Origin of the sequence: Pseudomonas sp. SCA2728.1_7 (assembly GCF_018138145.1) — a bacterium.
In the GTDB taxonomy this organism is placed as follows: domain Bacteria; phylum Pseudomonadota; class Gammaproteobacteria; order Pseudomonadales; family Pseudomonadaceae; genus Aquipseudomonas; species Aquipseudomonas koreensis_A.
In genome coordinates this window covers 2965309-3022979 of record NZ_CP073104.1, presented here as the reverse complement: position 1 = coordinate 3022979, position 57671 = coordinate 2965309, and the positions used below count along the sequence as shown (strand labels likewise).

Annotated in this window: 51 protein-coding genes (2 of these 51 only partly in view); 21 read left to right on the top strand and 30 right to left on the bottom strand. The window is 59.9% G+C overall.

Annotated elements, in window-relative coordinates; genetic code table 11:
• From fecA to KBP52_RS13580, 3 genes are all read right to left on the bottom strand, one after another.
• Positions 1-796: the 5' end (the start) of a TonB-dependent Fe(3+) dicitrate receptor FecA gene (gene fecA, locus KBP52_RS13590; RefSeq protein ID WP_212622945.1), read on the bottom strand. Its footprint begins 1538 nt before the window's first position; 796 of the gene's 2334 nt are visible here — the first part of the coding sequence; it begins with the start codon at positions 794-796; its stop codon lies off the left edge, out of view.
• A 90-nt stretch (positions 797-886) separates the two neighbouring features.
• Positions 887-1819: a FecR domain-containing protein gene (locus KBP52_RS13585; RefSeq protein WP_212622944.1), complete on the bottom strand. Its 933-nt coding sequence runs from the start codon at positions 1817-1819 to the stop codon at positions 887-889.
• On the bottom strand, positions 1816-2304 hold the full coding sequence (locus tag KBP52_RS13580; RefSeq protein WP_212622943.1) for a sigma-70 family RNA polymerase sigma factor: 489 nt from the start codon (positions 2302-2304) through the stop codon (positions 1816-1818). Before KBP52_RS13580 ends, KBP52_RS13585 begins: the two co-directional genes overlap by 4 nt.
• A 187-nt stretch (positions 2305-2491) precedes the next feature.
• Here KBP52_RS13580 and KBP52_RS13575 point away from each other — a divergent pair, with 187 nt between their 5' ends.
• From KBP52_RS13575 to KBP52_RS13550, 6 genes are all read left to right on the top strand, one after another.
• Complete coding sequence (locus KBP52_RS13575; RefSeq protein ID WP_016986986.1) at positions 2492-2797, top strand: DUF3649 domain-containing protein; 306 nt, start codon at positions 2492-2494, stop codon at positions 2795-2797.
• Positions 2794-4380, top strand: coding sequence for a PepSY-associated TM helix domain-containing protein (locus tag KBP52_RS13570; RefSeq protein ID WP_212622942.1), 1587 nt, complete (start codon positions 2794-2796; stop codon positions 4378-4380). The genes KBP52_RS13575 and KBP52_RS13570 overlap by 4 nt, the downstream gene beginning before the upstream one ends.
• Positions 4380-4706, top strand: coding sequence for a DUF3325 domain-containing protein (locus KBP52_RS13565; RefSeq protein ID WP_212622941.1), 327 nt, complete (start codon positions 4380-4382; stop codon positions 4704-4706). The genes KBP52_RS13570 and KBP52_RS13565 overlap by 1 nt, the downstream gene beginning before the upstream one ends.
• Before the next feature lies 1 nt (position 4707).
• Positions 4708-5274, top strand: coding sequence for an RNA polymerase sigma factor (locus tag KBP52_RS13560; protein ID WP_137219291.1), 567 nt, complete (start codon positions 4708-4710; stop codon positions 5272-5274).
• Positions 5271-6260 (top strand): FecR family protein, encoded by a 990-nt coding sequence (locus tag KBP52_RS13555; protein WP_212622940.1) that lies wholly within the window; start codon positions 5271-5273, stop codon positions 6258-6260. The genes KBP52_RS13560 and KBP52_RS13555 overlap by 4 nt, the downstream gene beginning before the upstream one ends.
• Positions 6261-6465: 205 nt before the next feature.
• Positions 6466-8895, top strand: a complete 2430-nt coding sequence (locus KBP52_RS13550; RefSeq protein WP_212622939.1) for a TonB-dependent receptor — start codon at positions 6466-6468, stop codon at positions 8893-8895.
• Between the two features lie 331 nt (positions 8896-9226).
• Here KBP52_RS13550 and KBP52_RS13545 read toward each other — a convergent pair whose 3' ends face one another.
• The gene (locus KBP52_RS13545; RefSeq protein ID WP_077571196.1) at positions 9227-10102 is read right to left on the bottom strand and encodes an AraC family transcriptional regulator; all 876 of its coding nucleotides are present in this window, start codon (positions 10100-10102) and stop codon (positions 9227-9229) included.
• Between the two features lie 139 nt (positions 10103-10241).
• Between KBP52_RS13545 and KBP52_RS13540 the strand changes: the two genes are divergently transcribed.
• Positions 10242-11144: a DMT family transporter gene (locus KBP52_RS13540; RefSeq protein WP_212622938.1), complete on the top strand. Its 903-nt coding sequence runs from the start codon at positions 10242-10244 to the stop codon at positions 11142-11144.
• 19 nt (positions 11145-11163) lie between these two features.
• Here KBP52_RS13540 and KBP52_RS13535 read toward each other — a convergent pair whose 3' ends face one another.
• From KBP52_RS13535 to KBP52_RS13520, 4 genes are all read right to left on the bottom strand, one after another.
• A complete protein-coding gene (locus KBP52_RS13535; RefSeq protein ID WP_212622937.1) occupies positions 11164-11673 on the bottom strand; it encodes a DUF2165 domain-containing protein in 510 nt (169 codons plus the stop codon).
• A 147-nt stretch (positions 11674-11820) separates the two neighbouring features.
• Positions 11821-12795 (bottom strand): D-glycerate dehydrogenase, encoded by a 975-nt coding sequence (locus KBP52_RS13530; protein ID WP_212622936.1) that lies wholly within the window; start codon positions 12793-12795, stop codon positions 11821-11823.
• Positions 12796-13748: 953 nt separating this feature from the next.
• Positions 13749-14123, bottom strand: coding sequence for a DUF6124 family protein (locus KBP52_RS13525; RefSeq protein WP_077571200.1), 375 nt, complete (start codon positions 14121-14123; stop codon positions 13749-13751).
• Between the two features lie 409 nt (positions 14124-14532).
• Positions 14533-15501 carry a LysR family transcriptional regulator gene (locus KBP52_RS13520; RefSeq protein WP_007914118.1) on the bottom strand — a complete coding sequence of 323 codons (969 nt, stop codon included), beginning with the start codon at positions 15499-15501 and terminating at the stop codon, positions 14533-14535.
• Positions 15502-15776: 275 nt separating this feature from the next.
• On the opposite strand from KBP52_RS13520, the gene KBP52_RS13515 reads away from it, so the two are divergent.
• From KBP52_RS13515 to KBP52_RS13500, 4 genes are all read left to right on the top strand, one after another.
• Positions 15777-17276, top strand: a complete 1500-nt coding sequence (locus KBP52_RS13515) for an efflux transporter outer membrane subunit (RefSeq protein ID WP_212622935.1) — start codon at positions 15777-15779, stop codon at positions 17274-17276.
• 140 nt (positions 17277-17416) lie between these two features.
• The gene (locus KBP52_RS13510) at positions 17417-19609 is read left to right on the top strand and encodes an FUSC family protein (protein WP_212622934.1); all 2193 of its coding nucleotides are present in this window, start codon (positions 17417-17419) and stop codon (positions 19607-19609) included.
• On the top strand, positions 19599-19799 hold the full coding sequence (locus KBP52_RS13505) for a DUF1656 domain-containing protein (protein ID WP_007914106.1): 201 nt from the start codon (positions 19599-19601) through the stop codon (positions 19797-19799). The genes KBP52_RS13510 and KBP52_RS13505 overlap by 11 nt, the downstream gene beginning before the upstream one ends.
• A 10-nt stretch (positions 19800-19809) precedes the next feature.
• The gene (locus KBP52_RS13500; protein ID WP_212622933.1) at positions 19810-20676 is read left to right on the top strand and encodes an HlyD family secretion protein; all 867 of its coding nucleotides are present in this window, start codon (positions 19810-19812) and stop codon (positions 20674-20676) included.
• 129 nt (positions 20677-20805) lie between these two features.
• On the opposite strand, the gene KBP52_RS13495 is transcribed toward KBP52_RS13500, so the two are convergent.
• Both KBP52_RS13495 and KBP52_RS13490 read right to left on the bottom strand, forming a co-directional pair.
• A complete protein-coding gene (locus KBP52_RS13495) occupies positions 20806-21204 on the bottom strand; it encodes a DUF4440 domain-containing protein (protein WP_123594990.1) in 399 nt (132 codons plus the stop codon).
• Entirely contained in the window at positions 21201-22619 is a 1419-nt protein-coding gene (locus KBP52_RS13490; protein WP_349251754.1) for an MFS transporter, read from the bottom strand. The genes KBP52_RS13495 and KBP52_RS13490 overlap by 4 nt, the downstream gene beginning before the upstream one ends.
• A 61-nt stretch (positions 22620-22680) precedes the next feature.
• Here KBP52_RS13490 and KBP52_RS13485 point away from each other — a divergent pair, with 61 nt between their 5' ends.
• Complete coding sequence (locus tag KBP52_RS13485; protein ID WP_212623128.1) at positions 22681-23562, top strand: LysR family transcriptional regulator; 882 nt, start codon at positions 22681-22683, stop codon at positions 23560-23562.
• Positions 23563-23679: 117 nt separating this feature from the next.
• Here KBP52_RS13485 and KBP52_RS13480 read toward each other — a convergent pair whose 3' ends face one another.
• The 15 genes from KBP52_RS13480 to yaaA form a co-directional block, all read right to left on the bottom strand.
• Entirely contained in the window at positions 23680-24504 is an 825-nt protein-coding gene (locus tag KBP52_RS13480; RefSeq protein ID WP_077571207.1) for an SDR family oxidoreductase, read from the bottom strand.
• A 36-nt stretch (positions 24505-24540) separates the two neighbouring features.
• Positions 24541-25005, bottom strand: coding sequence for a multidrug transporter (locus tag KBP52_RS13475; protein WP_212622931.1), 465 nt, complete (start codon positions 25003-25005; stop codon positions 24541-24543).
• A gap of 264 nt (positions 25006-25269) precedes the next feature.
• Positions 25270-26721: a mannose-1-phosphate guanylyltransferase/mannose-6-phosphate isomerase gene (locus tag KBP52_RS13470; RefSeq protein ID WP_077571209.1), complete on the bottom strand. Its 1452-nt coding sequence runs from the start codon at positions 26719-26721 to the stop codon at positions 25270-25272.
• Positions 26722-26936: 215 nt separating this feature from the next.
• The gene (locus tag KBP52_RS13465; RefSeq protein WP_007914291.1) at positions 26937-27593 is read right to left on the bottom strand and encodes an alginate O-acetyltransferase AlgF; all 657 of its coding nucleotides are present in this window, start codon (positions 27591-27593) and stop codon (positions 26937-26939) included.
• 14 nt (positions 27594-27607) lie between these two features.
• On the bottom strand, positions 27608-28783 hold the full coding sequence (locus tag KBP52_RS13460; protein WP_212622930.1) for an alginate O-acetyltransferase: 1176 nt from the start codon (positions 28781-28783) through the stop codon (positions 27608-27610).
• 10 nt (positions 28784-28793) lie between these two features.
• Positions 28794-30359 (bottom strand): MBOAT family protein, encoded by a 1566-nt coding sequence (locus KBP52_RS13455; protein WP_212622929.1) that lies wholly within the window; start codon positions 30357-30359, stop codon positions 28794-28796.
• Between the two features lie 380 nt (positions 30360-30739).
• Positions 30740-31864, bottom strand: a complete 1125-nt coding sequence (locus tag KBP52_RS13450) for a mannuronate-specific alginate lyase (protein ID WP_212622928.1) — start codon at positions 31862-31864, stop codon at positions 30740-30742.
• A gap of 8 nt (positions 31865-31872) precedes the next feature.
• Entirely contained in the window at positions 31873-33333 is a 1461-nt protein-coding gene (locus KBP52_RS13445; RefSeq protein WP_007914298.1) for an alginate O-acetyltransferase, read from the bottom strand.
• A gap of 10 nt (positions 33334-33343) precedes the next feature.
• The gene (gene algG, locus KBP52_RS13440) at positions 33344-34930 is read right to left on the bottom strand and encodes a mannuronan 5-epimerase AlgG (RefSeq protein ID WP_116029538.1); all 1587 of its coding nucleotides are present in this window, start codon (positions 34928-34930) and stop codon (positions 33344-33346) included.
• A gap of 26 nt (positions 34931-34956) precedes the next feature.
• Entirely contained in the window at positions 34957-36438 is a 1482-nt protein-coding gene (locus KBP52_RS13435) for an alginate export family protein (RefSeq protein ID WP_095119394.1), read from the bottom strand.
• Positions 36435-37943: an alginate biosynthesis TPR repeat lipoprotein AlgK gene (algK, locus tag KBP52_RS13430; protein WP_282961197.1), complete on the bottom strand. Its 1509-nt coding sequence runs from the start codon at positions 37941-37943 to the stop codon at positions 36435-36437. The genes KBP52_RS13435 and algK overlap by 4 nt, the downstream gene beginning before the upstream one ends.
• A 9-nt stretch (positions 37944-37952) precedes the next feature.
• Positions 37953-39122 carry an alginate biosynthesis protein Alg44 gene (locus KBP52_RS13425; RefSeq protein WP_077571216.1) on the bottom strand — a complete coding sequence of 390 codons (1170 nt, stop codon included), beginning with the start codon at positions 39120-39122 and terminating at the stop codon, positions 37953-37955.
• A 35-nt stretch (positions 39123-39157) separates the two neighbouring features.
• A complete protein-coding gene (gene alg8, locus KBP52_RS13420) occupies positions 39158-40639 on the bottom strand; it encodes a mannuronan synthase (protein WP_177412555.1) in 1482 nt (493 codons plus the stop codon).
• A 99-nt stretch (positions 40640-40738) separates the two neighbouring features.
• A complete protein-coding gene (locus KBP52_RS13415) occupies positions 40739-42055 on the bottom strand; it encodes a UDP-glucose/GDP-mannose dehydrogenase family protein (RefSeq protein ID WP_007914305.1) in 1317 nt (438 codons plus the stop codon).
• 810 nt (positions 42056-42865) lie between these two features.
• A complete protein-coding gene (gene yaaA, locus KBP52_RS13410) occupies positions 42866-43645 on the bottom strand; it encodes a peroxide stress protein YaaA (RefSeq protein ID WP_212622926.1) in 780 nt (259 codons plus the stop codon).
• 328 nt (positions 43646-43973) lie between these two features.
• Here yaaA and KBP52_RS13405 point away from each other — a divergent pair, with 328 nt between their 5' ends.
• From KBP52_RS13405 to KBP52_RS13380, 6 genes are all read left to right on the top strand, one after another.
• The gene (locus KBP52_RS13405; RefSeq protein ID WP_212622925.1) at positions 43974-45098 is read left to right on the top strand and encodes a polysaccharide deacetylase family protein; all 1125 of its coding nucleotides are present in this window, start codon (positions 43974-43976) and stop codon (positions 45096-45098) included.
• A gap of 337 nt (positions 45099-45435) precedes the next feature.
• Positions 45436-46830: a PhoH family protein gene (locus tag KBP52_RS13400; RefSeq protein ID WP_016985016.1), complete on the top strand. Its 1395-nt coding sequence runs from the start codon at positions 45436-45438 to the stop codon at positions 46828-46830.
• Between the two features lie 241 nt (positions 46831-47071).
• Positions 47072-47545, top strand: a complete 474-nt coding sequence (moaC, locus tag KBP52_RS13395) for a cyclic pyranopterin monophosphate synthase MoaC (protein ID WP_007914310.1) — start codon at positions 47072-47074, stop codon at positions 47543-47545.
• On the top strand, positions 47542-47784 hold the full coding sequence (locus KBP52_RS13390) for a MoaD/ThiS family protein (RefSeq protein WP_016985014.1): 243 nt from the start codon (positions 47542-47544) through the stop codon (positions 47782-47784). The genes moaC and KBP52_RS13390 overlap by 4 nt, the downstream gene beginning before the upstream one ends.
• Positions 47785-47787: 3 nt before the next feature.
• Positions 47788-48240 (top strand): molybdopterin synthase catalytic subunit MoaE, encoded by a 453-nt coding sequence (gene moaE, locus KBP52_RS13385; RefSeq protein ID WP_038357637.1) that lies wholly within the window; start codon positions 47788-47790, stop codon positions 48238-48240.
• Positions 48241-48481: 241 nt separating this feature from the next.
• The gene (locus KBP52_RS13380; RefSeq protein WP_095119386.1) at positions 48482-49258 is read left to right on the top strand and encodes an ABC transporter substrate-binding protein; all 777 of its coding nucleotides are present in this window, start codon (positions 48482-48484) and stop codon (positions 49256-49258) included.
• A 101-nt stretch (positions 49259-49359) separates the two neighbouring features.
• On the opposite strand, the gene KBP52_RS13375 is transcribed toward KBP52_RS13380, so the two are convergent.
• The 5 genes from KBP52_RS13375 to KBP52_RS13355 all read right to left on the bottom strand — a co-directional run bounded on the left by KBP52_RS13375 (position 49360) and on the right by KBP52_RS13355 (position 54668).
• Positions 49360-49986, bottom strand: a complete 627-nt coding sequence (locus KBP52_RS13375; RefSeq protein ID WP_077571221.1) for a PAS domain-containing protein — start codon at positions 49984-49986, stop codon at positions 49360-49362.
• Positions 49987-50079: 93 nt separating this feature from the next.
• Positions 50080-51207: an FAD-dependent oxidoreductase gene (locus tag KBP52_RS13370; RefSeq protein ID WP_212622924.1), complete on the bottom strand. Its 1128-nt coding sequence runs from the start codon at positions 51205-51207 to the stop codon at positions 50080-50082.
• 148 nt (positions 51208-51355) lie between these two features.
• Positions 51356-52300, bottom strand: a complete 945-nt coding sequence (locus tag KBP52_RS13365; protein WP_212622923.1) for an ornithine cyclodeaminase family protein — start codon at positions 52298-52300, stop codon at positions 51356-51358.
• 136 nt (positions 52301-52436) lie between these two features.
• Positions 52437-53915 carry an ATP-dependent RNA helicase RhlB gene (gene rhlB, locus KBP52_RS13360; protein ID WP_077571224.1) on the bottom strand — a complete coding sequence of 493 codons (1479 nt, stop codon included), beginning with the start codon at positions 53913-53915 and terminating at the stop codon, positions 52437-52439.
• Positions 53916-54011: 96 nt separating this feature from the next.
• Positions 54012-54668: an alpha/beta fold hydrolase gene (locus KBP52_RS13355; protein ID WP_116029547.1), complete on the bottom strand. Its 657-nt coding sequence runs from the start codon at positions 54666-54668 to the stop codon at positions 54012-54014.
• 467 nt (positions 54669-55135) lie between these two features.
• Between KBP52_RS13355 and KBP52_RS13350 the strand changes: the two genes are divergently transcribed.
• The 3 genes from KBP52_RS13350 to KBP52_RS13340 all read left to right on the top strand — a co-directional run.
• Entirely contained in the window at positions 55136-56167 is a 1032-nt protein-coding gene (locus tag KBP52_RS13350; RefSeq protein ID WP_077571226.1) for an amino acid ABC transporter substrate-binding protein, read from the top strand.
• A gap of 66 nt (positions 56168-56233) precedes the next feature.
• On the top strand, positions 56234-57415 hold the full coding sequence (locus KBP52_RS13345; RefSeq protein WP_116029548.1) for an amino acid ABC transporter permease: 1182 nt from the start codon (positions 56234-56236) through the stop codon (positions 57413-57415).
• Positions 57416-57425: 10 nt separating this feature from the next.
• Positions 57426-57671, top strand: the start of a protein-coding gene (locus KBP52_RS13340) for an amino acid ABC transporter permease (protein WP_007949911.1). 849 nt of this gene lie beyond the right edge of the window; the window shows 246 of its 1095 coding nt (coding positions 1-246); the start codon lies at positions 57426-57428; its stop codon lies beyond the right edge, outside the window.

Here is a 57671-nt window from a genome sequence, read left to right as displayed (position 1 = left end):
AGCCGCCCTTGACCGTTGGCTCGTCAGGAATCGCACGAGTCACGAAGTTGACCACACCACCGACGTTCTGCGGGCCGTAACGCACCGCGCCGCCGCCGCGCACCACGTCCACGGCATCCATGTTGCCCATGCTGATTGGCGCGAACGATAACTGCGGCTGGCCATAAGGCGCGAACGGCACCGGAATGCCGTCCATCAACACCGTCGAGCGCGCGGCCAATCGCGGATTCAACCCACGAATGCCGAAGTTCAGCGCCATGTCGTGGCTGCCAGTGCCGTTGTTTTCCGGGGCGTTGACGCCGGGAATGCGGTTGAGCACATCACGCGCCTGAGTAGCGCCCTGACGCTCGAACTCTTCGCGGCGGATTACATCACGGGCGCCGGGATGTTCGAAGACGTTGATTTGCGCAGCATCGCCGAGCCAGTCGCCGACGACTTTCGAGGTGTCCAGCTCCAGCGCAGCGTCTGCCACCGGTTGCAGACTGAACGCATTGTTGCCCTCGGCGCGTGCTTGCAGACCGGTGCCTTCGAGCAGCGCGTTCAAACCCTGTTCAGGCGTGTAGCTGCCCTCCAGACCTCGACTTTGCACACCGCTGGTGACTTGCGAACCAAATGAAATCAACACGCCTGCTTCACGACCAAACTGGTTGAGAGCGTTTTCCAGTGACGACGGCGCGATGTGATAGGCCTTGGCATCGGCAGCCACTGCGGCGGGCAGGGCACTGAAGCTCAGGCTGGCGCCGAGGACAAGATTGCGCAGGCTACGGGCCAGTGGCGTGAGGCGGGTTGGGTGCATGGTGGTTGATCCTGAGAAGGTTGAATCAAGGGGGCTTTCCTTCTCTGTCACGCCAGATCTGAAAAACGGCTCATTTATTTTTGATGTTTTTTAAACCCGTGCTTCGACGCTCACCCAGTAACGGGTAAAGCGCCTCACCTTCACCGGCAAACTGATTTCCAGCAGGTCGAGAATCCGCTCGCTGTCGTCCAGTGGGTAAGTCCCGGAAATCAGCAGATCGGCAACGCTCCTGTCGCAATTGAGCTGGCCGCGACGATAGCGGCCGAGCTCATCGAGGAAGTCGCCCAGGCGCATGTGCGCCGCCACCAACATGCCGTCGGCCCAGGCGCCGCTGTTGGCATCCAGCGGTTTGGCTTCGCTGACGGATGTCGAGGTAAAACTCAACTGACGCGCGAGCGGCAGCAACATCGGCGCGCGTCCATTGCTGTTCAGTTCGACCCGACCGTCGAACAGCGCGACCTGTGTACGATCGGCAAACTGTCGCACATTGAGGCGCGCGCCTTGGGTTTTCAGAAGGCCCTGAGCCGTGCGCACTTCGAAAGATTGCGCGGCCGTCAGGAGGATTTCGCCTTCGAGCAAGCGGATCAGTCGCGCCGAAGTGTCGACATCCACCGCGCTGGCTGTGTTGAGTTGCAACTGATCGCCGGCACCCAGTGCGACCTTGCGCCGTTGCCCGATCGGGCTGCGGAAATCGGCGAGCAGCGACGGCAGCGGTGTGTGTTCGCGCATGCCCCAAGTGAACGCCGAACCGGCGCCGAGAATCAGCAGCAGTTTCAGTGCCTGACGACGACTGCCGGACTTCGCTCCATTCAACGCCGCGTGCGCCAATGGCGACGACACTCCGCGTAAACGCTGGTTGACCCGCTGAATATGCTCCCACGCCCGACGATGCTCGCTGTGCGCATCCAGCCATTGTTGCATCGCCATTTGCTGGCGCGGACTCAGTGCGCCTTGCTGCATTTCCAGCAACCAATGCACGGCCTGTTCCGCCACTTGAGAGGAGAAATCCGGTGCGCGGTTCATAGGGCGAAATAGCAGCGCATCGCCGCTTTGTTCAAATGCCGTTTAACCGTGGCCACGGAAATGCCCAGTTCGCCAGCAATCTGTGGATAAGTCAGACCATCGACCTGCGCCAGCAAAAAGGCGCGTTTGACCTGGCGCGGCAAACCATCGAGCAACTCATCCAGTTCCATCAGGGTTTGCAGAATGATCGCCTTGTCTTCTTCCGACGGCGCGACCATGTCCGGCATCTGCGCCAAGGTGTCGAGGTAAGCGCGTTCGACATCCTGACGGCGGTAATGATTGAACAGAACGCGCTTGGCCAACGTCGTCAGAAAGGCGCGCGGCTCGATGATCACCGGCGGTTCGCGGGCGGTCAGCACCTTGATAAACGTGTCCTGGGCCAGATCCGCCGCGCTGTCCGGGCAGCCGAGCTTGCGCCGTAGCCAGCCAGTCAGCCAACTGTGATGAGCCTGATAGAGCGATTCGACGGGATGGGCGGACGACAACGGTGGACTCCGGGCGCTTTCTTGACGCGGTAGAGAGTACGTTAGAGAACAAGAACTGTTCGCATTGTAGGGGGCGAAACGCTCAACCGGCAATCAGATGCTTTTGCGTATGAGAATATTTATCATTAATATTGCTCGCCTCAGGTTCGGCTTATCGGTCGGACGTTTTTCGTTTCAGGGTCGAAACATGAAAGGCAAACTCGCCACACTTCCCATGTCCTATCGTCTGGCCGTCACCTCTCGGGTGCTGGCCGCGGTGTTTGGCGGCTATCTCGTCGCGGCGCTGGCCAGTGTCACCCTGACGCTGTGGCTGCCGTTGAGCCGAGCCGAAGCGGTGGTGACTGGCATGACCATTTCCTTTCTGGTCTATCTGGTGGCGGTGCTCTGGTGTTTTGCCTGCCGTACGGCGTGGTCGGCCTGGGTTGGCTTGCTGGTGCCGAGCGTGATTCTGGCAACCATTTCCGGCGCGGCACGTGGATTGGGCCTGGCATGAAAGAGGGCTTTCGTCAGGCGATGGCCTGGCTGCACACCTGGGCCGGACTGCTGTTCGGCTGGTTGCTGTTCGCGATTTTTCTGACCGGGACGCTGGCGTATTTCAAGGATGAAATCAGCCACTGGATGCAGCCGGAAATCCCCGCGCGATCGGTGAGTGCCGAGACGAGTCTGACACTGGCTCAGGATTATCTGCAGCAACACGCGGCCGGCGCGTCACGCTGGCTGATCGATTTGCCCGATGCCCGGGATCCCGGCCTCACCGTGCGTTGGCAACAAGCGCCGGCCAATCCCGGCGAGCGCGGGCGCTTTGAATCGAAAACCCTCGATGCGCAAACCGGCGCCGAAGTGCAGGGCCGCGCAAGCATGGGCGGCGAGTTCTTCTACCGTTTCCACTTCCAGTTGCAAATGCCTTATCCGTGGGGCCGTTGGCTATCGACCATTGCTGCGATGGTGATGTTTGTCGCGTTGATCACCGGAATCATCACCCACAAGAAAATCTTCAAGGACTTCTTCACCTTCCGCCCGCGCAAGGGCCAGCGCTCCTGGCTCGACGGGCATAACGCGGTGGGCGTACTGGTGCTGCCGTTTCACTTGATGATCACCTACAGCAGCCTGGTGATTTTCATGTCGATGGTCATGCCGGCGAGCATCGTCGCGTCTTACGGCAGTGACGTGCGCACGTTCTATGACGAAGTTTTTCCCGCCTCGAAAACCCCGGAGCGCGCCGATATCGCTGCGCCGCTGGCGGCGATGGCGCCGCTGTTGAGCAAGGCCCGCGAGCAATGGTCGGGCGGCCACACGGCGCGTCTGTCGGTGAGTAATCCGGGTGATGCCAATGCCACCGTGGTGCTGTCCCGCGCGGGTGATCGCGTGGTGCATGATTTTGGCCGTGCCGTGACCTTCAACGGTGTGACCGGGCAGATGCTCGGCAGCACACCGGAGCAGCCGCTGGCGATGGCGGTGGGTGGCGCGTTCTATGGTTTGCACATGGGCCACTTTGCCGGGTCGGTGTTGCGCTGGCTGTATTTCATCTGTGGGCTGGCCGGCACCGCGATGATCGGCACCGGGCTGGTGATCTGGCTCGGCAAGCGTCAACTCAAACATGCCAAGAGCGGCGTGATGCCGTTCGACCTGCGGCTGGTGGAAGTGCTGAATATCGCCAGCATGGCCGGGCTGGTGTCGGCGGTGGCGGTGTTCTTCCTGGCCAATCGTCTGTTGCCGGTGAATCTCGCCGGACGTGCAGATTGGGAGGTGAACGCTTTCTTCATGGCCTGGGGCCTGAGCGTGCTGCACGCGATGGTACGACCGGGGCGCAAAGCCTGGGTTGAACAGCTTGTGCTGGGGGCGGCGCTGTTTGTCGCGGTGCCGCTGATCAATGCGCTGACCACCCCTTGGAATCTCGGCGTGGCTTTGCTGCAGCGCGATTGGGCGTTGGCCGGTTTTGATCTGGCGTGCCTCGCAACAGGTTTTTTCCTCGCTTGGGCCGCATGGACAATGCAGCGCGCTGGCAACACGGTCAGCGTTAAAAAGCCTCGTCGCGAAAAGGCCCAGCCGATCATTCTTGAGCAAGGGACGAACTGATGCTTTTGCCCTTGTTGCTGACTTACGCCGGATTCACCGCGTTGTGCCTGTCGATGCCTCGCCACCACGATGAATTGCTCGGCCACAAGCCTTCCGCGCGTCGTCGTCAGAGCCTGGCATTATCCGGCTGGTTGCTGCTGGGCTTTTCGCTGTGGGCGGCGGTGACCTCCAACGGCTGGAGTTTCGGCCTGGTCGACTGGTTCGCCGTGCTGATGCTCAGCGCCCTGGCGTTGGTATTGCTGCTGCCGTATCGCCCGCGTCTGGCGTTGGCACTGGCCGGGGTCAGTCTGCTGGCCAGTCCGGTTGCCGCATGGGCGCAGTGCTGAAGTGCTGATCGGTCTGCCGCCGGACTCCCGCGACGACGAGCCGCGCGGGGCGCGTGCGCATTTTCTCCAGGTTTTTCTGTCCCAGCGTTCGCAGATGGAGGCGCTGGTGAACCGCCGCGTCGGTTGCCGGGCGACGGCGGCGGATCTGGTGCAGGACCTGTTTCTGCGTTTCTGGCGGCGGCCGCTGGTGCAAGTCGAAGAACTCAGCACCTATCTTTTGCGCTGCGCCGGCAACATCGCCATCGATCATCTGCGCAGCGAAGGCACGCGCACGCGGGTCAACGAGGGCTGGCAACCGGACGCGCCGGACAGCCACGGCAGCGAACCGCAAGCGGCGCTGGAAGCGGGCAATGATCTGAAGCATGTCGAAGCGGCGTTGCGCGCCTTGCCCGAGCGCACCCGGCAGATCTTTTTGCTCAATCGCATCCACGGCCGCAAATACGCGGACATCGCCAAAGCCATGGGCTTGTCCCAAAGTGCCGTGGAAAAACATATGATGCGCGCCCTCGAGGCCTGCAAGGCCAGCCTGCGCGAACCCGCGCCACGCCTGCCAGGGAAAGCACCGTGAAGCCATCCGACTCCATTATTCCGACGCCCGCGCAAGAGCAGGCTGCGTTTGCCTGGCTGAGCCTGTTGCATGACCGGCCGAGTGCCGGCGATCAACTGACCTTCAGTCAATGGCTGCGTGCCGATCCGGCGCATGCCGAGGCCTATGCGCAGGCGCAAGTGCTCTGGGAATTGAGCGAAAGCCCTGCGCGCACGCTGGCCGATGAAGAGGCCTTGGCATTGCAGGGCTATCTCGATGCGATGGATCGCCCGCGTCGTCCGCAGCTTTTGCGTTGGTCGGGGGCGCTGGCGATGGCGGCGTGTCTTTTGCTGATGGTCAGCCTCGGCACCGGCTGGCAACCGCAGCGCTGGATCGATGATCTGGGCGCGGATTATGTCTCGGCGCCCGGTGAAATCCGCACGGTGATACTCGCCGATCAATCGCAAGTGACGCTGGATGGCGATAGCGCGATTGCCGTGGATTTCAGTCAGGGCGAGCGACATGTTCAGTTGCGTCGTGGTGCCGGTTTTTTCACGGTAACGCACACTGGCGAGCCGTTTGTGGTGGAGGCCGAAAAGGGCGAGGCGCGGGTGCTCGGCACGCAGTTCGAAGTGCGACTGCAACCGCATGGCGCGCAGGTCACGGTGTTGTCCGGACGCGTTGGGGTGACGGCGGATCGCGACGGCGAACAGCAGGTTCTCACCGCTGGTCAGCAGGTTGCTTACGGCGAAGGCACGGCGCAAAAGCTTCACGCGGTGGACAGCGAAGCGCAACTGGCCTGGCGTCAGGGCTGGCTGACTTATTACAAGTCGACGCTGGGCGATGTGGTGGACGATCTGCGGCGTTATTACCCGGGGCGGATTGTATTGCTCAACGATGAGCTGGCGGCGCGCAAGGTCAGTGGCAGTTTTCCGAGCAAGGATCCGCACGCGGTGCTCAGTTCACTGCAAGGGGTGATGGGATTTGAGCAGCATCAGGTGTTGGGGCATCTGATTATTTTGCGTTGAGGCGCTAAAGCCATCGCGAGCAGGCTCACTCCTACAAGGGAACGCATTCCAAATGTAGGAGTGAGCCTGCTCGCGATGGCGCCCGATCGAACACCACAAAAAATAATTTTCAAATGTTGGTGAGGTAAACCCAAGCCCCATCCGTGTAGTGACTGAAACTGCGAGTCATTCGCATCCGTTGCGGTTCTACACAGGTCATTGAGTCATGAAGTCCAGGGCAAAATCGGGTTCGGTCAAACAGTGGTTGGGCGTGTCGGCATTGAGTTTTTCGGCATTGGCATTGCTGCCGATGAGCGTGTCTCTGGCCGCTGAAACCGTCAGCAGCCAGGCGCAAAAGCAGTTCAATTTTTCCCTGGCCGCCAAACCGCTGCCGCAAGCCTTGAGTGACTTCAGCCGCGTCACCGGGCAAAGCGTGGTCTACACCGACGAAGCGCCGTACGGCCTCACCGCGCCGGCCGTCAATGGCCAGATGAGTGCCGAACAGGCGCTGCAACGCTTGCTCAGTGGCTCTGGCCTCAACTTCCGCCGTACCGATAGCCACACGCTCGCACTGGAGCCCAAACCCACCGAAGGCGCGTTGAACCTCGGCGCCACCACCATCACTTCACTGCGCGACGAATCGATGAGCTATCAGCCGCCGGAAACCAGTTCGGTGATGCGTTCTTCGGCGTCGTTGCAGGAAATCCCGCAGACCGTCAACGTTATCCCGGCGCAAGTCATCCGTGATCAGGCGCCGCGCAATCTTGACGATGCACTGGCCAATGTCAGCGGCATCACCCAGGGCAACACCTTGGGCAGCACTCAGGATTCGGTGATGACCCGCGGTTTCGGTGACAACCGCAACGGCTCGATCATGCGCGACGGCATGCCGATCGTGCAGGGCCGTGGCATGAACGCCACCGTTGATCGGGTTGAAGTGCTCAAAGGCCCGGCTTCGTTGCTGTACGGCATTCAAGACCCGGGCGGCGTGGTCAACCTGGTCAGCAAGAAGCCCGAACTGACGCAGTACAACGCCCTGACCTTACGCGGCTCAACCTACGGCGAGGGCAAGAACGGTAGCGGCGGCAGCCTCGACAGCACCGGCCCGTTGGGCGATTCCGGGCTGGCCTACCGCATGGTGCTCGATCACGAAGACGAAGATTACTGGCGCAACTTCGGCACCCACCGTGAAACCCTGATCGCCCCGTCGCTGGCCTGGTTCGGTGAGAGCACCAAGCTGTTGTTTGCCTACGAACACCGCGAATTTCTCACGCCTTTCGATCGCGGTACGCTGATCGATCCGCGCACCAATCACCCGCTGGACATCTCGCGCAAAGAGCGTCTCGACGAGCCGTTCAACAACATGGAAGGCCGTTCGGATCTGTATCACTTTGAAGCCGATCACGAACTCAACGACGACTGGAAAGCGCATTTCGGCTACAGCTGGAACCGCGAAACCTACGACGCCAGCCAAGTCCGCGTGACCGCCATCGACACCAAAAAAGGCACGCTGACCCGCAGCATGGACGGCACCCAGAACGCGATCAGCACTGACCGTTTCACCACCGCCAGTCTCGAAGGCAAGGTCAACGTGCTGGGCATGCAGCATGACCTCGTTTTCGGCGTTGATGACGAGTACCGCAAGATCTACCGCGAGGACCTGATCCGGCAGAAAAGCCTGACCACCTTCAGTTACCTCAATCCGGTGTATGGCCGCGAAGTCGCCGGTACGACGGTCAGCGCTCCCGATAGTGCGCAGACCGATGAACTGCGCAGCGATTCGGTGTTCATGCAGGACTCGATTCACCTCAACGACCAGTGGATTCTGGTCGCCGGCGGGCGCTTCCAGGAGTACGACCAGTACGCCGGCAAAGGCGTGCCGTTCAAAGCCAACACCGACAGCAACGGACAGAAGTGGGTGCCGCGCGCCGGTCTGGTGTATCGCTACACCGACGCCTTGTCGTTCTACGGCAGCTACACCGAATCGTTCAAACCCAACTCGACCATCGCCCCGCTGAGCGGCAGCAGCACCGTGCTCGACGGCAGCATCGCGCCGGAAGAAGCCAAGTCGTGGGAGCTCGGTGCGCGCCTGGATCTGCCGGGGCGTGTGACCGGCAACATTGCGTTGTTCGACATCAAGAAACGTAACGTGCTGGTGGCCAACTCCGAAGGCCCGACGACGATCTACAGCGCGGCCGGTGAGGTGCGTTCGCGCGGTCTGGAAATGGACCTGACCGGTCAGTTGAGCGATCACTGGAGCATGATTGGCAGCTACGCCTACACCGATGCCGAAGTCACCGAAGACCCGGACTATAAAGGCAAGCGCCTGCAAAACGTGGCGAAGAATTCCGGCTCGTTGTCGGCGGTGTATGACTTCGGCAGTGTGATTGGCGGTGACCAGTTGCGCGTAGGGGCTGGAGCGCGTTATGTCGGTGAACGTGCGGGGAACGCGGTCAACGATTTCGACTTGCCGAGTTATACCGTGGCTGATGCATTTGCCACTTACGACACCAAAGTCGAGGGGCAGAAGGTCAAGTTTCAGCTCAATGTGAAGAACCTGTTTGATCGCACGTATTACACCTCGGCGGCGAGCCGGTTCTTTGTGTCGATGGGCGATTCGCGACAGGTATCGCTGTCCAGCACCCTAGAGTTTTAAGGCAAGATCAGAAGCCCCTCACCCTAACCCTCTCCCCGAGGGAGAGGGGACTGACTGTGGGATATTGGAGAACTCCGCCGACGTGATCGATCTTTACCGAATCCATAATCGACTCGGTTATTCAGGTCGATGTATAACGCCAGACACCTCGGTCGGGCCCCTCTCCCTCAAGGAGAGGGGATTGATTGGGGGATATTGGAGAACTGCGCCGACGTGATCGATCTTTACCGAATCCATAATCGATTCGGTGGTTCAGGTCGACGTATAGCGCCAGACACCTCGGTCGGCTCCCTCTCCCTCCGGGAGAGGGCTGGGGTGAGGGGAAAAGGGCTCAACGCAAAAACGCCTGCCGATACTCTCCCGGCGTCCCGCCCAACACCTGCTTGAACCGATTAGTGAAATGACTGGCACTGGCAAACCCGCACGACAGCGCAATCTCGCCCAACGGCAACGCCGTCCCGCGCAACAACTCCCGCGCGCGGCTCAAGCGCCGCGCCAGCACATATTGATGCGGCGGCAGGCCGAAACTCGTCCGGAACATCCGCGCAAAGTGGTATTCCGACAGCGCGCACAACCCGGCCAGTTGCCCCAGGCTAATCGGCTCGGCCAACTGAGTGTCGATGAACTCCACCAATTGCCGACGCTGATGCGGTGCGAGCCCGCCCTTCAAACGCAAACCCTGACGTGCGCCGACCTGACTGAGCAAAGTGTGGCTGATCAATTCATGGGCGAGGCTGCTGGTTAGCAGACGCTCGGCTGGCTCGTCCCAATTCAGCGTCAGCAACTGCCGGAAGCGTTGTGCCTGTTGTGGGTCTTCGAGGAAGGTCTGCTCGCGCAATTGCATCTCACGGGGTTCGCGATCCAGCAGCGTGACGCAACCGAGGGCAAATTGTTCGGCGCTGAAATACAGGTGCGCCAAGCGAATATCGCCGTTGATCACCCAGCCTGACTCGTGATCGGCCGGCAGGATGCACAGCTTGTCCGGCCCGCCTTTTTGACCGGGTTGATCGCGACGGAATGTGCCGGTACCACCGGCGATATAGCAGGACAGGGTGTGGTGGCTCGGCGCTTCATAATCCTGCGCATCGTGGTGGTTGGTCCACAAAGCGGCAGACAAGCCGTCACCGAGCTCGGCGCTGTGCACAAGGCGTGCGTTCGGCGAGCTGTTTAACGCTTGAAAGACTTGCAGGGTATCGATGGCGGCCATGGTCGGTTCTCTTCAACGCCTTGCATCCTACTCCGTGGGCGCCGCGCTGCCAGCCTCCCGCCAGACAAAAGCGCAAGAATCTGCAAGCGCGCAACGCCCGCCCGGGCAGACACTCAAGGCCTATCGAGGAGTGTGTGCCATGAACCTGTCGTTGTATTTGCTGACCGTGCTGATCTGGGGCACCACGTGGATTGCCCTGAAATGGCAACTGGGCCTGGTGGCAATTCCGGTGTCGATCGTCTATCGCTTCGGCCTCGCCGCGTTGGTGCTGTTTGTGCTGTTGCTGCTCAGCCGGCGCCTGCAACCGATGAACCGCCGTGGGCATTTGATCTGCGTGGCGCAGGGGTTGTGTCTGTTCTGCGTCAACTTCATGTGCTTCCTGACCGCCAGTCAGTGGATCCCCAGCGGTCTGGTTGCAGTGGTGTTCTCTACTGCGACGTTGTGGAACGCGCTGAATGCGCGAGTGTTCTTTGGCCAGCGCATCGCACGCAATGTGCTGATGGGCGGTGCGCTTGGGTTGTTTGGGTTGGGCATGTTGTTCTGGCCGGAATTGGCCGGGCATCAGGCCAGCCCGCAAACCTTGCTCGGTCTGGGCCTGGCGTTGTGCGGCACCTTGTGTTTCTCGGCGGGCAACATGCTTTCGAGTCTGCAGCAGAAGGCCGGACTCAGACCGCTGACTACCAACGCCTGGGGCATGGCCTATGGGGCGGCGATGTTGTCGGTGTGGTGCCTGGTCAAGGGCATTCCGTTCGACATGGATTGGAGCCCGCGTTACGTCGGTGCGCTGCTGTATCTGGTAATCCCGGGTTCAGTGATCGGTTTCACTGCGTATCTGACGCTGGTCGGACGCATGGGCCCGGAGCGCGCGGCTTACTGCACCGTGCTGTTCCCGGTTGTGGCGCTGAACGTCTCGGCATTTGCTGAAGGTTATCAGTGGACAGCGCCGGCGCTGGTCGGTCTGGTGTTAGTGATGCTGGGCAACGTGCTGGTGTTTCGTAAACCGAAAGCGGTGGTGGCGCCGGTACAGGGAAAGTTGGCTTGAAATAAACGAGCGCTGAACTTCAGCGCTCGACTTTCAATGTGATGTAAATCATTACCGGGAAGATGAAGTCAACGATATGTCGCGCCCAATCCTTGGCATTCCAAGATTGCGAAGTGTCCATGTCAAACCATTCCACACCCACGGTTTGCAGGCACACGTAATAAATGAAAATGGCTGCCAATATGCCCATGATCGAGAACTTTTTTGCCTCGTGGAATACTTCTGCGGAAGCATCGATGTGGCGATATAACTGATAAGTGCCTATCAGGCACAGGACGGTATACGTGACTTCCAGCGTGATGATGAACCAGTAGATCCGGTGATGAATCATCGGTGATTCAATGGCTCGGTACTTGATGGATTCACTGGCGGTGGTGGTGTCCATACTCAGGATATGAGCCACGTAGGTGTAGTTTGAATTGTAATCGGTGAAATTGTGGATCATTACAAGCACGCCAAAGAAGCTGATGTAAGCCATTAATATGACTTTGCTGTAACGAATGAGTTTGTCGGTTGTCAGGGTGTTCAAGGTATTGGCTCTCCATAGCGTTTGTCGATCATTCGACAGGCAGGCAGAGCTTATAATGCTGTTGTTTAATTGGCTTTGTTGTTCAATTTCAAGTTGTGTAAGGCATAACTAACGGGCAAGTGCGATAACGCACTTGCCCGTGTTTTTTTATCCGCGCCAGACTTGCGGGTTGACCAGATCCTGCGGGCGTTCGCCGAGCAGGGCGCTGCGCAGGTTGGCCAGTGCACGATTGGCCATGGCTTCACGGGTTTCATTCGTCGCCGAGCCGATGTGCGGCAGGGTCACGGCGTTACTCAATTGGAACAGCGGCGATTCGGCCAGCGGTTCTTTTTCGTAGACGTCGAGGCCGGCGCCACGAATGCGCTTGGTTTGCAGGGCTTCGATCAAGGCCGGTTCATCGACGACCGGGCCACGCGATATGTTCACCAAAATGGCGTCCGGTTTCATCAGGGCCAGTTCGCGATGGCTGATCAGGTGGCGGGTCTTGTCGCTGAGCGGCACGACCAGGCAGACGAAATCGGCTTCGGCGAGCAGTTGATCGAGGCTGCGAAATTGTGCGCCGAGTTGGTGTTCAAGGTCGGTCTTGCGGCTGTTGCCGCTGTAGATGATCGGCATGTTGAAACCGAGGTGGCCACGGCGTGCGATGGCGGCGCCGATGTTGCCCATGCCGACAATGCCGAGGGTTTTACCGTGCACGTCGCAGCCGAACAGCGGGGCGCCGACGCTGGCTTGCCATTGGCCGGCCTTGGTCCAGGCGTCGAGTTCGGCGACGCGGCGGGCGCTGCTCATGATCAGGGCGAAGGCGAGGTCTGCGGTGCTTTCGGTGAGCACATCCGGGGTGTTGGTGAGCATGATCCCGCGTTCGTTGAAGTAGGCGAGGTCGTAGTTGTCGTAGCCGACGGAGACGCTTGAGACCACTTCCAGTTTTGTCGCGGTTTCGAGTTGGGCCTGGCCGAGTTTGCGGCCGACGCCGATGAGGCCGTGGGCGTGGGGCAGGGCTTCGTTGAATTGGGCGTTGATGTCGCCGGCTTTTGGATTGGGGACGATGACGTCGAATTCTTGCTGGAGGCGTTCGATCATGGGTGGGGTGATGCGGCTGAAGGCCAGGACAGTCTTTTTCATCGTTGTTGGCTCTTGTTCGGGCTTGATACCAAGCACGCTAACATTTCTGGCTTGGGGTTGTCTTGGCGGCCTCTGGGCCGACCATGTTGTGGTTGTTCGGTGTGTATATCCGTTTCTTCGGTAACGGCGGCTTAGGGTTTCGCCCTGACGGCGACTCACTTTTTTTACAAACGCCTAAAAAAAGTAAGCAAAAAAACGCTTGCTCCTACGTGCGGCCCGCTCGCTGGGGCTCGGGGTTCCTTCGCTGCGGGATCGATCCGGGCGCAGCGCCTACGGTTTGCTTCGCTGCACCTCCTCTCGCTGTGTTTGGCTTCGCCAAACGGTCGCTGCGCTCCCACGCCCGGATCAATCCCTCCACTCAGCCTTCCGACGTCGCCCGTGGATCAAGATCAAGAGCAGGCGAGCTGACACTCGGCCTATTGAGTGGTGAAGAGCGGGTGTTCGGCTTTGGTTTTGTGGTGGATTCGCCCCTCACCCCAGCCCTCTCCCCAAGGAGAGGGAGCCGATTTGTGGGCTTTTCAAGATCTGAGTTCAACGCGGTATTTCAAGTCGGCGTAACTCGCCCAAACACCTCCGTCAGTCCCCTCTCCCTCCGGGAGAGGGCTAGGGTGAGGGGCTTTTGATCTGATTCAAAATCTGAGGGTCGACTCGGTATTTCACGTCGGCGTATCTCTCGCAATCACCTCGGTCAGTCCCCTCTCCCTCCGGGAGAGGGCTAGGGTGAGGGGCTTTTGATCTGTTTCAGAATCTGAGTTCGACTCGGTATTTCACGTCGGCGTATCTCTCGCAATCACCTCGGTCAGTCCCCTCTCCCTCCGGGAGAGGGTTAGGGTGAGGGGCTTTTGATCTGTTTCAGAATCTGAGTTCGACTCGGTATTTCACGTCGGCGCACCTCTTCCAAACCCCACGGTCAGTCCCCTCTCCCTCCGGGAGAGGGCTAGGGTGAGGGGCTTTTAGTTGTGTGCCGGGGATTGCGGGATTTCGTGGTTATCCAGTACGCGGTTCACCGCCAGTTCGGCAAGCATGATGATCTGCTGAATCGCCAGAATCGTCCGTCGTTGCGGCAGGTCGATGTAGGCGGCGATGTCGCTGGTCATCAGGCTGGCCTGGGCCAGTGATTCGCAGGCGTGGACCAGCAGGCTTTCGCTGTCCTGTTCCGGGGCGACCTGGAACATGGTGCTGGGTTTGTGAAAGCGCAGGGTGAGGGCGTTGGGTTTGAGGTAGTGGTCGAGGGCGCGCTCGGCGGCTTCGTGGAATTTCTTCGAGCCGGGGAATTCGTAGGGGGTGGTGTCGTCGGTTTCGGGTGGATTAGGCGTTGGTTTGAACATAGGAAACATACTCGTGGCAAGTTGGGTGAAGCCGCCACTGTTCGTTTTCCAGACGATAGGGTGGCAGCTGTGCGCGGACTGGAAAAACCGGCCAACTTCCCAAAACCGGCAGGCCCTAGGGCCTCCCGCGCACAGCCGCCATAACATTGCGAGCTAAAAAGCGCCGCAGTATGCCATGAGCTTTGGTAGTTGAAATCGAGTTTTCCAGACCCGGTCGCTGATGCGTCAGCGACACCCAAATCCTAGCCACCGCACTTCCGACGGACAACCGTCAAAACCTGTCGGAAAGATCCGCGAAACCCTGATTTCTGTAGGCTCTGCCGTAGGCTGCGATCTGTTGATTTTTAAACATCAAGATCAAAAGATCGCAGCCTGCGGCAGCTCCTACACGTTTCGTGGTGTGTTGAAATCAGTTAGCGACGCGCGCGCCGGCAAGGCTGCCGCTTAATTCGTAAGCGGCCAATTCCGCCTGATGCGCCGCCAGAATCTCCGGCAACGACCCACGCAGATACTCGACCCACGTCTTGATCTTCGCATCCAGATATTGCCGCGACGGGTAGATCGCATACAGGTTCAGCTCTTGCGAGCGGTAGTTCGGCATGACCCGCACCAGTGTGCCGTTACGCAAACCTTCGATCGCCGCATACACCGGCAGCACGCCCACGCCCATGCCGCTGGTGATCGCGGTTTTCATCGCGTCGGCGGAGTTCACCAGAAACGGCGAGCTGTTGATGGTGACCATTTCCTGACCTTCCGGGCCGTCGAACGCCCATTTCTCCAGGGGGATCACCGGGCTGACCAGGCGCAGGCAGGCGTGGTTGAGCAGGTCGCTGGGCTTTTGCGCGGCGCCGTTGGCTTTCACGTAGGCGGGTGAGGCGCAGACGATGCTGTAGGTGATGCCCAGCCGTTGCGAAACAAAACCCGAATCCGGCAGTTCGCTGGCGAGCACGATGGACACGTCGTAGCCCTCGTCGAGCAGGTCCGGCACGCGGTTGGCCAGGGTCAGGTCGAAGGTCACGTCGGGGTGGGTCTTGCGGTAGCGGGCGATGGCGTCGATGACGAAGTGCTGGCCGATGCCGGTCATGGTGTGCACTTTCAATTGCCCGGCCGGGCGCGCGTGGGCGTCGCTGGCTTCGGCTTCGGCCTCTTCGACGTAGGCGAGGATCTGTTCGCAGCGCAGCAGGTAGCGTTTGCCCGCTTCGGTGAGGGCGATGCGCCGCGTGGTGCGGTTGAGCAAGCGGGTTTGCAGGTGGGCTTCCAGGTTGGAGACCGCGCGCGAGACGTTGGCGGTGGTGGTGTCGAGTTGCACGGCGGCGGCAGTGAAGCTGCCGGCTTCGGCGACACAACTGAAGGCGCGCATGTTTTGCAAAGTGTCCATGGGGTGCTCTCAAGGGAGATGGCAAATTGTGACACGAAGTTTCCGGGGCGAGACCCCCGACTTAGGGATTATCTCGTTAACCGTAACAAAGATTCACAGAAATCCCAGCTTATCGCCGTACAGGGCCTTCCATAGAATTGCGCCGATCCCTGTAGGAGCTGCCGCAGGCTGCGATCTTTTGATTTTGTTTTAAGGGAATCAAGATCAAAGGATCGCAGCCTGCGGCAGTTCCTGCACGGGTCCTCGATCTACCCCTCTCTCAGGAATTCGCAGCTGTGCCGCGTCGCATCAACAGAGCGCTTTTGCCGCTCAGTGTTCTGGCTTTTACCCTGGGTCTTGGCGGCTGCATCTCAACGGACGGAATTGCTCCACAGGGCAAGGCGCTGGAGGCCAATTCACTGGCCACCGACGACGCCATCGCGCACGCCGCCCGTGACGCTAACTGGCCCACCGCGCAATGGTGGCAAGCCTACGGCGACCCGCAACTCAATCGCTGGATCGACCTCGCCGTGCAGGGCAGCCCGAGCATGGCCATGGCCGCCGCACGAGTCCGCCAAGCCAAAGCCATGGCCGGCGTCGCCGAGGCGGCTGAGTCGTTGCAGATCAATGGCGAGTCGACCCTCAAACGCCACAACTGGCCGACCGATCAGTTCTATGGCCCTGGCGAGCTGGCCAACACCACCACCTGGGACAACAACGCTGCGCTGGGTTTCAGCTACGCCCTCGACCTCTGGGGCCGTGAAAGCAATGCCAGCGAGCGGGCGGTGGATCTGGCGCACATGAGCGCGGCCGAGGCGCGATTGGCGCAGCTCGAATTGCAGAACAACATCGTGCGCGCCTACATCGAACTGTCGCTGCATTACGCCCAGCGCGACATCGTCGCGGCGACGCTTAAGCAGCAACAGCAGATTCTCGATCTGGCACAGAAGCGTTTGAACGGCGGGATCGGCACGCATTTCGAAGTCAGTCAGGCGGAAACGCCGCTGCCGGAAACCCATCGGCAAATCGATGCGCTGGATGAGGAAATTGCCCTCAGTCGCAATCAACTTGCAGCGCTGGCGGGGAAAGGGCCGGGGGAGGGCGCGCAGTTGCAGCGTCCGACCTTGTCCCTCGGTGCGGCGTTGAAACTGCCGTCGGCATTGCCCGCCGAACTGCTCGGTCAGCGTCCGGACGTGGTCGCCAGTCGCTGGCAAGTGGCGGCGCAGGCGCGTGGCATCGATGTGGCGCATGCCGGGTTTTACCCCAACGTCGATCTGGTCGGCAGCCTCGGCTACATGGCCACCGGCGGTGGCGCGCTGGAGTTTTTGACCGGCAAGAAACTCAACTACAACGTCGGGCCGGCGATCTCGCTGCCGATCTTCGACGGTGGCCATTTGCGCTCAGAGTTGGGTGAGGCCTCCGCCGGTTACGACATCGCCGTGGCGCATTACAACCAGACGCTGGTGAATGCGCTGAAGAGTATCTCCGATCAACTGATTCGCCGCGAGTCCATGGACAAGCAGCAAGGCTTCGCCGCCGAGTCGGTGGCCACGGCGCAGAAGACCTACGACATTGCAATGATCGCTTATCAACGCGGCCTCACCGATTACCTCAACGTGCTCAATGCGCAGACGTTGCTGTTCAAGCAGCAGCAAGTGCAGCAGCAGGTGCAGGCGGCGCGGTTGAGTGCGCATGCCGAGTTGGTGACTGCGCTGGGCGGTGGCCTCGGTGCCGGCAATGACGTGCCGACTGCCGAGAAAACCCAAGCGCCGAAAACCCCGGCACTCCTGCGTTGAACACACGACCCATTGTAGGAGTGAGCCCGCTCGCGATAGCGGTGTTTCAGTCGACAGAAATGTTGAATGTGAAATGGCTATCGCGAGCAGGCTCACTCCTACAGGGACCGCGTCTTGCCTGAATCCATGAGCACAATTCAATGACTCCCTTGCCCGCACCTTTGCGCTGGCTCTACTCCCTGGAATGGCGCCGTGGTTTTTTCGACTGGGCGCGCAGCGATGGCGTGACCTGGGTCTACATCTTCAAGGTGTTGATCGCTGCATTCCTTACGTTGTGGCTGGCCATGCGTCTGGAATTGCCGCAACCGCGCACGGCGATGATCACTGTGTTTATCGTCATGCAGCCGCAGAGCGGCCAGGTGTTCGCCAAGAGTTTCTATCGCTTTCTCGGCACGTTGGCCGGCTCGGCGATGATGGTCACGCTGATCGCATTGTTCGCGCAGAACACCGAACTGTTCCTCGGCTCGCTGGCGATCTGGGTCGGCATCTGCTCGGCCGGTGCCGCACGTTGCCGTAACTTCCGCGCCTACGGTTTTGTCCTCGCCGGTTACACCGCAGCGATGGTCGGATTACCGGCGCTGGCGCACCCGGACGGCGCATTCATGGCGGCGGTGTGGCGGGTGCTGGAAATCTCCCTGGGGATTCTCTGCTCGACTCTGGTCAGCGCCGCGGTCCTGCCGCAAACCGCCAGCGCCGCCATGCGCAACGCCTTGTATCAGCGTTTCGGTGTGTTCGCATTGTTCGTGACCGATGGCCTGCGCGGGCGCAGCAAAGCCGAGTCTTTCGAGGCGAGCAACGTGCGTTTTATCGCCGAAGCCGTGGGGCTGGAAGGGCTGCGCAGCGTGACCGTGTTCGAAGACCCGCACATGCGTCGGCGCAACGGTCGCCTGAGCCGCTTGAACAGCGAGTTCATGGGCATCACCACCCGGTTCAACGCCCTGCATCAGTTGCTTGAACGCTTGCGTGGCAATGGCGAAGAACATGTGGTCGCGGCGATCAGACCGGGTCTGCAGGATCTCGCCGAAGTGCTCGACGGCTTCAGTGGTCGCGCCCTGACCAGCCCCGATGCAGCGCGCTTGGCGACAGCGCTGGAGAGCTACAAGGAAGGCCTGCCGGCACGCGTGCGCAGCCTGCGCGCTATCTTCCAGGAAACCGAGCCGAGCGACGCCGAGCAACTGGATTTCCACACCGCTTACGAACTGCTCTATCGCTTCGTCGATGATTTGCACAGTTATGCACAGACCCACGCATCCTTGGCCGATCACCGCCACGAACGTGAGCGCTGGGACGAGCCGTTCACCCCGCAAACCAATTGGTGGGCGGCTGCTGCGTCGGGCATTCGCGCCTCGTTCATTCTGGTTGTGCTGGGCAGTTATTGGGTCGCCACCGCTTGGCCAAGCGGCGCAACGATGACCCTGATTGCGGCCGCCACCGTGGGCCTTTCGGCCGCCACGCCAAACCCGAAACGCATGGCTTTCCAGATGGCGTGCGGCACGTTTCTCGGTGCCCTGATCGGCTTTGTCGAGATGTTTTTCATCTTCCCGTGGATCGACGGTTTCCCACTGCTGTGCGTGATGCTCGCACCGGTGATCGTGCTCGGTTCATTCCTCACGTCGCGGCCGCAATACGCCGGTGTAGGCCTCGGTTTGCTGATCTTCTTCAGCACCGGTTCGGTGCCGGACAACCTGACCATCTACAACCCGTACACCTTCATCAACGACTACATCGCCATGGTCATGGGCATGCTGGTCTGTGCCGCTGCCGGGGCGATTATTTTGCCGCCGAACAGTCGCTGGTTGTGGAAGCGTCTGGAGCAGGATCTGCGCGGCCAAGTGGTCTACGCGATCAGCGGCAAACTCAAAGGCCTGGCGTCGAGTTTCGAGAGCCGTACCCGCGATTTGCTGCATCAGGCTTACGGTTTGGCGGCTGGGGAGCCGAAGGTGCAGAAGAACCTGCTGCGCTGGATGTTCGTGGTACTGGAAGTCGGCCACGCGATCATCGAGCTGCGCAAGGAGCAGGCGATCCTGCCGGTGCACCCGGCCTATGCCGAATCGCAGCCGTGGCGCCAGGCAATCCGCGTGATGGGCCGCGCGCTGGTGCGACTGTTTCTGCAGCCGAACGCCAGCAATCTCGAACGCGCGCTGGTGGCGGTCGACCATGCGATCAGTCGTGTCGCCGCCACCGATGAACCGTTCGCCCCACACTTCGACACCTCGGCATTGCGCCGGGTGAAGAGCTATCTGCACTTTATCCGCACTTCGCTGCTCGACCCGCAATCACCGCTCGCTGCCTACGCCATCGCCAAGCCCGAAGGACTTGCCCATGCCTCGTGAAATCGCCTTCCACGGCGTGTACATGCCGACCATGACTTTGATGTTTTTCATCGCTGCGGCGCTGGCCTGGGCGGTGGATCGATTCCTGTCCGGGTTCGATCTGTACCGCTTCTTCTGGCACCCGGCGCTGTTGCGTCTGAGTCTGTTTACCTGTCTGTTCGGCGCCATGGCGCTGACTGTCTACCGTTGAGAACGATCTGATGAAAAAGTTTTTCAGCCTGCTCGCGACCCTGCTGGTGCTGGCCCTGGCGTTGTGGATCGGCCGCACGTTGTGGGAGCACTACATGAACACGCCGTGGACCCGCGACGGTCGCGTGCGTGCCGATATCATCAACGTCGCCGCCGACGTCACCGGTGAAGTGATCGATGTGCCGGTGCGTGACAACCAACTGGTCAAGAAAGGCGATTTGCTCATGCAGATCGACCCCGAGCATTACCGCATCGCAGTGAAACAGGCGCAGTCGCTGGTTGCCTCGCGCAAGTCGACCTGGGAGATGCGCAAGGTCAACGCCCACCGCCGCGCCGACCTCGACAACCTGGTGATCTCCAAGGAAAACCGCGACGACGCCAGCAACATCGCCGACGCGGCGCTGGCCGATTACCAACACGCCCAAGCGCAACTGGAAGCCGCCGAACTCAACCTCAAACGCACCGAAGTGCGTGCGGCGGTCGACGGCTACGTGACCAACCTCAACGTACATCGCGGTGACTATGCGCGCATCGGCGAGGCGAAAATGGCCGTGGTCGACATGAACTCGTTCTGGGTTTACGGCTTCTTCGAAGAGACCAAACTGCCCCACGTGAAACTCGGTGATAAAGCCGACATGCAATTGATGAGCGGCGAAGTGCTCAAGGGCCATGTGGAAAGTATTTCCCGCGGTATCTATGACCGCGATAACCCGGAAAGTCGCGAGTTGATCGCCGATGTGAACCCGACGTTCAACTGGGTGCGGTTGGCCCAGCGAGTGCCGGTAAGGATTCACATTGATGAAGTGCCGGAGGGTGTTTTGTTGGCAGCGGGGATTACTTGCACGGTGGTGGTAAATCAGAGCGCTGTGGATAACTGATGGATCGAGTCGTCTGCATCGCGAGCAGGCTCACTCCTACAGGGGATCTGTGTCACACCGCAGATCCCCTGTAGGAGTGAGCCTGCTCGCGATAAGGGCGGCTCGGTATTTCAGGAAACTGCCGAATATTCACTCACTGCAAAACGTCTCTTGCAAATGCAGCCACAACACCCGTCCGGATTCGAGTTTTTCAAACACCACCGTCGAGCGCCGATCCGTCTGCGCACCGCTCGCATCGCTCTGCTGTTCGCGGTAACTCACGGTCGCGCCGCGCTGATGCAGGGCAATCACGCGTAACTCACTGAGCTGGATTCTGAAACCTTTCTTCTGCCCGCCTGCGGCTTGGAACAGCAGGCGCAGGGCATCGACATCCAGCGCTCGGCCCAACGGCGTCACCATGGAAAAACGCGGTGAAAAACGCGCCAGCAATCGCTGCAGCGCGGCGTCATCTTCTTCTACGGCAAACCATCGTTCGATGGCTTCGTGCGCCTGGATCACTTCGTCCAGGTAGGGGGTGGCGTCATTCATGCAGTTTTTTCCTCAAGGGCAGGTGGGTTCAATAGTGCGAGCACGTGGGTCGAGTCGAAACGCAGGACGGCGACCATTGGCAACACGGTCAGCAGCGCGGCGGCGATAAAGCAGGCACTGAAACCGTCACCACCCAACGCGCCCAGCAGTGAGCTGAGCAGCGCCGCCGCGAGGCAGAAACCGAGTTGGCGATTGATGTTCCACAGGGCGCTGGAGTGGCCCATTTTTTCTGGCGTAATGCCGACGAAGGCCAGGGTCTGCGCGGTGACGCTGCACAGGCTGCCGCCCAGCCCCATCAGGGCGTAGGCGATGATCAGCGGTGTGCTCGCCGGTTGTTCGATGCGCATCAGCAGAACAATACCCAGGCATTGCAGGAGCATGCCGACGCTGAGCAATGGCTTGGGGCCGATGCGGTTGAAACTGCGTTTGCCGAGCATGATCGCCACGCCCGAACCGACGGCCCATGGCAGCATCAACGCGCCGGTCTGCGCCGCGCCGACACCGAGGGTGTGCAGGTACAACACGGCAATCATGTGGGTGCCGGTGAACACCCCGGGCACACACAAGTAGATCAACATCGCCAGACGCAGCGACGGGTGCTTGATCAGTTGCAGGTCGAGGATCGCGCCGGGTTTGCGCCAGCCATCGCGCAGGTAAAGGCCCAGGATCAGGATGCTGAGTATCAGCACAATGATGCCGAGTGCTCGGGTGCTGGCGTCGCTTACCAGACTGACGGCGATCAATAACAAACTCAGTGCCGACGCCGCCAGCAGCAGGCCACGAGCATCCAGCGTCGGACGCTCATTGAACGGTTGATCGGCTTTCAACCAGAGCAGGCCAAGCCCGAATGCGAGCAGTGTCAGCGGCAGATTCAGGTAGAAAATCCAGCGCCACGACAATGCCTGAACGATCAACCCGCCGGCCGCCGGCGACAGTGCCGGCACCAGCAGCGCCACCAGCAACACCATACCGGTGAAGTGCGCGCGTTGCGTCGCCGGAAATTGTCGATAGGCCAGGGCTTGGCCCACCGGCAGCAGCAGTCCGCCACCGAGGCCTTGCAGGAGTCGCCAGGCAATCAGGCTTTCAATCGATCCGGCTTGTGCCACCAGCGCCGAACCCAGGCCGAACAACAGCAGCGACGCGAGGATCAGCCGCCGTTCGCCGACCCGTGTTGCCAGCCATACGCTCAGTGGAATGATCAGCGTCAGACCAAGCATGTAGGCGTTGCTGATCCACGCCAGTTGCGTCACCGAGGCGTGCAGTTGTTGAGCAATGTCGGGGTAAGCGATGCTGGCGACGAACATGTTCAGCAGGTCGAGCGCGAAGCCCAACAAATACACCAGCGCGACTTTCGAGCGATAAGCCATGTCAGCTTCCCTGTAGTGAGACGTGCAGGGTAGGGCGCTTCTGCTCATGGAAAAACGCTGGTTTGGCTGCTAGTTTGTCAAAATTATTTTGACAAGGAGTGCCGTGGATATGGTCAGCCTGGATCGTTTTGACACCTTCAAAGCCGTGGTCGAGGCCGGTTCGCTGACCGCTGCTGCCGATACGCTAGGGCAAACACGGGCGGTGGTCAGCTTCAACCTCAAGCGCCTGGAGGAAGAACTGGGCGTGACCTTGCTCACGCGCAATACCCGGCAACTGGCGCTGACCGATGCCGGTGAACGCTTTTATCGACGCTGCCTGCGCACGCTGGATGAAGCGCGGCTGGCGATCGAAGAGGCGCGTTCTGAGCATGCACAGCTCAAGGGCACACTGCGTATCACCACGACGGTCGAGTTTGCCTTGGCTCAGGTGGTGCCGGCGCTTGAGGTGTTTCGCCAGCAGCAACCACAGCTGAACATTCATCTGTCCACATCCTCGACCCATGCCGATCTGATTTCCGAGCGCTTTGACATGGCGATTCGGCTGGGACGCATGCACGACTCCAATCTGCGTGCGGTGCAGTTGTCGACGTTCGAAATATTTGCCGTGGCGGCGCCAGGGTTGGTCGAGCGCTTCGCGCCGGTGGTCACGCTGGCCACGCTGGAGTCGATGCCGACGTTAGGGCATGGGCGGGTGCCGGAACTGACCGTGACCGATCCGGCCGGTACAGAGCATTTCTACCAGCCGAAACCGGGAACCACCGCCATCGTCGCGGACAACTCGGCGACGCTGCGGGCGTTTGCATTGACCGGGCAAGGCGTGGCGATTCTGCCGCAATGGCTGATTCAGGACGATCTTGATGCCGGGCGGCTACAGCGTTTGCTGGTGGATTACCGGTTTGCGTCGCAAGGGGTGTATGCGCTGTACCCGGACACCCGGCATTTGCCGCTGAAAGTGCGGGCGTTCATTGATTTCATGAAGGGCTGGGGCTGAGTGTTTGAGGTGTATTTTCTGGCCTCTTCGCGAGCAGGCTCGCTCCCACAGGAGATCTTCGGCATGACAGAGAGCCAATGTGGGAGCGAGCCTGCTCGCGAAAGCGTCAACCCGGTCTCAGAGCTTTGCGCGCAATCCGAACCGCTTCATCAACGTCGATTCGAGCAAGCCCTTGGGCAACAACGCCGCCAGCAACGGCAACGCCCGGCTGCCATTACCAATGCGGATCAACCGCGGCGGTTTGCTCTGCTCTACAGCCTTCAACAATACAGCCGCAAACTCATTGGCCGGCGTCGGTTTGTCCTGTGAAGCCTTGGCCCGTGCCCGGATGCCTTCACGCAGTGGAAACCACGGTGACTGCTCGTTGATCAACTGCTCGGCTTCATGCCCGGCATTCTTGGCGAAACTCGATTGAATCGCCCCCGGTTGAACCTCCATGACGCGTACACCAAACGGCGCGAGTTCCATGCGCAAGGCATCACTCAATGCGTGCACGGCTGCTTTCGAGGCGCAGTACGCACCGGCAAACGGCGTGACCAGCACACCCGACACACTGCCGATATTCACCACCAGACCCTTGGCCCGGCGCAGCACCGGAAACAACGCGCGAGTGACGCCGACAATCGAAAACACATTGGTCTCGAACTGACGCTGTATCGCCGCCACTCCGCCATCGAGCAGCGGCCCCATGGCGCCGTAACCGGCGTTGTTGATCAGCACGTCGAGGCCGCCGTGTTGCTGGTTGATCCGCTCGCCGAGTTGCTCCAGCGCCGCATTGTCGTTGACGTCGAGTTGCACGGCGGTGAACCCGGCAGACGCCAGCAACGCGACATCTTCAGCCTTGCGCGCACTGGCCCAGACTTCGAAACCGGCGGCTTTGAACGCATCGGCGAGGGCACGGCCGATGCCGCTGGAACAACCGGTAATCAACGCAACGGGCATGGCGCATTCCTTGTGCAAATAGAGTGGGGAAGGGGATCAGTCGGAGAAACTGCCTTGCAATCGCTCGGCGCTAAACTCCAGGGTTTGCGGGCGATAACCGGGGCGCAGCGGCGGCATCGGCAGACAGTCTTCCCATTCGCCGCCGGCTTGCAGTTCGCCAGGGCCGCGATAGCGTGGCGCGGTGTATTGGTTGTCGGCCAGATTCACCGTGTCGCCCGGCGCATAGGCTGCAATGCGCCAGCGTAGCTCGGTGAGGGGCACGTCGTTGGCGTTTTTCATTTTCAGTTGCAGCGGACGATCGGCCGGGCATTGTTCCGGGGCGTAAGCGATACGCATCTCAAGGCGCGCCAGTTGCTTGATCTCGCGGTTGTCCAGCCACACCACCCACATGGCCACAAAGCCCAGGCCAATCGCCGCCGCCACCGAGACCGGCAAGGCCTTGGCCGGGTAGCGCAACAGCAGGATCAACCAGGTAATGACCAGCAGAATGCCGATGAACATGCGCACAACCTCGAGGAGAGAGAGGGTCATCCTACCTAAGCGTAGGTGAGGTTGGCGATGGGCATCGGGACTTGCGGTGTCTGACCGGGCCTCTTCGCGAGCAGGCTCGCTCCCACAGGAAATGCATTTCAAATGTGGGAGCGAGCCTGCTCGCGAAGGGGCCAGTTCAGACGACACAGAGTTCGAACAAAAAAAGCCCCCGCCCAACCCGCTGCGGATAGGGGACGCAGTGGGCTGGACGGGGGCTTCTTGTTCTACTGAACGTTATTGCGCGATGGTCTTCACCGACACGCCACGTTCGATCGGGGTGGAGCGGCCGTAGATATCTTCGAAGCGTTCGATATCGTCTTCACCCAGGTAGCTGCCCGATTGCACTTCGATGATTTCCAGCGGGATCTTGCCCGGGTTGCGCAGGCGGTGCACCGAAGCGATCGGGATGTAGGTCGACTGGTTTTCGCAGAGCAGGAACACGTTTTCATCGCAGGTCACTTCGGCGGTGCCGCTGACCACGATCCAGTGTTCGGCGCGGTGGTGGTGCATCTGCAGCGACAGGCACGCGCCCGGTTTCACCGAGATGTGCTTGACCTGGAAACGCCCGCCCATGTCGACCGAGTCGTACGAGCCCCACGGACGATAGACTTCGCAGTGGTTCTGGGTTTCGCTGCGGCCCTGCTCGTTGAGCGTGTTGACCATCTGCTTGACGCCCTGAACCTTGTCTTTGTGGGCGATCATCATGGCGTCTTTGGTCTCGACCACCACAATGTTTTCCAGACCGATCACCGACACCAGTTTGCCGTTGCCGTGGATCATGCAGTTCTTGCTGTCCTGAATCACCACATCGCCTTTGGTGACGTTGCCGTTGGCGTCCTTCTCGTTGACTTCCCACAGCGACGACCAGCAACCGACATCGCTCCAGCCAGCGGTCAACGGCACGACGCAGGCGCGCTGGGTTTTTTCCATGACGGAGTAGTCGATGGAGTTGTCCGGGCAGCAGGCGAAAGTGGCTTCGTCGAAGGTGATGGTGTCGGCGTCTTGCTGGCTGCGTTCGAGGGTCAGCAGGCAGGTGTCGTAGATGTCCGGATCGTGCTTTTTCAGTTCTTCGAGGAAGCGGCTGGCGCGGAACAGGAACATGCCGCTGTTCCAGTAGTAACCGCCGGATTCGACGTACTCGGTGGCACGTTTGACGTCAGGTTTTTCGACGAAGTGCGAAACGCGGCTGACGCCTTCGGGCAGCAGCGAATCGCCGGTGGATTTGATGTAGCCATAACCGGTTTCCGGTTTGGTCGCCGGTACGCCGAACAGGACCATTTCGCCATTTTCGGCGGCGACGGTGGCCAGGGCCAGTGCGCGTTGCAGGGCTTTCTGGTCTTCCAGCACGTGGTCGGCCGGCAGCACCAGCATCAACTCGTCACGACCTTCATTGACCAGCATCATCGCCGTCAGCGCCACGGCCGGCGCGGTGTTGCGGCCGAACGGTTCCATCAGGATGCGCTGGCATTCCAGATTGCGGTTGCTCAACTGCTCGTTGACGATGAAGCGGTGATCCTTGTTGCAGACCACGATCGGGGTGTCCATGCCTTCGAACACCAGGCGCTCGAGGGTCTGCTGGAACAGTGTGTGTTCGCCGGTCAGGGCGAGGAATTGCTTAGGGAACTGCTTACGCGAAAGCGGCCAGAGACGCGAACCGCTACCACCTGACAAGATCACCGGAATCATATTGTTTACTCCATAAAATCGATTGGTTAGAGGCACGAACGCTGTGTCGTTTCACTCTTGTTTTTGTCTCGTATCCGAACTGACAACCCGGTCAAGGGTGGGAGCGAGCCTGCTCGCGAAAGCGGCGTATCAGTCGACATTGATGTTGGATGTCAGACCGTATTCGCGAGCAGGCTCGCTCCCACATGGGGCAATGCGTCAGTTCGGAAAATTTGTTAGCGAGTCGATACCGGGCGTTTTACCCAGACTGGCGACAGGCTGCTGCCGCTGCCGGTGACGTACAGCACCGCGGCTTCACCGCGTTCCAGGGCGACCGGTTTGACGTCGCCGACTTTCTTGTCACCTTCGTACAGCGCCAGGCTGACTTTCACCGGGTTGATTTCACGCTCGCCACGGCCCTTGGCGGCCACGTTCGGCACCACGTCGGTCTTGCCGTCGGCGGTCTTCAGGGTCAGCGGCTTGTCGCTGAGGTTCTGCACGCGCACCAGGGATTTCTGCTTGTTCTTGAACGGCGGCTCTTCGATCAGTTGCGGCGCGCCGGAAGCGTTGTTGACCAGGGTGTAGTAGTGGTCACCGGCGAGTTTCACCGGCAGGGTCTGGCTGCCGACTTTGGCGCTGTAATCACCGCCCGGCATGAAGCTGAAGTCGCTGCTGGCCAGTGGCGCAACGTCGCTCAGGTTGGTGCTGCCGACAGTCGCGCTGACTTCTGCGTTGCTGGCGTTGTAGACACGCACAAAGGTCGAGCCTTTCGGTGCGGTCGGGCCGTAGAGCGCGGCGTCGCCACCGGCGAAGGCAGGCACGGAAAGCACGCTGAGGCCAGCAACCAGAGCGAAGCTTTTAGCGAGACGACGAGGAGTAGTAGTGAAAGTCATGGTGTACCTCTCTTTCAGTTTTGCGCCCGATCGGGCGTCTCGGATTTAGTGTTTACAACTACGTTTTGTTGGCGCGCGCCGGCTTGTTTAAGCTCTGCGACCCACTGTGGGTCGGCGTCGCCGATTTCGTTGTTCACAGGCAGATAACGTTCAGGAAACTCCCAGATCAGCACCTGTGGCGGGCTGTTCTTGAAGTCATCGCTTTTCAGGTAGCTGAGCATCGGCAGGATCGGGCCGTGGCCGTCTTCGGCGTAGCTCACCACGTCGCTGTGCAGCGCTTGTTTCAGCGCACCGACGAAGTTCCAGTTGGGGTTGGCGCTGTAGCTGGTGCCGACCAGTGCCACCGGCACTTCATTGCTGGCGAACAGCGCGTCGTCACCGGCAGGCTGATCGTCGGCCGCGACGGTGTTGCGCTTTTGCAGCGGCTCTTGCGCCGGCATCAGGTTTTCGAACAGCGGATCGAGCGGCAGGAACAGACGCAGATCGCCCTTGTGCGTGACCTTCTCCGCTGGCGTGGTAACGAAGCGCTGCGGCTCGCCGCTGAGCGGGAACTTGTCGGCGATGGTTTTCGCCAGGGTGTTCGCGGCAATCTCGGCGCCTTCCGGCGTCCAGTGGGTGTCGGTGCGCAGGAACACTTGCTGACCGTTCTGCTTGGCCTGTTGGAAAGGCTTGAGCAGGTCAGGGGCGAGGATCTTGTCGGCCGCCACGCGCTGGTGGAAATCCTGATAGAGATTTTCGTGAATGCTCGCCGGTTTCACTTCACCCAGATGCTCCGGGTACAAACGAACCTTGGCCGGCACGATCGCCATCACCAGTTTCACGCCTTTCTCTTTGAGGGTCTGGCGTACGCCTTCGACCAGCGCGTAGTTGCCTTGCAGGTTCAGCTCTTCGTTGACGATCGGGTTGAATTCCTCATCGCTGTACAACCACTGATCGCGACCGAGCACCACGCCCGGACGACCTTCGTTGAACAGTTTGAAATCCAGCGCGGCCCAGAGATTGGTGCCCAGACGCTTGATCGGGAATTCATCGTCGTAATGAGTTTCCACAGCCTTGGTCCAGCGGCCGTTGAGCACCGTCGCGTCGGCGTTGGTGCTGAAGCCGAAGAAGCTGCGAACTGACCACACACCGAGGACCAACAGGGTCACCAGGAACAGGGCGATGTAGAAGATGCGTAATGAGCGGGTCATGTCAGATCCCTCAGAACTGGAAGTAAAGGAACGGCGAGAAGCTTTGCGCCGAAAGTTTGAGAATCGAGGCGATGAACAGCAGCAGGATCAAGCCGCGCATCACGTAGCGCGACCAGTCCACGCTCCAGTAGGCCGGTTGCACCTGGGCTTCGACGCCGACGGTGTAGCCAGGTTCGTGGATGCTCGCCGGGTTTTCGCCAGGCGCGGCCTTGATCATTCCCGGGGTCGCGGTGGCAGGGCCGTTGGCCTCGACGTTGACTTCAGGTTTGGTTTTGGCCGGCGGCTGGTTGGTGTACAGATCGCGCAGACCGAAGAAGGCCAGCGTCACGTACGCCACGACCAGAGTCGCCACTTGCAGGCCGGTGAGGCTGGCCTGATTGAGTTCCGACAGCGACCAGTCGCCGAAGCTGAACATCGCGCCGTACATACGCCCGGCAACGTGCAGGTTCTCGGCACGGAAGATCACCCAGCCCATCACCACGAGCAGGAAGGTCAGCGCCCAGCGGATCGGGTTGAGGCTGCGCGGCGAGGTGTTCAGGCCCAGCGCTTTCTCAATCGCCAGCCACATGCCGTGCCAGGCGCCCCAGACGATGTAGGTGATGTTCGCGCCGTGCCACAGACCACCGAGGAGCATGGTCAGGAACAGGTTGCGATAGGTCATCAGCGTGCCTTTACGGTTACCGCCGAGGGTGATGTACAGATAGTCACGCAGCCAGGTCGACAGGCTGATGTGCCAGCGACGCCAGAACTCGGTGATCGACTGGCTGATGTACGGCTGTTTGAAGTTCTCCATGAAACGGAAACCCATCATCAAGCCCAGACCGATGGCCATGTCGCTGTAACCGGAGAAGTCGAAATACAGCTGCGCGGTGTACGCCAGCGCGCCGAGCCAGGCATCACCGGTAGTCGGGTTTTGCAGGGCGAAGCAATGGTCAGCGACCACCGCGAGGGTGTCGGCGATGAAGACCTTCTTGATGAAACCCTGCATGAACCGCGTGCAGCCCTCGGAGAACTTGTCGAGGGTGTGCGTGCGGTTGTTGAACTGATCGGCGAGGTCGCGGAAACGCAGAACCGGGCCGGCAATCAAGTGCGGGAAGATCGCCACGAACGCCGCGAAGTCGATCAGGTTGCGCGTGGCCGGGGTGTCGCCGCGATACACGTCGATGATGTAGCTGATCGATTCGAAGATGTAGAACGAGATCCCGATCGGCAACAACACGTGGGTGAGGATGAACGGCTCCAGACCGACCGACGTCATCATCGCGTTGATGCTGTCGACGCCGAAGTTGGCGTACTTGAAGTAGCCGAGGATGCACAGGTCGACTGCTACGCCGAGCAACAGCCAGCGCTGCGCCGGTTTAGTCCGCACACCGGCGGCACCGACTTTGAGGCCGATCCAGTAGTTCCACAATGTGACGGCGGCGAACAGCGCGAGGAAGTCCACACGCCACCAGGCATAGAACACGTAGCTGGCGATCAGCAGCAGCAGGTTGCGATAGCGTTGCCCGCTCAAGTAGTACAAGCCGAGAAAGATCGGCAAGAACAGAAACAGGAACACGTTGGATGAAAATACCATCCCGATCTCTCCATGTTTGAACCAACAGTCAAGGGCCAAAGCCCCCCCAAACCCCCCGTGGTAGTGGAGGGGTGAAACGGTGTTTCTGTCAGGGTCGTGCAGGGCCTTGAAATCTTTCCCTCACCCCCCGCCCTCTCCCGGAGGGAGAGGGAGCCTGATCTCCATGTTTTTCAAAAATGGAGATCGACTCGGTATTTCCTTGGAGCCTGATCTCGGTTTTTTCAAAGCCTGAGATCGACTCGGTATTTCTGTGCAGCCTGATCTCGGTTGTTTTTCAACGCCTGAGACCGACTCGGTATTTCATTTCGGCGTAACTCGCACAGCCACCTCGGTCAGTCCCCTCTCCCTCCGGGAGAGGGTTAGGGTGAGGGGCTTTTGCTTTATGAGCCTTTGTTGCCCTTTTCATGGGACGGGTCGTAGACCTTGGTCAGGTCGCCACCCAGGCGGAAAGTCTTGAACGGCTGCATGCCGTGCTTCTTCTCGATCACATCAGGCGGGCAGGTATAGAGCGTGCAGAACGGTTCGAGCCAGGCGAATTTCATGTCCTCTTTCAGATCGGTCATGTCCTGCTCTTTGCCGTTCTTCTTCTCGAATTCATCCGGGTCTTTCACCCCTGACAACACCCGATCACCCAGACGTTTCAGCGCGCCATTGTTTTCCTGACGCAAATCAACCCCGTTGACCTGAGCAAAACTGGCAATCATCGCCAGCGGCGGCAGGGCGTAGTTGTGATAGGCGAGGGCGCGTTGCTGGCGCTTGAGTTCGTTCGGCAGGAAGCCGTCGGCATCGACTTGATTGACGCCAACCTTGTATTCCTTCACCGCCCAGTCAAACAGGTCACGGCGGTTGGTCGCGACCGACGTCGCCATCACCGACCATGCAGCCCAGTACGAGTGGTTGTTGGTTTTTTCCAGCGGCAGGTTGTCCCAGTCGCTGACCACCTGATCGGCCATTTTGCTGAACCACGCCTCGATCAACTGCGCTTCCTGCTGATGCTGCGCCAGCGGGTGCGAGTCGGAGAACTTCAGGCGAATGTACGAAGAGGCCATGCTGCCCAGCGCCCATTTGCGCATCGACTTGCCGGTGTGGTTGAAGTCTTTCGACATCAACGCGTCGGCCTTGGCCCACGCGGTCAGCCAGTTCAGCGTGCAATCGAGCTGCTCCGGGCGACCGTCGCGCATGAACTGCATCACCCGTTTGGCGGTGCCGCGTTCCAGCGTGGTGATGTCTTTGGTGGTGTCGCGAAAGGCCTTTTCCGACTGCACGTTCAGCGTCGCGCGGGCCTTGTCCGAACCTTCGTATTTACTGCGAAATTGCAGCGGCCCGGTATACGGCGTCGGCATCGCATCGCAGCCTTCGCTTTTGTCACCGGTCTTGAATTTATCCACAGGGGCGAAATAGCCCTGAGGTGGACGCAGTGGCGCGGCGGCCTGAGTCGCCCCGGCGAACATCGCCAGTCCGAGCAGCGTTGGCGCTAACAGAGTTTTCAGTTTCGAGTTTCGCATAGCAGACCTCATTGCCCGACCTGAGCGGTTTGTTGCCCAGCGCCCGGGAATACGTTGCGTTTGCAGATTTTCGCTTCGACTTTCTGTGGCGCGGTGCCCGCTTCCGGGCCCTGGACTTCGACCGCCAGCAGGTTTTGCGAGGCCCAGTCTTCGTCCGTGCGCAACTCAAAGGCGAAACGACCGTCGGTGTCGGAGGTTTCCGGTTTCTCGATCTTGATGTCCTCGTGGCGACCGTTCATGTACCAGAGGGTGGCTTGCAGGGTTTTCACCGAAGGGTCGGCGAAGCGGATGTCGACCTGATGGCTGCTGTTCTGCAGGTTCAGGTTCTTGCTGTTGACCAGCAGTTCTTGTTTGCTGCCCGGCTTGAGCGTAGTGCTCGCGGACATTTGCGCGTCTTTGCCTTCGCAGCCGTTGTCGAGAAGAGACATCATCTGGCGATAGATGGTTTCCTGATCGAGGCGGTACAGCGGCGAGAATTCCCAGATGAGAATTTTCGGCGGAGTCTTCTGGAATTCGTCGCTGCCGAGGTACTGCAACATCGAACCTTCCAGACCACCGCCGGGGAAGGCGACGTTGAGAATGTCGGCGCCAATGGCTTCTTCGAGGAAGCCGGCGAAGTTGTAGTTCTTGCCGCTGTGCGAAGTACCGACGAGGGTAATTTGCGGGTTGCCGGAATCACCGAACAGGTCGCCGTCACCCGCTTCGCCCTTAGGCTCGGTGGTGAATTGATCCATGTACTGGATCGCGTAACTGGTGCCACAGAGTTGCCCGGCCATGTTGTGCAGGGTGCCGGTCTTGCCCATGCGCCCGGAGCGCTTGGTCTCGAATTCACGCTTGGGAATGTCGGCGAAGGCCGGGATCTGCTTGACCTTCTCGGCGACGATTTTCGCTGTGCGCTGCGCACCGTATGGCGTCCAGTGCTGATCGCCACGGAAGTAGAAATCGTGGGCGGGCAGGGTGTCCGGCAGCGACTCGTTGGTCAGCGGCGACAGGTCCGGCACCACGTAACCCATCTTGGCAAAACGGCCGAGCATGGTCTTGTAGTTGCCCAGCGCTTTCTCGTAATCGAACGCGGCTTTTTCCTGCGGGTTGAGCTTGTTGCGGTTCACCAGGCCACGGGTTGGCTGATAGACGATCACCAGCTCAACGCCTTTGGCCTTGAACGCATCGTGCAGTTGTTGCAGGCGTTTGTAGCCGGCCGGGGTGGTGTTGAACTCGGTGCGCAAATCTTCCTGAGTCCGGAACAACCAGTCGCCCTGAGCCTGCACCAACGTGGTGAAGTTCTGCTGATAACGCGTGGTGTAGTTCTTCGCGTCATGGGCGGCCGGGCACAGGTTGCAGCACGGTTCGGCGCTGAATTTTGGCGGCGTGGCAGCGGCGCCTTCATCGGCGCGGGCGCCGTTGCTGGCCGCGAGAATGCCCACGGTCAGGGCCGACAGGCTGAGTAATCTGATCAAGTGTGGGTGCATAAAATTATCCTCAGTCCCGCATTTCGGTCTGGCGTTCGACAGGGTCGATCAGCACGGCTTTCTGCTGGCGCACCAGCAGGTCGAGAATTTCATCCTGGCGCTCGCCGAGGATGCCGTTGAAGCTGATGCCGCTGGATTTGGTCGGCGCCAGCATCGACACGCGATACAGCTCGACACTCAACGGTGAATCGATCGACAGCGGGCCGCTGCCGTTGGCCGCCAGTTCACCGCCAACGACGATCAGCGACACCTGCGCATCGAACGGGTCGAGCTTGATGTCACGGTCGGTGTCGGTGAGGTCTTTGATGTGGCCGTAGACGCCGGTCAAACCGTTGGCCATGGCAACGTTTTCGTAGAGGCGGATGTTCACGCTGTTACGAATGCGGATGCCGTGGCGCTTGTTGCTGATGACCTTGTTGCCCCACAGCAGGTTGTCGGCAGACTCGTAGAGGGTGATGCCGTCGGTGTGGTTCTTGTAGATCTCGTTGTAGGCAATGATGTTGTTGACGCTGTTCCGGTCAATCACCAGGCCCGAGAGGTGGTTGTCGAAGCTCTTGTTGTTGAAGATGAAGCTGTCGTTGACCTCACGGGAAATAATGATCCCGTGCTTCTTCTTCGTGCCGTGCACGGTGTTCTCGGCAATGATCAGACCGTGGGAACGGTCGTGCGGGTCGATGCCGTAAACGATATTGTCTTTGTAGGTGTTGCCCTTGACCACAAAGTCGCGGGTCTCGTAGCAGTAGAAGCCGTACCACATGTCGGAGAACTCGGAGCCGACGATCCAGCCAGTCGGTTCAGGACGCTTGAGGACCTTGGCCATGTTCGGCGTGTACTGGGAAATACTCACGCCGTACGACTTACTGTTGGCGTAGCCGAAACTGGCCATCTTGCTGTTGACGATGTAGGTCTCGGTGCCACCCCAGGCGAGCAGGAACGGACGGAATTCCTTCGGCGAACGGAAGGTCGCCGGGCCGTTTTCCTTTTCGCGCCAGCCGGTGACTTTGGTGTCACGCACGAACAGCTGGCCGTCGTTGACCATGAACGCACCGGCCTCTTGCGACAGGCGCAGTTCCTGGGTCTGGCCGTCGATTTCGAGGATGCCTTTACGGCCAACCACGATCGGCAGCTTCGACAGGTACACGCCCGGCGCGGTCTCGCTGAAATACTGCTTGGGCAGTTTCTGCGCCAGATCCTTGAGGTTCATGTAGCCGTCATCGACGAAGATCGCCTGCGGGATACCGTGCTGACGCACCACCCATTCGGCCATCTTGTTGTCGCCGCCGATAAAGTCCTTCAGCGCATCTTCCTGCATCATCCGGCGCACGCTGATCTTGCCCGCTTTGCTGCGGTTGATCTTCGCGGCGGCGGCTTCGGCGGTGTAGCCGGAAATGTCCGGCAGTTTCGGCGCGGCCAGATTCAGCGCTTCGGTCGGCGCGCTGCTGACGGTGTAGGTCTTGGCTTGTTGCAGTTCTTTAGCCATGGTGGCCGGCTTGGCCGGTTGTGGCACCGTCGGCTCCACGTTGGCGAAGGCGCCAGCGCTGGCCAGCAGCATCGCGCCGGCCAGCAGGCTGAGTGAGCCTATCCTGGTGCTGATCATGTCGGGCACTCCCTTGGCGGTTTGCATCAGAAGCGCCAGATCACGTCGATGAACGCGCGGTGCATGTACGAATCAACCTGCTTGCCGTAGGCATCGCCCGGTTTGAACACACCGCCACGGAAGCGCACCAGGGCCGAAGGCTCGTCGATCGACTGGCTCAACGCCGCCGGCAACAGGCCTTGCTTGAAGTACTTGGTGACGACCAGGTCCATCTCCTGACCCAGATCCTTGTTGCCGTCTTCAAGCGGCAGCGAGGTGCTGGAGAGGATCGCGCCGGTGGCGTCGTCGGTGTTGTTTTCCACGGCGTTGATACCGTTGCTGCCCACCGGCTTGTTGCCGTCGACACGCCAGAACTTGTGGTAGATCAGGCTGGCGTCGTACTCGTCGTTGACCATCCACGAACCGAACAGGGTCGCGGTCTGCATGTTGTTCATTTCGCCACGGAACGCTTCGCCGAAACGGTGCACACGCGAGCGCGTACCGGTGTAGTTGGAGCGGTTGCTCTCCAGACCGGTCTGCTCGTAATCGGCGCTGGCACGGGCATAGGCACCGCCGACTTGCCATTGCGGATCGAGGCGCAGGCGCACACCGATGTCGGTGGCCCAGCCGTTGACGTCATCGCTGCGCTTGGCTTGCGCCGGGCGCGAACCATCGGCGTTCAGCGCGTTGACCGTGTCGCGGTCACCGCTCATGCCGGTGATGCTGCCCCAGTAGTTGACGGTGTTGGTGTTGCGCCAGTTGTAGGCGTCGCTGTCAGCGGTCAGGCCGATCCAGCTGATGTCGCCGTTCTCGGTCTTGTCCAGCGAGTCGCGCGGGACGCCCGGTTCGGCGTAATCGAGTTTGCCGTCATCGTGGGTGTGATGACCGCGAATGCCGACCCAGTTGCCCGGCGTCCACTGGTAAGCGGCGTCGGCGTAGGCGTGCAAGCGATCCTTGTCTTTCGGCGCCAGCTCTTTGAGGTCGGTGCGGTATTCGCTGAAGCGTTCGGCAACACCGGCGTTGGCACGCAACAGGGTGGTGTCGAAGGTCCAGTTCAGCGCTTCGATGTTGGTGTCGCGCCATTGGCCATCGTCATTGCGTAGACGCTGGCGACCGAATTTGAGCATCTCGCCCGGGTACGGGGTGAGGCCGCTGTAACCGACCCAGAACTCGCGCATCGCCAGGTAGTTTTTCTTGGTTTTGCGATCACTGTTGTCGGTGGCTTGTTCGCCGTCGGATTGTTGCAGGGTGTCGGTTTCGATGATGTCGGTCGAGGTCACGGCCTGGCCCATGGCGTAGGCGCTCCACGCGCCGCTTTCACCATAGATCCACGGACGCAGGTCGAGGCCGACACCGTTGACGTCGCCGCCGCTGGCGGTGCCGAGGTCACGGTCGTCTTCGGACTGGCCGGTGACTTTCACTTCGAGGCCGAAGTTCTTGGTTTCAGTCATCGCGGCCAGTGTCGGGCAAGACCAGATCAGCGCGAACGAAAGGCCAATGCCGGCCTTCACGAATGGATTCAACTTCATAATTTTTCCTCGCCGTCTTCTTCTTGCAGGGCGTGCAGTTGCAGCGTGTTCGGGTTCAGAGCGCCACGGCTGGCTTGCTCTTGTTGCAGCAGACGTTGCGCTTCGGCCAGACGCTCGGGCGGCAGTTGCGCGGCGAGGGTGGTCGCCAGCTCATCGGCTTGCGGAGTGTTTTGTGCCTTGGCCAATTGGCTGAACACGTAGGCGTTGAGCGGGTCGGGTTTGGTGCCCTTGCCTTGGGAGAACAGTTGCGCGATGGCGAAGTCGGCGCTGTTCTGGCCGTTGCGCGCAGCGGTCAGCAAGTGGTCGAGAGCCTTCTGCGGGTAGACCTTGCCGAGGTAGCCACGGCGATAGATCTGGCCGAGGTAGTAGTCGGCGGCGACTTCACGGCCAACGGCTTTCTGGAAATGTTCTTCGGCGACTTTGGCGTCGGCCGGGACCATTTTGCCTTCGTAGTAGAGCTTGCCCAGCAACAGCTCGGCGCGCGGCTGGTCGGCGGCGCGGCCGTTGTCGAGGTACTTCATCATCTGATCGACGTCGCCCAGTTCCGGGTAGTCGTAAAGCAGTTGTGCGAGGGTCACCCACGACGCCGGGTAGCCCGGAGCGATCGGCTCCAGCAGCGACTGCGCGGTTTTCTCGTCGGTCTTGCCCAGGGTCGAATCGGCCAGGACACGGGCGACGGAATCGACGCGCTGCGCGGTGACGGTGCCACGGCTGTAACCGGCCTGCATCTGCTTGATCAGCTCGGCTTGCTGTTCTGGCTGGGCACGTTTCTGATAAACCGTGGCCAGTTCGACGTAGCAGATGTCGGTGGTGTTGAGCGCGGCTTTGCAGATTTTTTCCACGTCATCCAGGTGCTGGTCGTAGGTGCCCTGAGTGCGATACAGCAGCACCTGCGCCAGACCCGCTTCCGGGTAACCGGATTTGCGCCACTGATCGATCTGCTGCTGCGCGTTGATGTTGGGGAAGCTGTGCGGGTATTGCAGATAGAGCATCGCCAGCGGGATCAACGTGTTGCCTTCGCCATTGGCGGCGGCTTTTTTCAACAGGGTTTCGGCTTCGTGGTGCTCGGCTTCGGTGGAACCCGGTTTGGCCACCAGCAGGCGGCCCAAACGGGCTTGGGCACGCGGCGAAACACTGGCGGCGGCACGGTAAGTCGCCTCGGCCTGTTTCATTTGCGCAGGGTCGCGGCTGTCGACCTGGATATCGGCGAGGCCGACTTGCGCTTCGCTGTAACCCAGATCGGCCAGTTGCTGATAGTTCTGCGCAGCGGTGGCGGTGTCGCCACGCTTGAGCGCTTCGTTGGCCAGACGCTGATCGGGCAGGCCGGCACAACCGGCCAGACTGACCGCCAATGCCAAGGCACACACCGTCCCCATGTAGGAGTGAGCCTGCTCGCGATGCAGGCGATGCGGTACATCAGACACACCGCGCTGATCCAATCGCTGGCAGGCCAGCTCCCACAGGGATCGCGGTGTTTTCAGGATGGGTGGAGTAGTCACAGGCATGTCCTCGACTTAAAGACCGGCAGCCATGGCTTTGTCGATCAGCCAGTTCAGGTTCGGGCCACGGTCGCTGTTCACTTCCACCGGGCGGCCGGCGAGGCTGCTGTCGAGCGGCTCGTCAGGCTGGATCTGCACGCGGATGTCGGAGGACAGGTCGGCGCTCTTCAGGCTGGTGCTGCTGACGATCTTGCCAGTGCGGGTCTTGTCTTCGCCGGCAATCTGGAAGCTCACCGGGGTGCCCGGACGCACGTCGCCGAACTGGCGATAGGAGAAGCGCGCATCAACGGTGGCCTGGGTGTTGCGCGGTACCAGTTGGAAGATCACGTCACCCTTGCTCGCGTACTGACCGTCCGCCACCAGTTGCTGGGCCACGGTGCAATCGCATGGCGAGGTCAGGGTGCCGGTCATTTGCTTGCCGAACAGTTCTTCAACCTTGGCCGGCGACAATTGATCTTCTTCCAGATGACCCTTGAGCACGTCGAGCATGCTGGTGCTGAAGGTCGCCAGTGGCGCGCCTTTGGCCGCAACGCCGTCGGACTTGACCAGGCTCTGCACGGTGCCGTCGCGCGGCATGGTGATGTTCATCCCCGGCACGCTGACCAGACCGGCCTGCGCGTGGCTGACGAAGTACATGCCGTACACCGATTTGAAAATGAACCCCGCCGCGACCAGGCCGACCGCGAAGATGCCGGCGCTGAAGGTCACGGCCTTCAAGCGACCGAACGGGGTCATGCCGGAGCCGCCGTCCTTGACCTTGCGCGCTTTGGTGAAGTTGTCGCGCTGCAGGGTCGCCAGCACTTCGCCGATGCTGACGATGTCGCCGGCCAGGTGCGAAGTGATCAAGTGGCGCAGGGTGGAAATGTCCTGCTGCTCGAGGTTCTGGAACTGGCAGCCGACGCGGCCGGTCTGGCGGTCGTAGGAACGCACTTGCAGTTCAACGTCCATCGCCAGGCCGAGGTTGTCGATGACGAATTGCAGACGCGCCTTGTACACCTCGCCGATGGTCAGCGGCATCTGCCCGGCGTTGAACGCCAGACCACCGGCGGACAGGTCAAGCACCCGCGCTTCTACCGGGGTCCGGTCGGGACCGAAGAAGCGCAGTTTGGCCGGGATTTTCACACGGGCGTGTTGGCGCTGGGCTTCGGATTCATGCACTACGTTGGCGTTGACGGCGGTATTCATAGGGGCGATTTCCTTGTTAATTCAATAGGGGCGGGTCAGACCATCATCAGCAGCACGGCGACGAAAATGCTGCCGGCGGAGAAGGTCATGGTCCGAGACGACCAGGTGTTGAACCAACGTTGAAAGCTGGCGAGATCACGGGTCAGGGATGTGGGTTGGCGCGTCCAGGATTGTTGGTCGAGGCGGAAGAACACGTAGATCTTCACCAGCGCGCCGACGATCTGGTTGTAATAAAGAATCGCCGGGTAAGCCGGGCCGATGCGGTGACCGGAACACGACAACAGCAGGGTCAGAATCAGGCGGGTGATGCCGATCCACAGCAGGTACACGAGGATGAACGCGGTGCCGTATTTGAAGCTGGCGATCATCGCCACGGTCAGGCCGAGCAAGGATGTCCACATCGACACGCGCTGATCGAACAGCACCACCGAGGTGAAGGCGCCGAGGCGTTTCACACCCAGGCCCAGTGCTCGCGAGTTCTGGCGCAGGTTGTTGCCGTACCAGCGGAACATCAGTTTGCGGCTGGCCTTGATGAAGCTTTTTTCCGGCGGGTGTTCAACGGTGTTGATCGCCGCGTCAGGCACGTAGAAGGTGTCATAACCGAGGCGCATCAGGCTGAACCAGCTCGACTTGTCGTCGCCGGTCAAGAACTTGAAGCGGCCCAGACGCCAGTGTTGCAGCGAGTCGCTTTCCACATCGGCGATGAATTCCGGGTTGGTCACCACGGTGGCGCGGAACACCGACATCCGACCGGTCATGGTCAGCACGCGTTTGGACAGGGCCATCGAGCACATGTTGATGTGGCGCTGGGCGAAACGCAGCTTGTGCCATTCGCTCATGATGTAGCCGCCGCGCACTTCGCAGAACTCGTTGGTGGTCAGGCCGCCGACGTTGCCGAACAGCTGGAACCACGGCACGGTCTTGCGCACGGTGCCTTCGCCGAGCACGGTGTCGCCGTCGATCACGGCTACCACGGCGCGGTCGTCCGGCAGGTGACGGGAGATCGCGCGGAAACCATAGGCCAGGCCATCACGTTTGCCGGTGCCGGGAATGCGCACGAAGTCGAGCTTCACGCGTTCTGGCGGATTCATCCGCGCCCACAGGGCCTTGACCAGCAGCTCATCGGACATTTCGACGATCGAGCAGACCACGGTGGTCGGCAGTTCGCAGTCGATGGCTTCACGGATCACCGAGCTGTAGACCTGCGCGGTGGTGAGCGCGTCGATACGGAAACTGGTGACCATCAGGAACACATGCGACGGGTCCGCCGCTTTACCCAGCTTGCGCACTTTGCGGCGCAGGTGCGGGTAGACGATGTAGAGAAAAATCATGCCGCGCACAAAGTGCGTTGCACCCATCGAGTAGCGCCAGATACCCACGGCGCCAATCAGGAAAATGAAGTCCTTCGACTCGGAGTCGAATGTGGACGTGGGCAGCATCAAGGCCAGGCCCATCAGCAGACTGAGATAAAAAAGCCAGCCGGCTGATTGCAGAAAAAAATGTTTGAGCTTGCTCATCAACGTCATCCGAAGGTAAGAGAGGCTTCAAGTTGCAAGCCTCAAGCTGCAAGCAAATCGCTTTGACTTGCAGCTCGAAGCTTGTCGCTTGGCGCTGAGTTACCAGCAGATACCTTCGGTACGGGTGCCAGCGTCGGTGGCTTTGGCCATGAAGCCGACCAGGTCGATGACCTGCTTGCCGTGCGGCGCTTGCTGGGCCAACGGGCGGAATTTCTCGTCGCGGTTGCCGAGGATGATTACGTCGGAGTTGTCGATCACCGAATCGAAGTCCGCGTTGAGCAGGGACGAAACGTGGGGGATCTTCGACTCGATGTAGTCCTTGTTCGCGCCGTGAACACGGGCGTACTCGACGTTACTGTCGTAGATGCTCAGGTCGTAACCCTTGCCGATCAGCATCTCGGCCAGTTCCACCAGCGGGCTTTCGCGCAGGTCGTCGGTGCCGGCCTTGAAGCTCAGACCGAGCAGGGCGACTTTGCGTTTGTCGTGGCTTTCAACGATGTCGAAGGCGTTCTGCACTTGCGATTCGTTGCTGCGCATCAGCGAGTTGAGCAGCGGTGCTTCGACGTCCAGCGAACCGGCGCGGTAGGTCAGGGCGCGCACGTCTTTCGGCAGGCACGAACCGCCGAAGGCGAAACCTGGGCGCATGTAGTACTGGGACAGGTTGAGGGTCTTGTCCTGGCAGACCACTTCCATCACTTCACGGCCATCGACGCCGACCGCTTTGGCGATGTTGCCGATCTCGTTGGCGAAGGTCACTTTGGTCGCGTGCCAGACGTTGCAGGTGTACTTGATCATCTCGGCAACGGCGATGTCCTTGCGGATGATCGGCGCGTCGAGTTCTTCGTACAGCGATTGCAGAACGTCGCCCGAGGCCTTGTCGAACTCGCCGATAACGGTCATCGGTGGCAGGTCGTAGTCGGCGATGGCGGTGGATTCACGCAGGAACTCAGGGTTGACCGCAACGCCGAAGTCGACACCGGCCTTCTTGCCCGAGCAGTCTTCGAGAATCGGGATCACCACGTTGGCCACGGTGCCCGGCAGCACGGTGCTGCGCACGACGATGGTGTGGCGGGTGGTTTTTTCACGCAGAACAAAACCGATCTCGCGGCATACCGCTTCGATGTAGTTCAGTTCGAGGTCGCCGTTCTTCTTGCTCGGCGTGCCAACGCAGATCATCGACAGGTCAGTGTCACGAATCGCTTCGGCGAAGTTGGTCGTGCCACGCAGACGACCGGTCTGGATACCCTGTTGCAGAAGTTCACCCAGGCCCGGTTCAACAATCGGCGACTTGCCGGCGTTGATCATGTCGATCTTGTCTTTGGCAACATCGACGCCAACCACGTCATGGCCCCGTGCAGACAGGCAACCGGCACATACTGCGCCAACGTAACCCAAACCAAATATGCTGATGCGCATCGCAATTACCTCTGTATATATCAGGCCTTAGAAGGGCGGAGTTAATGGTGTTCAGCGTTCATTAGTGCACTCGAAAGTGCGGCTTACAGGCGCCACAATGCCGTGTGCAGGCATACTAAGTTTCGAGTGTCTAAATAAGTGCACTCAAGATGTGCGCAACCAGGCCTTGTTGTTATGACTTGCCCTGTTATGCAGCCGATCTTCCTTGTGGAAGACTCTTGTGCAATCGTCTTGCGCGCTCGATGTCAGGATGAAAGTCCTGTGAATCAAGCGGTTGGGTGCTCAGGCGAGCACGTTTATAAGGGCGCGGCCATGGCCTTTGTAGGGGATATAAATGGTGCGTATCTCCTGTCCATCGTCTGTTTTGAGACTAGTTAGTCATCTAGGCAAGTTGCTGTGACAACTTGGTTACATGGCTATCTGCTCTGCGTAAGTTATCTCGTACAAACTCGGCGAGAATCGTTACCGGTGGTATGAGCTATGCATTCGGACGAAGTTCCTGTCCGCTCATCGCGAAATCTGAAATTTCTTGAAATATTGTCAGAGATGGCACTAGTCTCAATTTGATAGCACTTTCGTTTTCGACCTTTAATAACAGGCGAAAAATCACGTTAGATAGTTTTGTGCCACTACGCTGAAAAAATTTAGGTGCCACTACTGAAAAAAATGATCAGTGTCGAGTGAAACTAATCTTAGAAAAGACAGGGAGGATTTTCTGGCGCCATAAAAATGGCGAAAAACAGCGGGGGTTTTTTGACATCGTGCGAGCTGCACGACTCTATATAGAAAGAGTCGTGCATTGGGCATGCTTTATTCGGGGGCGTGATCGCGCAGAAATACCAGATTGTCGGGTTTCGACTGCTCGGCGCTGTAGCGATACCCCTGCACATCGAATTGTTTGAGCAGGGCCGGATCGTTGATTTTTTCCTGGATCACGAAACGGCTCATCAGGCCGCGAGCCTTCTTCGCGTAGAAGCTGATGATCTTGTATTGGCCGTTCTTCTGATCCTTGAACTCGGTGTTGATGATCCGTGCCTTCAATGCCGTGCGTTTGACCGCCGAGAAGTATTCGTTGGAGGCCAGGTTGAGCAGAACGTCGTCGCCCTGATCGGCCAACGCTTCGTTCAGCCACTCGCTGATGCGCGTGCCCCAGAAGGCATACAAGTCCTTGCCCCGGGCGTTGGCCAGTTTGGTGCCCATTTCCAGACGATACGGTTGCATCAGGTCGAGTGGGCGCAGCAAGCCATACAGGCCGGAGAGCATGCGCAGGTGTTTTTGCGCGTAGTCGAAGTTGGCTTCGCTGAAGGACTGTGCGTCGAGACCGGTGTAGACGTCGCCTTTGAATGCGAGCAGCGCCTGCTTGGCGTTGTCCGGGGTGAACGCGGGTGTCCAGCTGCCGAAGCGCGCGGCGTTGAGCCCGCCGATCTTGTCGGACACGTGCATCAGTTCGCTGATCTGCGCCGGGGTCAGCTCGCGCAGTTGCTGGATCAGTTCCTGGGAGTGGTCGAGGTATTGCGGCTGAGTGAAGCGCTGGGTCGCCGGCGGTGTTTCGTAATCGAGGGTCTTGGCGGGGGAAATCACCATCAGCATGAAGTCGTCTCCTTTAATCGTGGGGGCGATTCTAGGGGGTTGGCGCGGTTGACTCCAGCTATGGGGGTTATAGGTCGGGGTTAGCAGGGGCATTTGCGACGGTTGGTGGATTTTTTTCCCTCACCCTAACCCTCTCCCAGAGGGAGAGGGGACCGACCGTGTTGTTCTCAAGTAATACATCGACCTGAGATATCCAGTCGAACTCAGGTTTGAAAACATGAAGATCGGCTCCCTCTCCCTCCGGGAGAGGGCTGGGGTGAGGGCAGCGTCCTTCAGCCTTGCACATCAGCTATAGTGCCGCGCGGGTTTTGTTATGGAGACATCCCTTTTGCGCATTGTTCTTTTATTCACCGCGTGGCTGTTGAGCTTCGGTGCCGTCGCGGCGCCGGGTGATGTGGCGACGCTGGATCGCGGCACCTGGCCAGAGCAACTGAGCAATCCGACGCTGTTTGACGTCGCCTCACGGGCGGAAATCCTCATGTTCGCCCGTGGCCTGCTCGGCACCGAATCAATGGACGAAGCCGCGCTGGCTCAGCGCCTGGGACTGCGCACGATCAACATCGACGCAGTCAACAGCCTGCGGCAACGTCTTTGGCAGCGCCTGTTGGCGAACTACAACTACGCCCAGCAAAGCTGCGATCAGGACGCCTCGTTCTGTTTCCTCGTCGAAGACCTGCCGACCCTGCGTGAGCAAGCCGCCAAGTTCGTGGTCAGTGACGACAGCTATTACACCAAGTGGGCCGAACCGAGCCGGATCTTCCATTTGCAGTATCTGGATGAGTTGATGCGCAAGGCTGCGTTGTCACCGCAGACCAGCAATGAATTCGATCGTTTCGGCGACTACGAGCGTAATGGCGACGAGATGCACGACCGGTTGTTTCTGCTGACCTTCGACAGCGCCGCCAACGTGCAACCGGATAACACCGGTTGGCTCGCCGAATACCTGCGCAAAGCAAACCTGAGCGGCACGTTCTTTGTGTTGGGCAAGGATATTCAGGCGCGGCTGGCTGATCGCTCGGTGAGCAGCCTGCAGGCGGGCTTCTCGAAACAGTGCGTCGGCGTTCAAGGTTGGGAGTTCCGCTCCCACAGCCATTGGCAGGACTGGCAGGATTCGGTGCGGCGCAGTGCTGATCTGGTGAAGAACAAATTGCCGGAAAACTATGTGCCGATGTTCCGCCCGCCAGAAGGTCAGCGCCGCAGCGATGCACAAGGTTTCTTTAACACTCAGGGCCTGCAAGTGGCGCTGTGGGACATCGATGCCCAGGACGGCGCCGGCAAGCTCAAGGGCGCAGCTAGCGCGCAACGGGTACTGACGCTGATGCTGTTGTGGCGCCACGGGGTGATCAATTTCAACATGAAACAGGACGCGGTGAAGACCTCGTTGCCGTGGCTGATCACGCAAACCGCGCAGAGCGGCATCGGTTGGGAAGACTGTCAGGACGCGTTTCGCTGAGAAACGGGGAAAGCCCGGAAACATTGGGCTTGGGGCGATTTTTTTGCAGGATTCGGTGCAGGCGGACTTCCGACTTTAGCGGGGTCTTGGCAGTCCGCCAAGGGCTTTTCGTCACTCTGCAAAATAAACTTAAAAAAACCGTCAAAGTACTTTTTTATGTCATCGGTTTTGGAGTATTACGAAGACAGACCGCCGAAACCTGCAACACAGGTGGCGTCTTCCAAGACCCGTTTGTTTGCAGTCACTTGAATCTCCGCAGGTGAGATTTCGGCAGTCACTTCGAGGCGCAGCACCGCTCAGGTATTGCGTCTACTGGCTCTGACAAAGGTGACCGAGTATGGATGATCACGGACGTAGCCCTTCCTCCAACCAGCCAATCCTTTATGTACTCGATACCAACGTATTGATTCACGATCCAAACGCCCTGCTGAATTTCGAAGAACACCACGTCGCGATCCCGATGACCGTGCTTGAAGAGCTGGACAAGCTCAAGAGCGGGCATCACAGCGTGGCCGCTGAATGCCGTCAGGCCATCCGGCTGATCGACAAGACCCTGGGCGATGCGTCCCCGGAAGATGTCGAGCTGGGTGTGCCGATCCAGCGTGGCAAGGGCGGGCCGAAGGGCTTGCTGTCAATTCTGATGAGCAAGCAGGCGGAATCGAACCTGATTCTGCCCGAGCATCTGAACGACAACAAAATCATCAACCAGCTGATCGACCTGCACACCCGCGACCCGAAAAAACCGGTGGTGCTGGTCACCAAAGACATCAACATGCGCCTCAAGGCGCGCGCCTGCGGCATCGATGCCGAGGATTACAGCACCGACCAACTGGTCGATGACGTGTCCCTGTTGCCCAACGGCTACCACAACATGACCGGCTCTTTCTGGGACCGCGTGAGCAAGGTCGACACCCGTCAGGATCACGGCCGCACCTGGCATCAAGTGCAACTGATCGATAACCTGCCGGCCGTGCACATCAACGAGTTCATCATTGATGAACAGGGCTTTGTCGGCTGGATCAAGGAGATTGACGAGGCCAAACTGCTGATCCTCGACCTGCATCAGGAACCGCTGCTGCACCAAGAGGCCTGGGGCCTCAAGCCGCGCGACATCTATCAAAGCCTGGCGTTGTACGCGCTGCTGGATCCGGACATTCATCTGGTCAACCTGTCGGGTGCCGCCGGTTCCGGTAAAACCATTCTGGCACTGGCCGCGGCGATCGAGCAGACCATGGTCAGCAAGCGTTATCGGCGCATCATCGCGACCCGTAGCGTGCAGGGCCTGGACCAGGAAATCGGCTTCCTGCCCGGCACCGAAGCGGAAAAAATGGAGCCGTGGCTGGGCGCCATCACCGACAACCTCGAAGCCTTGCACATGGATGACGAAAACACCCATGGCAGCGTCGATTACATCCTCAGCAAAGTGCCGTTGCAGTTCAAATCGCTCAACTACATTCGCGGTCGCAGCTTCCAGCAGAGCCTGATCCTGATCGACGAATGTCAGAACCTGACGCCGCACCAGATGAAAACCATCATCACCCGTGCCGGCGCCGGTTCGAAAGTGGTGTGCCTGGGCAACCTCGCACAGATCGACACCCCTTACCTGTCCGCGACCAGCTCCGGGCTGACCTACCTGACCGAACGCTTCAAGGATTTCCCCAACGGTGTGCACATCACCCTGCAAGGGGTGCCTCGTTCGATCCTGGCTGAATACGCCGAAACCCACCTGTAACTGCATCACAACCAAAACCGGGCGGCCGCAAAGCCGCCCGGTTTTTTATGCCCTACGCAAATCAAAATGTAGGAGTGAGCCTGCTCGCGATAGCGTTCGATCAGTCGACATCGATGTTGAATATCAGACCGCTATCGCGAGCAGGCTCGCTCCTACAGGGGATAGTGGTGATTTCATAATCAGTGATGCAGAAATTTGACCCGCAGGTTTACAATCCACGCTCCTGATCAGGAGTAATCCCGTGCTGACTCATCTCGATTCCCAAGGTCGCGCCAACATGGTCGACGTCACCGAAAAAGCCGTGACGTTCCGTGAAGCGACGGCCCAAGCGCTGGTGCGCATGCTCCCCGCGACGCTGCAGATGATCGTCAGCGGCGGCCATCCCAAGGGCGACGTGTTCGCCGTGGCGCGCATTGCCGGCATTCAAGCGGCGAAGAAAACCAGCGATCTGATTCCCCTGTGCCATCCGCTGATGCTCACCGGCGTCAAAGTCGAACTCAGCGCGGATGGCGAAGACACCGTGCGCATCGTCGCCCGTTGCAAACTGTCCGGGCAGACCGGTGTGGAAATGGAAGCACTGACTGCCGCCAGCGTCGCCGCGCTGACCATTTACGACATGTGCAAAGCCGTCGATCGCGGCATGACCATTGAAAGCGTGCGTCTGCTGGAGAAGGTCGGTGGCAAGAGCGGGCACTTTCAGGCGGAGCAGCCATGAACCTGACGGTGAAGTTTTTTGCCCGTTACCGCGAAGCGCTGGGCGTGGATTCGGTAAAGGTTGAGGGTGATTTCGCCACCGTCGACGACGTGCGGGCATTGTTGGCACAACGCGATGGCGCCGAGGTGCTGAGCGAACAGAACCTGATGTGCGCGCGCAATGAAGACCTCTGCCAGCTCGACGAGCCAGTGGTCGATGGCGACGAAGTGGCGTTTTTTCCTACCGTGACCGGAGGCTGATCCATGGCGATTCGCGTGCAGGCCACGCCGTTCGATCCGGGTGCTGAAGTCAACGCGATGCACGCGGCCAATGTCGGCGTCGGCGCAGTGGTGAGTTTTGTCGGCTACGTGCGCGACTTCAATGATGGCCTGGATGTGGCGGGGATGTTCCTCGAACACTATCCGGGCATGACCGAAAAAGCCCTCGGCAAGATCGCCATCGAAGCCGAACAGCGCTGGCCGCTGCTGAAGCTGGAAGTGCTGCATCGCATCGGCGCGCTGGAACCGGGCGAACCCATCGTGTTTGTCGGCGCCGCCAGCGCCCATCGTCAGGCCGCATTCGATGCCTGCGCCTTCGTCATGGACTACCTGAAAACCCGCGCGCCGTTCTGGAAGAAAGAAAACACCAGCGACGGGCCGCGTTGGGTTGAAGGGCGCGACAGTGATCATGCTGCCGCCGATCGCTGGAAGAAATAAACCCTGAGTCGCCCTCTAGTCAGCCATCGCGAGCAAGCTCACTCCTACAATTGGAATGCGTTCCCCCTGTAGGAGTGAGCCTGCTCGCGATGACGTCATCTGCAACACCAAAAACCTCTGTCTTTGCCTGATTGACTGCCTATACATATAAGTCCAATATGGATTTATAAGTACAAAAAAGTGTCTCCCTCCGTTTCAGCTCTTTCTTGCCAAACCAACAACAACCCGCGAGAGAACGAACATGAAGAAACTCCCCCTCATCACCGGTCTTGCCCTCAGCCTGTTGGCCTCCGCCAGTGTGTTCGCCGCCGAACAAACCCTGCGCATCGGCATCGAAGCCGCTTACCCGCCGTTCGCCTCGAAAACCGACAAAGGCGAAATCGTCGGTTTCGACTACGACATCGGCAATGCCCTGTGTGCGCAGATGAAGGTCAAGTGCGTGTGGGTCGAAGGTGAGTTCGACGGTCTGATTCCTTCGTTGAAAGTGAAGAAGATCGACATGGCCCTGTCGTCGATGACCATCAACGAAGACCGCAAGAAGTCGGTGGATTTCAGCCACAAGTACTACTTCACCTCGTCGCGGCTGGTGATGAAAGAAGGCGCCAGCGTTGACGATCAATACGCCAGCCTAAAGGGCAAGAACGTCGGCGTGCAGCGCGCGACCACCACTGATCGTTATGCCACGGAGGTGTTCGAACCGAAGGGCATCAACGTCAAGCGCTACAGCAACAACGAAGAGATCTACATGGATTTGGCGGCAGGGCGGCTGGATGCGATTTTTGCCGACACCATTCCGCTGAATGACTTTCTGTCGATGCCGCGTGGCAAGGGTTATGCGTTTGTCGGGCCTGAGTTGAAGGATCCGAAGTACGTGGGCGAGGGCGCGGGGATTGCGGTGCGCAAGGGCAATGCCGAACTGGTCAGCCAGTTGAATGGCGCCATTGATGGCATTCGCGCGAGTGGCGAGTATCAGAAGATTTCCGAGAAGTATTTCAAGTCCGACATCTACGGCGACTGATAGTCCGCTATCGCGAGCAGGCTCACTCCTACATTTGGAATGCGTTCCCCCTGTAGGAGTGAGCCTGCTCGCGATGGCGTCAGAGAAATCACCGCAAATCTCTAGCCCTTCAATTCCTTCAAATGCTTGTACACCGTCGCCCGCCCCATATTCAGCACATTGGCCACATAGTTCGAGGCGCTCTTGCCCTTGAACGCGCCTTCCGCGTGCAGCGCCAGCACCAATTCACGCTTGTGATCGCGGGTCAGCACATTCAGGCTCAACTGCCGCTCGCGCAGCCAGGCGTGCAGGAAGGTGTTGATGCGCTCCTGCCAGTCATCGCGAAACAGTGAGTCCGGTTGCGGGATCAGTTTGCTCGGCGACAGAAACAGGTCCAGCGCAGCCTTGGCGTTCTCGAACAGCGAAATATTCAGATTGATGCACAGCACCGCCAGCGGCATGCCTTCACTGTCGCGCAGGACGCTGCTCAGGCTGCGAATCTTCTGGCCGTCCCAATTGAGCTTTTCGTACGGACCGATATTGCGGTCGCTGACATCCTCGCTGAGCATGTCTTCCAGTGACGAGTCGTCGCCGATCTCACGTTTGGACAGGTTATTGGCGATGTAGTCGACCTTCTGCGTGCGCAGGTCGTGCAGCACCACTTCGGCGTGCGGAAAGAACAGCGTGGCGATGGCATCGGCGATGGCACGGAAGTTATCCAGCGCCGGGTCGAATTCAGGGGCGGTCATGACAGTGGAACTCCAGGCAGCGTCAACGCCCCCTTGATCAGGAGGCGTTGCGAGTGTGCCGCAATCCGTTGGGCGCGTCATCCGGGTGGACGATCAGGCGAGGCGGGCAGGCGAGAGCATGGCGCTGCTCAGGCCGAAGTTGCGCAAGTGCTCGGGCAGTGGCTCGCCGCGCACCAACGCCGCGCTGGCCTTGCCCATCGCTGGCGAAGTCTGGATGCCGTAGCCACCTTGCGCGGCGACCCAGAACAATCCCGGCACTTGCGAATCGAAACCGCTGAGCAGATCACCGTCGGCGACGAAACTGCGCAGCCCGGCCCAGGTGCGAGTCGGGCGGCGGATGGTCAGCGTGGTGGCTTCTTCGATCTGGTAAATGCCCATGGCGATATCCAGTTCTTCCGGCTGCACGTCGTGGGGTTCGACCGGGTCGGCGTTGGCCGGCGAGCCGAGAAACATGCCGGCGTCTGGCTTCATATAGAAGGATTCGTCGAGGCTGACCAGCATCGGCCAATGATGAATATCGACACCTTCGGGGCCGGCGAAGATGAACGCGGCGCGGCGTTTTGGTTGCAGGCCCAGCGGCTTGGCACCCGCCAGTGAACCGATCTTGTCGGCCCAGGCGCCGGCGGCGTTGATGATCACCGGCGCGCTGAAGGTCTCACCGTTGGTCTGCACATGCCAAAGGCCAGCGGTGTCACGGCTGAGGCCAAGCACTTCGCAATCAGTGCGCACTTCGCCATTGTTGCGACGAATGCCGCGCAGGTAGCCCTGATGCAAGGCGTCGGTGTCGATGTCGCTGGCGCTTGGATCGTAGATCGCGCCATGGACTTTTTCCCGGCGCAGGATCGGCAGGCGTGCGCAGGCTTCGTCGGCGCTGAGCAATTGCATCTCAGGCACGGTGGCTTTGGCGCTGAGGTATTGGTTGTTCAGTTCGGCGGGGTCGCCGGTGAAATCGACGGTCATTTCGCCGCGCGGGGTCAGCAGCGGGTGTTCGCAGAAACCGGCCGGCGGATGATCGAAAAACTCGCGGCTGGCTTGGGTCAGTGCACGTACCTGCGGTGTGCCATAGGCTGCAGTGAACAGCGCGGCGGAGCGCCCGGTGGAGTGATAGGCCGGGTGGGATTCGCGTTCGAGCACGATCACTTTGCCGTGCGGCGACAACCAGAAACCGCTGGAAGCGCCGGCAATCCCGCCGCCGATGATGATGAAATCTGCCTGGCTCATGAGGTTCTCCAGTGGGTACGCAATATCCAATAGTTCGCTATCCCCTGTAGGAGTGAGCCTGCTCGCGATAGCGGTGTATCAGGCAACAATAATGCTCAATGTAAGACCGCTATCGCGAGCAGGCTCACTCCTACAGGGATATGTGGTGTTAGTGGGTTAAGAGATAAATCGCATTGGCGAGGGCTATGTCTTCCAGTCCCAGGCCAATAGAACGGAAAAACACGTGACGGTCGTAATCCGGGCGCTGGACTTTCTCGCTGAGCAAGTCGGCGAGGTCACCAACAATCGAATCCTGGCTCCAGCCATGCTGTTCACTGGCAATCAACATCTCACCCGCCGACCCCGGCGTGGTCAGACGATAGTCGCAGAACACCTGCATGTCGTTGAGGCTCTGCGGCGGCACTTCGTGGGCGCGTGGGGCGTTGGTGCTGATCGAGGTGATCAGGGCCGGTTTGCTCAAGGTGTCGGGATCGATCACCGGCCCGGCTGACGAAGTGCAGAGCAAGATCACGTCAGCCTCGGCGAGGGCGGCTTCACGGCTGTCAGCGATCGTCAGCGCAGGCGTGATGGCTTTCAACAGTGCCTGGGTTTGCGCGTCGGCGGACAGACTTGGCGAATACAGGCTGATGCTCTGCCAATCACGCAGCGATCTCACATAGTGCAAATGCGCCTGGGCAACCTTGCCGCTGCCGATGATCGCCAGTCGCGTGGCATTCAGCGGCGCGAGGGCGTCGACCGCCACGGCGGTGGTCGCAGCGGTGCGCGCGGTGGTCAGCTCACCGGCATCGCAGAGCAGCAGCGGCTGACCGGTTTTCATCGACATCAACAAAGTCCATGCCGTGACCAACGGGCCTTGCTCGCGAACGATGTACGGCGAGGTCTTCACACCGTACACGCCGTCCTCTGCCAGCACCCCCAGATAATTGATGAAGTCGCCGGCACCCTGCGGGAATTCCACCAGTTGCTGCGCCGGCTGCACGGCGTGTCCGGCAGCGAGATCGCGGAACAGCTTGCGCAGGATCTGCGGCACATCGATGCGCGCCAGCAACTCGCGGGCCTGATGCTGGTCGATCACGTAGGGCGTACTGGACATATCAGGCTCCGAAAACGAAAAATAAACTTATTTGTCCATTATGGACTTTTAGTTTTCTCTCGCAAGCACCTGATCAAACACCAGACGAAAAAAAAGCGCAGTCCGTTGCCGGCTGCGCTTTTCTTTTAAGCGTCGCTTACTGCGGACGCTTGCGCTCAACCGCACGCAACAGATGCGTCGGCGGCGTTTCGCAGCTGATCTTGCGACCAAGCTTCTCTTCGATGGACGGCAACTGGTAGGAGTCGTCCTCACCGGCGAAGCTGATCGACACGCCATCGGCGCCAGCACGACCGGTACGGCCGATGCGGTGCACGTAGTCGTCCGGGACTTCCGGAAGAGTGAAGTTGATCACGTGGCTGATGCCGTCGATGTGAATGCCGCGACCGGCGACATCGGTGGCGACGAGCACGCGAATCTTGCCTTCGCGGAAACCTTCGAGGGTCTTGATGCGTTTGTGCTGTGGCACGTCGCCGGACAACTGCGCAGCATTCACACCGTCGCGCACCAGACGCTCTTCGATACGGCGCACTTCGTCCTTGCGGTTGGCGAAGACCATCACCCGCTCCCAGCCATTATCGTTGACCAGGTTGTAGAGCAGTTTGTACTTGTCGGCACCGGCCACCGCATAGATGTGTTGCTCGACGTTTTCGCTGGCGACGTTGGTGACTTCGATTTCGACGATGGACGGATCGGTCGTCCATTGCTTGGCCAGGTTCATCACGTCTTCGGTGAAGGTCGCGGAGAACAGCAGAGTCTGGCGCTCGGACTTCGGTGGCGTCTGGCGAATGATCTGCCGCACTTGCGGGATGAAGCCCATGTCGAGCATGCGGTCGGCTTCGTCCAGCACCATCACTTCGACCATGTCCAGGTGCACGTCGCCACGCTGGTTGAAGTCGAGCAGACGGCCCGGAGTTGCCACAAGAATGTCGCAGTGGCGCGCTTCGAGGTGCTTGAGCTGCTTGTCGAAGTCCATGCCACCCACAAACGTCATGACGTTGAGGCCGGTGTATTTGGTCAGGTCGGCGGCGTCCTTGGCGATCTGCACCACCAGCTCACGGGTCGGCGCGATGATCAGCGCACGGGGTTCGCCCATGTAGCGTTCTTTCGGCGGCGGCGTTTGCAGCAGTTGGGTGATGATCGAGATCAGGAACGCGGCAGTCTTGCCAGTACCGGTCTGCGCGCGGCCAATGGCGTCTTTGCCGGCGAGGGTGAAGCCCAGCACCTGCGCCTGGATCGGCGTGCAATACGGAAAGCCCAGATCCTGAATGGCGTGCATCAGTTCTGGCGACAGCTTGAAATCGTGGAAGCGGGTTTTGCCTTCCTGTGGCTCGACGACGAAATCTTCGAGTTTCCATGGAATCACCGGTGCCTTGGGCTTCGGTTCGCGACGCGGTCTGGCCGGTTTCGGCTCTTCATTGCGCGCAGGCTCGGCGGCGATTGGCGCGGCCGGAGCGGGTTGCGGGTCTTGCTTCGGTGCTGCTACGGCAGCGGGGCGGTCGGCCTGGGGCGCATCGTTGCGATGACCGGGGGCGTGCGACGGCGCACTGGGAACTGGCGCGAGCTGCTCAGCCTCGCTTTTACCGAACATCTTCTTGAGTGCTTCGAGCACGGTCATCTCATCAATTGGTTAAGGAATGTACGCCGGCCAGTGTAATGCAAGAAACGGGCGCGGCGTAGTGTGATGATCAAAGGGCAGGCATTGCTGGCGTGATCAGCGCAGACGTTCGCTCAACCAAACGCCGATGTCGCGAATTTCCTCGGGTAACACTTCGTGCTCCATTGGGTATTCCTGCCATGTCACGGTGACACCATGCTTCACCAAATGCTCATAGGCACTGCGCCCCATCGAGTTCTGCACCACGCCATCGAACTGGCCGTGCAGGCATATCGCGGGAATCCGCTGCTGACTGGCTGAAAGCTCCATCTCATCGCTGAAGGTCGGCGCATACGTCGACAACGCCAGCACACCGCCCAACGGCCCCTGCCATTTCACAAAAGCGGTGTGCAACACCACAGCGCCACCCTGGGAAAAACCGGCGAGGAAAATCCGCGAGGCGTCTATTCCGCTGGCGCGCTCGTTTTCGATCAATTGAATGATGCGATCCGCCGACGCTTCCAACTGCTCACGGTCAATCGCCCGCGCCGGGCTCATGGCTTTGATGTCGTACCAGCTCGGCATGGCATATCCGCCATTTATCGTCACTGCAAGTGTGGGCGCCTGCGGCAGGACGAAGCGCGTGCTCAGCAGGCTTTCCTGCAACGCCTCGGCGACCGGCAGGAAGTCGTAGCGGTCGGCGCCGAGGCCGTGCAGCCAGATCACGCAGGCGTCTGCGGGCTTAACAGGCTGAAGAATCAAGGGCTCGGTCATGTCTGCTCCAAAAATGTGCGGGCGCTCTCATTAAGTGCGTGATTCGAGTGCGCGCCCGGTTGATCCGTTAAGAAGATGTCGCAAGGTTACAAGTTTTGCTATTGACCTGTCGCCGAATCGATTCCGCAGCAGGTGTGGTACGGGCTTTGCTATGGCTTGAACCGTGCAACCGATCTTGCGTGGGCGGTAACACTATCAGTGTACGACCCGCGACGGGATTGCAAAGAATCCGGTGATGGATGTTCGCCAATGGCCGCTACGGGCTTAGCGAACGTGAAAGGGCTACAGCCCGTTCGGCCGATTGGTGAGAAGTGAGTTGTCCATGATGTGGATTTTCTCCTACTAGACTCATAGCGAAGGTCTTACGTCGGTTGACCCCAAAAAAAGCCAACACGGGTCAACAACGCCTCAAAAGGGTGCGACTGGACTCAAGCTCCGACACAACAAGAGCAAAACTGGAGGTTTGAATGAAGATGTTGAAATCCACCCTGGCCATCGTGACTGCAGCAACAGTACTCGGTGTCAGCGGGTTCGCTCAGGCGGGTGCAACCCTGGATGCAGTGCAGAAGAAAGGTTTCGTGCAGTGTGGCGTGAGCGACGGTCTGCCGGGCTTCTCGGTACCGGACGCGACCGGCAAGATCCTCGGGATCGACGCTGACGTCTGCCGCGCTGTGGCCGCTGCCGTATTCGGCGACGCGACCAAGGTCAAGTTCAGTCAGTTGAACGCCAAGGAGCGCTTCACCGCGCTGCAATCGGGCGAGATCGACATTCTGTCGCGCAACACCACCATGACCAGTTCGCGTGACGCGGGCATGGGCCTGAAATTCCCGGGCTTCATTACCTACTACGACGGCATCGGCTTCCTGGTGAACAACAAGCTGGGCGTGAAGAGTGCCAAAGAGCTGGACGGTGCAACCATCTGCATCCAGGCCGGTACCACCACCGAGCTGAACGTTTCCGACTACTTCCGCGGCAACGGTCTGAAATACACCCCGATCACTTTCGACACCTCCGATGAAAGCGCCAAGTCGCTGGAATCCGGTCGTTGCGACGTGCTGACCTCCGACAAGTCCCAGCTGTTCGCCCAGCGCTCCAAGCTGGCCTCGCCGAAGGACTACGTGGTTCTGCCGGAAACCATTTCCAAAGAACCGCTGGGCCCGGTCGTACGTAACGGCGACGACGAGTGGCTGGCCATCGTGCGTTGGGTTGGCTACGCGCTGCTCAACACCGAAGAAGCCGGCATCACGTCGAAGAACGTCGAAGCTGAAGCCAAGTCGACGAAGAACCCGGACGTTGCCCGTATGCTCGGCGCTGACGGCGAGTACGGCAAAGACCTGAAACTGCCGAAAGACTGGGTTGTGCAGATCGTCAAACAAGTCGGCAACTACGGCGAAATCTTCGAGAAAAACCTCGGCAAGGGTACTCCGCTGGAAATCGACCGCGGCTTGAACGCCCTGTGGAACAACGGCGGCATTCAGTACGCACCACCAGTGCGCTAATGGTTCTATCGCCCGGCGGGCCAACCGCCGGGTGATGTTCTTGTTCCATTTTTTCCGGGGCACTTCATGCAAAATTCAATCGGCGCACCAAAGCAGAGGCTCAGCCTCAGCGATCCACGAGTGCGTGCGTGGCTATTCCAGATCATCACCGTTGTGGCGGTGGTCTCGCTGGGCTGGTACCTGTTCGACAACACGCAAACCAACCTTCAGCACCGGGGCATTACCTCCGGTTTCGGCTTTCTGGAGCGCAGTGCCGGATTCGGCATCGCTCAACACCTGATCGACTACACCGAAGCGGACAGCTATGCCCGCGTCTTTGTCATCGGTCTGCTCAACACCCTGCTGGTGACTGTGATAGGCGTGGTTCTGGCGACGATCCTCGGTTTCATCATCGGTGTAGCGCGGCTGTCGCAGAACTGGATCATCAGCAAACTGGCGACGGTGTATGTGGAAGTGTTCCGCAACATTCCGCCGCTGCTGCAAATCCTGTTCTGGTACTTCGCGGTATTCCTGACCATGCCGGGGCCGCGCAACAGCCACAACTTCGGCGACACTTTCTTCGTCAGCAGCCGTGGCCTGAACATGCCGGCCGCGCTGGCGGCTGATGGTTTCTGGGCGTTCGTGATCAGCATCGTGGTGGCCATCGTCGGCATCGTGCTGATGACGCGCTGGGCCAACAAGCGCTTTGAAGAAACCGGCGTGCCGTTCCACAAGTTCTGGGTCGGCCTGGCGATTTTGCTGGTGATCCCGGCGTTGTGCGCACTGATCTTTGGAGCCCCGTTGCACTGGGAAATGCCCAAGCTGCAAGGCTTCAACTTTGTTGGTGGCTGGGTGCTGATCCCGGAACTGCTCGCTTTGACCCTGGCCCTGACCGTGTACACCGCGGCGTTCATCGCCGAGATCGTGCGTTCCGGGATCAAGTCGGTCAGCCACGGCCAGACCGAAGCGGCGCGTTCGCTCGGCCTGCGCAACGGCCCGACCCTGCGCAAGGTGATCATTCCGCAAGCCCTGCGCGTGATCATTCCGCCGCTGACCAGCCAATACCTCAACCTGGCGAAAAACTCTTCGCTGGCCGCCGGTATCGGTTATCCGGAAATGGTGTCGCTGTTCGCCGGCACGGTGCTTAACCAGACCGGTCAAGCGATCGAGGTGATTGCCATCACCATGAGCGTGTACCTGGCGATCAGTATCAGCATTTCCCTGCTGATGAACTGGTACAACAAGCGCATTGCGCTGATCGAGCGGTAAGGAAAAGCGCATGAGTACTCATACTTTCAAACCTGACATGCCCCCACCGAACAGCAGCATCGGCGTGGTGGCGTGGATGCGCGCGAACATGTTCTCCAGCTGGCTCAACACCCTGCTGACGCTGTTTGCGTTCTACCTGATTTATCTCGTGGTGCCACCGATCCTCAGCTGGGCGATTGTCGATGCCAACTGGGTCGGCACCACCCGCGCCGACTGCACCAAGGAGGGCGCCTGCTGGGTGTTCATTCAGCAGCGT

Excerpts from the sequence above, each read along its gene's own strand:
- KBP52_RS13530 (WP_212622936.1), bottom strand. The coding sequence starts at position 12,795 with ATGAAAAAGACTGTCCTGGCCTTCAGCCGCATCACCCCACCCATGATC.
- KBP52_RS13455 (WP_212622929.1), bottom strand. The coding sequence starts at position 30,359 with ATGGTATTTTCATCCAACGTGTTCCTGTTTCTGTTCTTGCCGATCTTT.
- KBP52_RS13505 (WP_007914106.1), top strand. The coding sequence starts at position 19,599 with ATGCCTCGTGAAATCGCCTTCCACGGCGTGTACATGCCGACCATGACT.
- KBP52_RS13425 (WP_077571216.1), bottom strand. The coding sequence starts at position 39,122 with ATGAATACCGCCGTCAACGCCAACGTAGTGCATGAATCCGAAGCCCAG.
- KBP52_RS13375 (WP_077571221.1), bottom strand. The coding sequence starts at position 49,986 with ATGACCGCCCCTGAATTCGACCCGGCGCTGGATAACTTCCGTGCCATC.
- moaE (WP_038357637.1), top strand. The coding sequence starts at position 47,788 with ATGGCGATTCGCGTGCAGGCCACGCCGTTCGATCCGGGTGCTGAAGTC.
- KBP52_RS13380 (WP_095119386.1), top strand. The coding sequence starts at position 48,482 with ATGAAGAAACTCCCCCTCATCACCGGTCTTGCCCTCAGCCTGTTGGCC.
- KBP52_RS13345 (WP_116029548.1), top strand. The coding sequence starts at position 56,234 with ATGCAAAATTCAATCGGCGCACCAAAGCAGAGGCTCAGCCTCAGCGAT.
- KBP52_RS13450 (WP_212622928.1), bottom strand. The coding sequence starts at position 31,864 with ATGCGAAACTCGAAACTGAAAACTCTGTTAGCGCCAACGCTGCTCGGA.
- KBP52_RS13575 (WP_016986986.1), top strand. The coding sequence starts at position 2,492 with ATGAAAGGCAAACTCGCCACACTTCCCATGTCCTATCGTCTGGCCGTC.
- KBP52_RS13370 (WP_212622924.1), bottom strand. The coding sequence starts at position 51,207 with ATGAGCCAGGCAGATTTCATCATCATCGGCGGCGGGATTGCCGGCGCT.
- KBP52_RS13415 (WP_007914305.1), bottom strand. The coding sequence starts at position 42,055 with ATGCGCATCAGCATATTTGGTTTGGGTTACGTTGGCGCAGTATGTGCC.
- yaaA (WP_212622926.1), bottom strand. The coding sequence starts at position 43,645 with ATGCTGATGGTGATTTCCCCCGCCAAGACCCTCGATTACGAAACACCG.
- KBP52_RS13540 (WP_212622938.1), top strand. The coding sequence starts at position 10,242 with ATGAACCTGTCGTTGTATTTGCTGACCGTGCTGATCTGGGGCACCACG.
- KBP52_RS13480 (WP_077571207.1), bottom strand. The coding sequence starts at position 24,504 with ATGCCCGTTGCGTTGATTACCGGTTGTTCCAGCGGCATCGGCCGTGCC.
- KBP52_RS13435 (WP_095119394.1), bottom strand. The coding sequence starts at position 36,438 with ATGAAGTTGAATCCATTCGTGAAGGCCGGCATTGGCCTTTCGTTCGCG.
- KBP52_RS13460 (WP_212622930.1), bottom strand. The coding sequence starts at position 28,783 with ATGACCCGCTCATTACGCATCTTCTACATCGCCCTGTTCCTGGTGACC.
- alg8 (WP_177412555.1), bottom strand. The coding sequence starts at position 40,639 with ATGAGCAAGCTCAAACATTTTTTTCTGCAATCAGCCGGCTGGCTTTTT.
- KBP52_RS13495 (WP_123594990.1), bottom strand. The coding sequence starts at position 21,204 with ATGAATGACGCCACCCCCTACCTGGACGAAGTGATCCAGGCGCACGAA.
- KBP52_RS13520 (WP_007914118.1), bottom strand. The coding sequence starts at position 15,501 with ATGGACACTTTGCAAAACATGCGCGCCTTCAGTTGTGTCGCCGAAGCC.
- KBP52_RS13550 (WP_212622939.1), top strand. The coding sequence starts at position 6,466 with ATGAAGTCCAGGGCAAAATCGGGTTCGGTCAAACAGTGGTTGGGCGTG.
- algK (WP_282961197.1), bottom strand. The coding sequence starts at position 37,943 with ATGCCTGTGACTACTCCACCCATCCTGAAAACACCGCGATCCCTGTGG.
- KBP52_RS13525 (WP_077571200.1), bottom strand. The coding sequence starts at position 14,123 with ATGTTCAAACCAACGCCTAATCCACCCGAAACCGACGACACCACCCCC.
- KBP52_RS13365 (WP_212622923.1), bottom strand. The coding sequence starts at position 52,300 with ATGTCCAGTACGCCCTACGTGATCGACCAGCATCAGGCCCGCGAGTTG.
- KBP52_RS13390 (WP_016985014.1), top strand. The coding sequence starts at position 47,542 with ATGAACCTGACGGTGAAGTTTTTTGCCCGTTACCGCGAAGCGCTGGGC.
- KBP52_RS13585 (WP_212622944.1), bottom strand. The coding sequence starts at position 1,819 with ATGAACCGCGCACCGGATTTCTCCTCTCAAGTGGCGGAACAGGCCGTG.
- KBP52_RS13510 (WP_212622934.1), top strand. The coding sequence starts at position 17,417 with ATGACTCCCTTGCCCGCACCTTTGCGCTGGCTCTACTCCCTGGAATGG.
- KBP52_RS13485 (WP_212623128.1), top strand. The coding sequence starts at position 22,681 with ATGGTCAGCCTGGATCGTTTTGACACCTTCAAAGCCGTGGTCGAGGCC.
- KBP52_RS13445 (WP_007914298.1), bottom strand. The coding sequence starts at position 33,333 with ATGCACCCACACTTGATCAGATTACTCAGCCTGTCGGCCCTGACCGTG.
- KBP52_RS13490 (WP_349251754.1), bottom strand. The coding sequence starts at position 22,619 with ATGAGCAGAAGCGCCCTACCCTGCACGTCTCACTACAGGGAAGCTGAC.
- KBP52_RS13565 (WP_212622941.1), top strand. The coding sequence starts at position 4,380 with ATGCTTTTGCCCTTGTTGCTGACTTACGCCGGATTCACCGCGTTGTGC.
- KBP52_RS13355 (WP_116029547.1), bottom strand. The coding sequence starts at position 54,668 with ATGACCGAGCCCTTGATTCTTCAGCCTGTTAAGCCCGCAGACGCCTGC.
- KBP52_RS13545 (WP_077571196.1), bottom strand. The coding sequence starts at position 10,102 with ATGGCCGCCATCGATACCCTGCAAGTCTTTCAAGCGTTAAACAGCTCG.
- KBP52_RS13570 (WP_212622942.1), top strand. The coding sequence starts at position 2,794 with ATGAAAGAGGGCTTTCGTCAGGCGATGGCCTGGCTGCACACCTGGGCC.
- KBP52_RS13400 (WP_016985016.1), top strand. The coding sequence starts at position 45,436 with ATGGATGATCACGGACGTAGCCCTTCCTCCAACCAGCCAATCCTTTAT.
- KBP52_RS13500 (WP_212622933.1), top strand. The coding sequence starts at position 19,810 with ATGAAAAAGTTTTTCAGCCTGCTCGCGACCCTGCTGGTGCTGGCCCTG.
- rhlB (WP_077571224.1), bottom strand. The coding sequence starts at position 53,915 with ATGACCGTGCTCGAAGCACTCAAGAAGATGTTCGGTAAAAGCGAGGCT.
- algG (WP_116029538.1), bottom strand. The coding sequence starts at position 34,930 with ATGATCAGCACCAGGATAGGCTCACTCAGCCTGCTGGCCGGCGCGATG.
- KBP52_RS13470 (WP_077571209.1), bottom strand. The coding sequence starts at position 26,721 with ATGATTCCGGTGATCTTGTCAGGTGGTAGCGGTTCGCGTCTCTGGCCG.
- KBP52_RS13475 (WP_212622931.1), bottom strand. The coding sequence starts at position 25,005 with ATGTTCATCGGCATTCTGCTGGTCATTACCTGGTTGATCCTGCTGTTG.
- KBP52_RS13350 (WP_077571226.1), top strand. The coding sequence starts at position 55,136 with ATGAAGATGTTGAAATCCACCCTGGCCATCGTGACTGCAGCAACAGTA.
- KBP52_RS13465 (WP_007914291.1), bottom strand. The coding sequence starts at position 27,593 with ATGACTTTCACTACTACTCCTCGTCGTCTCGCTAAAAGCTTCGCTCTG.